This window comes from Amphritea atlantica (genome assembly GCF_900111095.1).
GTDB lineage: Bacteria > Pseudomonadota > Gammaproteobacteria > Pseudomonadales > Balneatricaceae > Amphritea > Amphritea atlantica.
Map to the genome: position 1 here is coordinate 179,538 of NZ_FOGB01000004.1, position 57,671 is coordinate 237,208.

Below are 57,671 nucleotides of genomic sequence, written 5' to 3' on the forward strand. Positions count from 1 at the left end.
CGATGAGGCGCTGTCTGAGCTGGCGGACGGGCTGAATATGGCCGTTGAGGATGTGCGTGAAACCAGCTCTTTCTACCACTATTTTCACCACCGGTCGACCGGCAGCTACACCCTCTATCTGAGCAATACGGTGATCGCCAGGATGCAGGGCTATCAGGAAGTCCTGGACGCACTGGAACGCGAGACCGGCGCGACGCTGGGGGAGATGGATCCCTCCGGAACCTTTAGTTTGTATGACACCCCCTGTATTGGCCTGAGTGACCAGGAACCGGCCATGCTGGTGGATGAGGTGGTCTTTACCCGCCTGACCCCGGAAAAAGTATCCAGCATTATTAGTCAGTTAAAATGTGGCCGGTCACCAGAAGAGATCGCTAATCCCAGGGCTCTGCCTAAAACTGATATTGCCTATGTTGATCAGTTGGTAGAAACCAATATCTGCAAAGCCGGGCCAGTTTTTTTCCACAACGGGAATGACTTTCCTGAACTGTTGAAAAACTGTTTGGACGCAGGCCCGGAGGCGGTTATTGGGGCTATTACTCAAGCCCAACTGAGAGGACATGGGGGAGCGGGTTTTGCCACCGGTTTAAAATGGAAACTCTGCCGTGAGGCTCCGGGAGCGACTAAATACGTTATCTGTAATGCTGACGAGGGAGAGCCTGGCACCTTCAAAGACCGGGTCCTATTGACCCGCTCGCCTCAGGCTGTATTGATGGGAATGGTGCTGGCCGCCAGCGTTATTGGCGCCCGTGAAGGCATTATCTATCTGCGGCAGGAGTATATCTACCTGAAAGCGTATCTGGAGCAGCAGTTACAACTGTTCAGAGAGCAACGGCTGCTGGGGAATAACATTCTCGGGCACGCTGATTTTAACTTTGATATCCGTATTCAGATGGGGGCCGGTGCCTATATTTGTGGTGATGAATCCGCGCTGATCGAATCCTGCGAGGGTAAGCGTGGCACACCCCGGGTAAAACCCCCATACCCGGTAGAGCAGGGATATCTGGGGATGCCCACCTGTGTGAACAATGTTGAGACGCTGGTTGCGGTTACCCGGGTGATGCAGGAAGGAGCTGAATGGTATCAGAGCCTGGGCACTGAGGATTCCCGGGGCTGCCGGTTGATGAGTGTGTCGGGGGACTGTCAGCGCCCCGGTGTTTATGAAATAGAGTGGGGTACCACCCTGAATCAGTTACTTACTCTGGTTGGGGCTGAGGACCCCTGGGCGGTGCAGATCAGCGGTCCCTCCGGGGAGTGTGTTGCGGTCGACAAAGGCGGTGAGCGGCGTTTTGGATACGGGGATCTTTCCTGTAATGGCTCGGTGATGATCTTCAATCGCAGCCGCGATCTTCTCGGTATTGTGAAGCACTTCATGCAGTTTTTTGTTGATGAGTCCTGCGGTATCTGTACTCCCTGCCGGTCGGGTAATGTTGATCTGCGTAACAAGATGGAGCGGATCATTGCCGGTCGGGGATGTCAGCAGGATCTGGATGAGATGGTGAGTTGGGGACAACTGGTGCGTAGTACCAGCCGTTGTGGACTGGGGGGCACATCCCCCAATCCGATTCTGACTACATTGCAGCAGTTTCCTGAGCTCTATCAGGCAAAGCTGACAGAGCAGTCGGGAGTTTTGTTACCCTCATTTGATCTTGAGGCCGCGTTACAGGGGAACGAGCGGGCGAGGATCGAACTGACTCACCACGACTATATTCCCCGAGAACTGATTCAAGACCCGGAGACGGAAAAATGAGCATTCAGATAACCATTGATGGTCAGCCAGTCGTTACCGAAGCCGGTGAAAATCTGGTGGACGTTGCAGCGCAAAACAGCGTCTATATTCCCACACTTTGTTATCTGAAGGGGAAGCCCTGTCTGGGCACCTGTCGCGTCTGTTCAGTCCGGGTGAATGGCCATATTACCGCGGCCTGTAGTGTGCCGGTGACTGAGGGTATGCAGGTTGAAGTCGACACAACAGAGCTGGCGGATATGCGCAAGGCACTGATTGAGTCGCTTTTTTCCGAGGGTAATCACAACTGCCCCAGCTGCGAAAAAAGCGGTCGTTGCGAGCTTCAGGCCACCGGCTATGAGGTTGAGATGGTGGTGTCCCGTTTCCCCTATCGGTTCCCGCTCAGACCGCGTGAGGTAGCAGCAGATCATATCTGGCTGGAGCGTGACCGCTGTATTTTCTGCCAGCGCTGTGTTGAGTTTATCCGGGACCGTCAAACCGATCAGAAAATATTTTCTATCAAGGGGCGGGGCATTACTGCACAGATTGAGGTTAATACTGAGCTGGCCAACCGGATGCCGCCGGAGCAGGTACGCGAAGCCGCGGATATCTGTCCGGTGGGTTGTATCATTGAAAAGGGGGTCGGTTTTAACGATCCGATCGGGCGGCGTAAATTTGAGCTTCAATCGGTGCGTGAGCGGGCATTGGGGGAGGAAGAGTCATGAGTAAATCCGGTAAAAACCAGACCTGTTCCCATGATCTGCCGGCGACCCAGCTGAACCCTGCATTGCAGGCTGCACGGGATAATAAGATAAAAGTTGCCATGATCGGCCTGTGTGGCTGCTGGGGTTGTACCCTGTCAATGCTGGATATGGATGAGGCGCTGCTGGGGCTGCTGGATAAAGTCACTATTCTGCGTTCATCGCTGACCGATATTAAGCGGATTCGTGAACGTTGCGCCATCGGTTTTGTCGAAGGAGGAATCGCCAATGAGGAGAATATTGAGACCCTGAAAGAGTTTCGTGAGAACTGCGACATCCTGATATCGGTGGGTGCCTGTGCGGTCTGGGGCGGTGTTCCGGCGATGCGAAACGAGGTGGAACTGAGTGATTGCCTGCGAGAGGCCTATGTGGATTCGGTGACCGCTGTACCCGATGCGATACCCACGATTCCCTATCATGAAGATATACCGAGGATAACCACCCGGGTCTACCCCTGTCATGAAGTGGTTAAAATGGATTATTTTATTCCTGGTTGCCCGCCCGACGGAGCAACCATTCTAAAAGTGCTGGATGATCTGATTAACGGGCGCGAATTCGATCTGCCTGCATCGATTAACCGATACGATTAACAGAGGGAACCGTGATGAGTCGAAAACTGGTTATTGATCCTGTTACCCGTATTGAGGGACATGGCAAAGTCACCATTCAACTGGATGATGACAATAACGTCACCGATGCCAAACTTCATGTGGTGGAGTTCCGCGGCTTCGAAAAACTGATACAGGGGCACCCCTACTGGGAGGCTCCGATGCTGCTGCAACGGATCTGTGGCATCTGTTTTGTCAGCCACCACCTGTGTGGTGCCAAAGCGCTGGACGACATGGTGGGGGTCGGGCTGGGGTCGGGTATCCCAATGTTGCCAACGGCGGAAAAAGTCCGTCGGCTGGGGCACTATGCCCAGCAGTTACAATCCCATGTCACCGCCTATTTTTATCTGGTGGTTCCTGAGATGCTGTTTGGTATGGATGCCCCGCCGGAGCAGCGTAATGTGCTCGGGCTGGTGGAGCAGAATCCGGCGCTGGTAAAGCGGGTTGTGGCGTTGCGTAAGTGGGGCCAGGAGCTGATCAGGACGGTGTTGGGTAAGAGAATGCACGGTATCAGCTCGGTGCCGGGCGGCGTGAGCAAGAATATCAGTCTTGAAGAGCGTGATCGTTTTCTTAACGGTGAGGAGGGACTTCTCTCTATCGATGAGGTTATCGAATACGCTCAGGAAGGCCTGAAGCTGTTTTATGAGTTTCATGAGCAGCACCGGGAGCAGGTAGACAGTTTTGCTGTTGTCCCATCTCTGGATATGTGTCTGGTCAATGATGAGGGGAATGTGGATTACTACCACGGCAGAATCCGTATTCTCGATGAAGACAAGCGGATTGTGCGGGAGTTTGATTATCACGATTATCTTGAGCATTTCTCTGAAGCGACCGAAGAGTGGAGTTATATGAAGTTTCCTTTCCTCAAGGATCTGGGACGGGAGAAAGGCTCGGTACGGGTGGGGCCGTTGGCGCGGATGAATGTGACAAAGACGCTCTCTACCCCGCTGGCTCAGGCGGCGCTGGAAAAATTCCACGCCTATACCGGTGGTAAGTCAAACAATATGACCCTGCATACCAACTGGGCGCGGGCGATAGAAATTATCCATTCAGCGGAGCTGATTAAAGAGCTGCTGCATGATCCCGATCTGCAAAACGAGCAGTTGCTAATGACGCCCGCAGACAACGCCTGGACCGGCGAGGGGATCGGTGTTGTTGAGGCCCCGCGGGGGACTCTGCTGCATCACTACCGGGCGGACAGATCGGGCAGTATCAGTTTCGCTAATCTGATTGTGTCGACAACCCAGAACAATAGTGTTATCAACCGGACCGTCAGGTCGGTTGCGCAGGACTATATCAGCGGTAAAGCTGAAATTACCGAAGGGATGATGAATGCGATCGAAGTGGGGATTCGCGCTTATGACCCCTGTCTCAGCTGTGCAACCCATGCACTGGGGCAGATGCCGCTGGAGATCTCACTGTTCGATGCTGAGGGGCAGATAGTCGATGAACAGCGCCGTTGAACCGGTTCAGTTATCGCTGGCAGATTTTGGTCATGAAAACTGTCTGATCTATGGCATCGGTAATGTGGGACGCCAGGATGATGGACTGGGGTGGGCGTTTGTTGACTGGCTCGAAGCCGCCGGGCTCTGCGTTGAAGCAGAGAGGGTGCGAAACTATCAGTTGTTTCTCGAAGATGCCGACCTGATCAGCAGTAAGCAAAAAGTGCTGTTTATCGATGCTACCCGGAGTCCGGAGGTGAGTACGTTTTCGCTGTACAGGGCCAGGGCCGAGCTGGATTTCAGCTTCACCTCCCATGCGATCTCCATTCCCTCGATCATCGCCACTTGTCAGCTCTGTTTTGAACGGCAACCCGAGGTCTATGTTCTGGCGATCAGAGGTTATGAGTGGGAGTTGCAGGAGGGGCTGACTGTCGCTGCGAAGTCTAATTTAGATGCGGCTATTGCCCACTTCAGTGCTGACTGAGCCCCTTTCTGGCCCGGGTGCCAGAAAGGGGTAAGTATAGGGGTTAAGCATCGGAGGCTAAGTATCAGGGTTAAGCATTCTGGTGTTTATACCAGTTAATAAACGCGTCTGCCGGCATCGGTCGGGCTAACAGAAACCCTTGTAACTGATCGCATTTCATCTGTTTGAGAATCGTTACCTGAGACTGATGTTCGATGCCTTCGGCAACCACTTGCAGGCCCAGTACATGGCTCATCTCTATGATTGAGGTGACGATTGCCCGATCTACCTCCGAGGCTTCCAGATTGACCAGAAAACTACGGTCGATCTTGAGAATATCAAGCGCGATAGTACGAATATAACTGAGACTGGAATAACCGGTGCCAAAATCATCGATCGCCACCTGAATACCCTGGCTGCGAAGTGTATTAAGTGCTTCCTTGGTCTCCTCAGGGCAATAGAGGAAACAGGATTCGGTCAGCTCTACAGACAGCAGGTGCGCGGGGAGGTTGTGCTGTTTCAGACACTCAAGAATCTGTTCGGCAATATCGCCCTGCTGAAACTGCCTGGCCGAGAGATTGATGGCGACATTGATCTCTTCTCCCTGTTCACGCCATCGGGCAATTTGCTGACATGCCTCCTCAAGCACAAAACGCCCGATGCGGTTGATCAGCCCCAGATCCTCTGCCAGCGGTATAAATTCAGCTGGTGAGATAAACCCCAGTTGCGGATGCAGCCAGCGTAACAGCGCTTCACAACTGGTCGGTCTGCCCGTGTGAAGGCCGACTTTTGGCTGGAAATAGAGTTGAAACTCGCCATTATCTAACGCAGCCTGCAGGTCACTTCCCATCTGATAACGGGACTGAATCAGGCGGTGCTGTTCCGGGGAGAAAAAGCGGAAGCTGTTGCGCCCGAAATCTTTTGCCAGATGGACTGCCGAGTTGGCACACTTGAGCAGCGACTCGGCATCGTCTGCATCGGTTGGAAAGAAACTAACACCGATACTGACAGTGACTTTCAGCTCTTTATCTTCGATCAGAATGGGTTGATTGACGGTGCTGAGTAAGCGGTTGAGAAACTCACTGATATGGGGGGTATCATCGACATCAGTGAGAATCAGATTAAATTCATCGCCGCCAAAACGGGCAACGGTGTCGCTGTCATCTAACTGATGCTCAATGCGCCGACCGATCTCTTTAAGTACTCTGTCACCGGTTTCATGGCCATGCAGATCGTTGATCTGTTGAAAAAAATCCACATCAATATAGGCCACGGCGATCCGGTGCTGATGCTCTCTGGCATAGCCTATTGAGAGTTGCAGACGGTCATTAAACAGTTTTCGATTGGGAAGCCGGGTGAGCTCATCGAAGTAAGCCAGCCGCCGGATACGGGCTTCTGATTTTTTTATCTCGGTCAGATCGGTGAAGATTGATGCATATTGCGAAATATTGCCATGGTCATCCCGGATTGAGGTGATACTGAGCCACTCCGGATACACCGCACCATCTTTCCGCCGGTTCCAGATCTCCCCCTGCCAGAATCCCTGCTCTGTGAGACTCTGCCACATCGCTTTATAGAACGATTTGTTGTGACGTCCTGAACTCAGGATGTTCGGATTTTTACCCAGTACTTCGGCGCTGGTATAGCCGGTGATCTCGGTGAAGGATGGATTGACCCGAAGGATCTGAGCGTTCTTGTCGCAGATAACGATCGCCTCCATTGACGCTTCAATCACTTTATCTGCGAGTTTAAGGCTGTGCTGAGATTTCTCCAGCGCCTTGTCCCGTTCATTGAGCAATTCCCGCAGGCGGTAGACATAATCATTTTCGACACTACGGAGGATATCGGAGTAGGAGATCAGTCCGGTGATCTTTCCCTGATGGTTGGTAATCGCAAGATGCTGGAACTGGTGTTGCAGAAACACTTTGCGGGCGTTATACAGGCTTAAACTCTGCTCAACCGTTACCAGAGTGCTGTTGCAGAGATCGCAAATCAACCGGCCCTGCATATCCTGCGCGATCAGTGCTACCGCGTCCCGTTCGGTGAAGATTCCGCTGATTTCGTTATGCAGGGTGATCAACAGGGCCGACCTGCCGGACTGGTTCAGCTTTTGCAATGCAGTGAGCACGGTACTGTTGCCATCGACAGAGACCGGCGAATGATCGGCGATCTCTTCAACTGATCGGAGGAAAAGATCATGCTCGATGCCGTGGCTGTTCACGACATCGGTTTCAGTAATAATGCCGCAGGCTTCACCGGAGTTCTTGGTGACGACGAAGTGGCGTACCTCCTCGGCGATAAACTTAAGGCCTGCTTCATCGACTGATTCCCATTCGGAGACCGTGTGTACCGGTGAGGACATGAATTGAGTGACCGGCGTGTGCTGGGCATTGCCGGCCCACAGGCCTATCAGATCCCGTCGGGTAACGATACCAACCGGCAAGCGGTTTTCGCACACAACTATGCAACCTATCTTCTTGTCGGCCATCAGCCTGATCAGACTGTCTGCTGTTGAATCCGGAGTGCAGGTGATCAGATTAGACTGAGCAATATGTCTGACAAGTAACGGACTAGTAACCTTAGGAGGTCTGGACATCGAAAAAAGAACCTTTTCACCAGTGGTCTTGCTATAAAAGAGGATAATTTTACTCGGGCATTTTAAACGGGTATAGCAGTTTCATGCCTTAAATGAGTAGTTGTTGAGGTTGAATTTAAACAAAATAAACATTCTATGATATAGATCCTGTTTGAGGTTTCTTGCCAGCCTCCCGTTTGACTGATCTTACTTTGACGTTTGTGCGTAACAGTCTCAGGAGGAGCAAAGTCGATGAAATCAGGTTTGTCTCAAAACTTCTGGGTTAATCAGGCAGGCTTTCAACTGGCCTGGTGGAGCGCCATTCTGCTCACCAGTCAGAGTGTTGCCGTGCTGGTTGTTTTATTGCTGCTACACCTGTGGTTCCACAGACAGCCGGTTCATGAAGTGTATGTGGTGCTGCTCTGTGGCCTGACGGGGTTCGCGGTTGATCTGCTGTTAACCCTGGCGGGCTTGTTTCGTTTTCCCTCTACACCGTTGCCCCCCTTATGGTTATTGCTGCTGTGGTTCTGTTTCGCAGCAACTTTGAACCAGAGCCTGAGATTTTTCCATAAGCGCTGGGTGGTCGCTTCAGTATGTGGTGGAGTTGCCGGTAGCCTGGCATATAGTGCAGCGGCAAAGCTGGGAGCTGTGAGTCTTGGCGTGCCATGGTTGCCAGGGGCTCTGATATTGATGTTTATCTGGATGGCCCTGTTCCCCCTGCAGCTCTGGATCAGTGGTCAGCACTTTTCGGGGGAGGGCCGTGGTGCGTATTAATCTGTTATTGATCACTCTGGTTCTGTTTTTTGCCGGTCTGGCCCACGCGGTTGCGACCCCACTGCCAAAGAATATGAAGGTGATTGGTGAGGCTGAGCTGAAGGTGCTCTGGTTGAGTATTTATCGTGCCCGGCTGGCCAGTCCGCAGGGTGTGTTTGTCTCTGCAATGATGCCTTTGCTGCTCACCTTAGAATATCAGCGCGATGTCAGCAAGCAGAGCCTGCTCGATGAGACACGCAGACAGTGGCAGAAGTCCGGTATCGCCCCGGATGATCAGGCCTTATGGCTTGGGTCATTGGCAACCCTATGGCCGGATATAGAGGACCAGGACACCCTTGGCTTTTATCAGGATGCCGATGGGTATGGGCACTTTTATCACAATCAGCACTATCTTGGCAGCATTAGAGATAACCGTTTTTGCCAGGCGTTTCTGGGTATCTGGCTATCTGATAACAGTGCTTTCCCCGGGTTTACACGACAGTTAACTGGAAGAAATTCAGAGTAAAAAGGACGATTGTTATGACGCAAACGACTTCAATACTGGCACTGGCTTTACCGGTTTTATTAGTACTTCCCGGTTGTGCCAGTTCTCTCGATGCTTACCGTGATGAAAAACCCACATTAGCACTGGATCAGTTTTTTAATGGCCGTCTGGTTGCCTATGGCATTGTGCAGGATTTTTCTGGCAGGGTGACCCGACGTTTCCGCGCCGACATATCGGCACAGTGGCAGGAGGCCAAGGGGGTTCTGGATGAACAGTTCTATTTCAGTGATGGAGAGCAACAGAGCCGCTGCTGGACCATAGTCAAGGAGGGAAACCGCTATCGGGGAACGGCTGGCGACATTGTCGGCGAGGCGCGGGGAGAGGCTCAGGGGAATGCTCTTAACTGGCGCTATACCCTACAGGTGCCGGTTAACGGTAAGGTCTGGAATATCGCCCTGGATGACTGGCTCTACCTGATCGATGAGAACAATCTGATCAACCGGACCAGGATGAAAAAGTTTGGTCTGCCGGTGGGTCAACTGACCCTGCATATTCGAAAACTGGCAGATGACGAGGCATTTCAGACGCGGGACGCTGAGTCTGTATGCACCGGTCCGGAGGGACAATGAGTAAAGCAAACAGTACAGAAAAGCCGCGCTATCCCTGGAAGACCGCCTGGGTGACGGGCGCGGGGAGAGGGATAGGGGCAGAGCTGACCCGGCTATTATGTCGCCGGGGTGTCATCGTATATGGTTCAGCCAGAACCTCTGAGCAACTTGAACAGTTACAGCAGGAATTGCGAGGCTGCGAAGGTGAACTGATTCCGGTACCGCTTGATATTCGTGACGCAGATGCTCTGCAACAGCTGTTTCTTAGCTGGGATGCTAAAGGGTTTATGCCAGAGCTGGTGGTGTTGAATGCGGGCACTCATGATCCCTTTTCCGCATACGAGTTCTCTGCAAAGCGATGTAAAGCGCTGCTGGATATCAATTTACAGGGAACGATAAACTGTCTTGAACCTGTGTTATACCGTTATCTGCAAAGAGGTGTTCCGGTCAGCCAGACGAAACCGGCTGACGCGATAAAAACATCTGGATCATCAGGACAGATAGCAGTGGTTTCATCTTCTGCGGGCTATCGGGGTTTACCGACGGCGGCGGCTTATGGTGCCGGTAAAGCGGCTCTGATCAACCTGTGTGAGTCGCTGCGTTCAGATCTGCAGGGCAGTGGGGTTAAGCTTCAGTTGATCAACCCCGGCTTTGTCCGCACACCGCTAACCGATAAAAATGATTTTCCCATGCCGGCACTGATGGACGCAGATGAGGCGGCCAGACGAATAGTGGCGGGACTTTTAAGCCACCGGTTTGAAATTATATTTCCCCGCCGTTTTGTTTATCTGCTTAAATTATTCAGAATAATCCCTTATCGCTGGTATTTCTGGCTGATTGGCAGAGCCACAGGAGCAGGAAAAGATGTCAGAAACAGTTAGTCATAGCATTACAGAGCGGTTAAACCGATACGCGGTCTGTCTGGCCCAGTTAACACCGGCTAAAATTGACGATCTGAGCGAGCTGGTGGCTGATGAGATAGAGTTCACCGACCCTTTCAACCGGGTGCAGGGTAAAACTGCCTTTCTGGGGATCATGGAGGAGATGTTCCAACAGTTGCAGGATGTACGTTTTGATCTGCTTGAGTGGCAGTTACAGGGGCACACGGGTTATATTTATTGGCGTTTTTCTGCAACAGCGTCGCTGACCGGTTCATTTTCAGCGGAAGGGGTGAGTCGTATCTGTCTGAATGAACAGGGGTTGGTGACTCGTCACCAGGACTTCTGGGATGCCAGTATCCTGATGCAGGAGTTTCCCCTGCTGGGGAGAGTCATTGGTTATATACGTAAGCGGGCCGCTTATAAAGCGGGATGATCTCTTTTGATCCTGTGTCGCTTGATCAGCGTCAGCACAAGCACCATAGAAGCCAGAACCAGAGTGACCAGATTGGCCAGTATCACTGGAAGATCACCAAGCACCACGCCATAGGCCAGCCATAAGGCTACCCCGACAGTAAAAACGGAATACATCATCAGTGAGATGCCCTCCACATTACCGGTGCGCAGTATATGAACTACCTGGGGTACAAATGAGAGGGTGGTGCAGGTGGCCGCCATCAGCCCTATCAGAGTGAAATTATCCATCATGGTGTCTTTAATAGCGTTATTAAGCTTGTCTGAAAAGTTGTATGAAAGGTGAGCATCATAGGTTGCCCCGGGGCTTTATACAAATGATGTTTTTTAATTCTAAACAGGAAACGGAATAGCATTAGTCTGTGTTCCGGTTGATCAGTTGATACAAGCCTACATCGATAGTTCCCTCTTCAAAGCCTCCCTCGCAGTAACAGAGATAGTAACGCCATAAACGTCTGAAGCGCTCGTCATAGCCCAGCTGTTCGAGGGCTTCGCTGTGCTGTTCAAAACTCTCCCGCCAGAGCCTGAGGGTGCGGGCATAATCTTTGCCAAAGAGCTGTTTATATTCCAGAGTGAAGCCATGCTCAGCAAACTTTTGCTCCAGTCGGCTAATGCTGGGTAGCATCCCTCCCGGGAAAATATAGCGTTGAATAAAGTCCGCCTGATTGCGATAGGTTTTAAACCGTTCCTCTTCAATACTGATCACCTGAAGTACCGCTTTTCCGCCCGGTTTGAGTGATTGTTCGAGGGTATTGAAATAGCTGTCCCAGTATTTTTCCCCCACAGCTTCAAACATCTCAATGGAGACAACCGCATCATACTGACTGAGCAGATCCCGGTAATCGGTGAGGCTGATATTGGCGCTTTTATCGAGCCCTGCTGATCTGAGTCTGTTGCGACTCCACTGAAGCTGCTCTTCAGACAGAGTAACGCCATGAACTCTGACTTTATGTTGCCGTAAAGCCCGCTCTGCAAAGCCTCCCCAGCCGCAGCCTATCTCCAGAATATGGTCGTTCTCCTCAGGTTTTAGCAGATCCAGAATCCGCTGGTATTTGGCGGTTTGTGCCTGTTCGAGTGATTGCAGTGGGGAGCTAAACAGCGCTGACGAGTAGGACATTGTCGGGTCCAGCCAGAGACGATAAAAGTCATTGCCCAGATCATAGTGGGCGGCAATATTGCGGCGACTGCCGGTGCGGCTGTTATGGTTGCGCCAGTGATGAATATTATCCAGTAGCTGCTTAATAAAGCCTGCTTTGGCGAACCCTTCGAGAGTTTTTTCGTTCTGCAGAGCCCAACGTACCAGAGCGGTCAGGTCAGGGCTGTCCCATTCGCCGGCTATATAGCCTTCAGACCAGCCGGTGATTCCCCCGGTGTAAAGGCGCAAAAGGCAGCGCAGACTGTTGAGTTGAACGGTGACCTGAAGTATTTCATCGGATTGATTAGGACAGGTCTCAGTGTCGGGCTGATCGTGATCAAGACTTCCCTGGCCAAACGCCTGTTGATAGCCGCTGGGCATAATCAGGTGGATTCTCCCCCGGGTTTGACTCAGGGGCGCACCGAGCCGGTTGAGCACTCTTTGCTCCAGCCAGTCAGGTTTAATCGCCGTGTTGTACTCTTGCTTATACCTGTGGTGCGCCATGGATGGTTGTGCCAGGGTTTTCACCTGTGACCGGCCTGCGGTTGAGGAGGTCTGGTAGTTACAGGTTTTCATAGTGAGTTTCTCCATTGCGATCTGACCAGCTGATGCTGTAACTTTTTGTGGTATTCCGCGGCTGAAGTTTGACGCCTTTCAGCCAGAGTCTGAGTGCTTCCCAGTGGATCGCTCCCATCACTTTCAGGGTCATCAGGGGGTGACTGATAAACAGCCTGAGCAGGTTTATATCGTTTATCTCCTGTCGTTGTCCGGTAAACGTGGCATTCAGTATCGGAGTGATCTTCGCGTCATCTCTGCAGCTCTGTTGAATGCATACGGAAATCCTTTCCCGGGGCGGCAGGATTCTGAAACTATAGGCGGTGTCCATGGGCATAAACGGACTGACATACATCAGCTTATGGCAGCTATGGCGGACAATCTTATCATCGGGATTATCGTTCACCAGCAGATAACTGTGCCGTTGGCCGAAGGTGTTGCTGACCTCATAAAGTATCACCTCCACCTGATTGTCAGGGTTATAGCAGAAGTAGACACTCAGAGGATTAAAGGTATACCCCAGAATTCTTGGATAGCAGAGCAGCTCAATGCGGTGTGTGGCTGATGCATAACCCCGGGATGACAGCAGCCCGGTGATCTCCTGACGTAACCGACCCTCTCCGCGACCATAATCTTTTTCGTGAAATGACATCAGGCCGAAGCGGTTGATAGCAAAATATCTCAGGGTGTTGCTTAGCAGAGGCAGTTCATCGAGGTCGATGCACAGCGAGAAAACCCGATAGATAAAACGATGCCGCTTCGGTGTAAAACGGTGATGCATAACAACACCAGCGAACACTGAGGAGTTCAGTTTAGCCATGGATGCGGGTCCTTATCTCATCCTCCATAGACCTTTCAGGCGGTCTTTGGGTGACGATAATTCTGCTGTTGGGGTTGTCCAGATGCCAGGGGCGGGGAATCCCCCCCAGTTGCTCTGCGACTGCCAGCCCCGATTGCAGTCCATCTTCATGAAAACCATAACCAAACCATGCCCCGCAGAACCAGGTTTTTTGCTGTCCCTGAAGACTCCAGAGATTCTGCTGCTGGGTCAGAGAGTTCTGGTCAAAGGCGGGGTGATCGTAGAAAAAACTGCGTATCAGTTTATCTGCTGCAGGCTCTTTCGGGGGATTGAGAGACACGATGACCGGTTGCTCAGTCGCCAGTGGCTGCAAACGGTTCATCCAGTAACTGACAGAAACCTGGCGCTCGTCTCTGGCGTTGCCTGACGCCATATAATTCCAGCTGGACCAGACCTTTTTGTTCTGCGGTAGCAGGCTCTCATCAAGATGAAGATACGCCCGGTTCCTCTGATAGGGGACGCTGCTCAGCAGTTGCTGTTCCTCTGCGGTGGGCTTTTCCAGCAGAGCCAGAGCCTGATCAGCATGGCAGGCCAGCACTACCTCATCATAGTGCTCCCGGGCACCGTGAAGGTCTTCGATAACCACGAAGTCCGGGTGACGGATGATTTTGTGTATGCGGCTGTTAATTCTGACATTATCTGCCAGTTCGGTGGCGATTCTGCTGACGTAGCCGATACTGCCGCCTGGGATGGTATGCCATTGAGGCCGGTCATTAATCTGTAACAGGCCATGGTTCTGACAGAAACGGAGAAAACTCAGCGCAGGATACCTGAGCATCTGCTGCACCGGGGTGGACCAGATGGCCGCCCCCATAGGCAGCAGGTGGTCATAGATAAAACGATCACCGTAGCTATGCTGGCTGAGTAACTGCTCCAGAGTGAGGTTTGCCAGTGAAGGATCAGCCATCATCCTGTCTGCGTTGCGATAGAAGCGCATCAGGTCTCTGATCATCGACCAGAAGGCCGGACTGATCAGGTTGCGTTTCTGCGCAAACAGACCATTCAGACCGGTGCCACTGTACTCTAACCGTCCATTGTCTACCGAGACTGCGAATGACATATCGGTGGCACAGGTTGGCAGGTTGATATGTTCAAAGAACTTAACCAGATTGGGATAGTTCACCGGGTTAAAAACGATGAACCCGGTATCGACATCGATCTGAGTGCCGTCGAGATCGAACCGGACAGTATTGGAATGGCCACCCAACCGGTCATCCTTTTCATAGAGTGTTACCCGGTGGGCTTTGTTCAACAGCCAGGCGCAGCTCAGGCCGGCAATACCGGAACCGATAACGGCAATTTTTTTCGGGCGGATGGCAGTAATATTCATCGGAGCAGTCCATACTGTGATCTGTTTGACGCGCGGTAACAAAATGAATAAACAATCGTTCAGCAAGCGCATTATTTGCAGGGCTATACGTGAAGGTTTCAAAATAGGATCACAGATTCTGTTGTGAATAAAGCAGTTACCCGGCAAAATTTTTTCAGCTGGGATGATCCGGTTAATTATCTGAATACGTAAAGGGGTATATGAAGAACAGACCACCGGGAGAGGATGTGGATAACATCGTACAACTGAGTCAGGCCGAGATGGCCAGTGCAGACTGGAGCGATCTGTTGGGCCGATTGGCGGTAAAACCAGATAAATCGATCTATGCCCGGTTGTTCAACCATTTTGCGCCCAGGGTTAAGGCCTATATCGTACGGTTGGGCGTGGCTATCTCCGCTGCCGAAGAGGTGACGCAGGAGGTGATGCTATCGGTGTGGCGCAAGGCACACATGTATCATCCGGATAAAGCGGCGGCCAGCACCTGGATCTTTACTCTGGCACGAAATCAGAGCATCGACTGGATGCGTAAGCAGAAATATCCCCAGTACAGTCTTGATGAGTGGAGTGAAACGGCTTGCGAGTCAGGACAGGGGGAGCAGGAAGTATTATCAGACCGGGTAGCACAGGCGATCAGCCAGCTGCCGGAAAAGCAGGCGCAGGTTATCTACATGTCTTATTTCGAAGGGCGATCACACGGTGATATCGCCAGCCGTCTCGATATCCCTCTGGGGAGTGTTAAATCCAGAATCCGCCTGGCAACAGAAAAACTGAAACAGATCTGGGGAGGTGATGAGTATGAACATTAATCATCACCTCGATGATGCAACCCTTATCAGCTATTCGGCTGGCGCTCTGTCCCAGGGCATGGCGCTGGTGGTGGCATCCCATCTGTCGATCTGTCCACAGTGTCGTGAGCGGGCTGAGCACTCTGATGCCGTTGGTGGTGCACTGCTGGAATCACTGGAGCCCGAAACCGTTGCCGATGATATGCTGGCATCGGTACTGACTCAGCTTGATGAACTGCCGACCAAGCAGGAGAGCGTCCCGGTTACGCCTATCGTCATGGATCCTGAGATACCGGCCCCCTTAAGAGAGTATATTCACTGCCCTCTGGATCAGCTGGAGTGGAAACGGATCGTTCCTGGTGTTGCTTACTATGATATGCCCTGGGAGGGACATGGTGTTTCCCGGCTGCTGAGAATTGCACCGGGAAAGGCGATGCTGGCGCACACCCACAATGGCAATGAGCTGACCATGGTGCTGCGAGGCTCTTTTTCCGATGAGGTTGGGCGTTTCTGCCGCGGCGATGTGGCCGATCTGGATGATCAGATTGAACATCAACCGCTGGTCGATAGTAAAGTGGATTGTATCTGTCTGATCGCTACCGATGCGCCTCTCAGGTTTACCACTTTGTTTGGTAAGCTGGTACAGCCAATCACTGGTTTCTGATCCGATGGCAGAAAGGAACCGATTTAACCCGTCTAAATTGCATTTGAGTAAGTGGACAGCGGTTGAACCGCACAATAAAGAGAAACATTTTTTAGTGACGAAGTTGCTGAAAGATGATGACGGTGTTGTTCAACAGTGCGTTCTTGAAGCCGTGATCAGCCACCGGGAACACGTTATTCACTGGCAGATACTGGCTGATAGTGATCACTGGAAACAGGGGTGGTGCTAAACTTTTATATTAAAAAGCCGGGCAGTGATGACCGGCTTTTTGCTGAGTGCTGATCTGTTTCAGTTCTGCTTCTCCGATCTTCTGGTTACAGTTTCAGTGCTTTCATTTGCCGCTTAAACTCATCGGTAACCTCCCGCGCCTGATTGCGGTTTTTTATCGCTGTCGGTGTGATCATCACCACCAGTTCAGTACGGCGGCTGGTTTCACTTTTGGAACCAAACAGATAGCCAAGACCGGGTACATCTTTTATCCCAGGCAGGCCTGCATCTCCCAGATCTTTGTTCTCTCTGATGAGCCCCCCCAACACCAGTGTATCGCCACTTTGTACCGCAACGGTGGTTTTAATCTGACGCTGATTGATGGTGGGAGACTGAATGCCTGAGGAGGTTGTGACAGAGGCGTCACTGACATCCTGATTGATTTCCAGTACCACCATACCGCCATCTTTGATCTGTGGCGTCACCTCCAGCAGTACACCGGTATCCCGATATTGAACCGAAGTGGTGATCAGATTGCCGCTGCTGTTTGAGGTATTCGTGGTTTCAGAGGTGGAGATAGGCACCTGATCACCAACCTTGATTGAGGCGGACTGGTTATCCAGCACCATTAGTGAGGGGGAGGAGATCACATTGATGCGGCTGTCAGAGGCCAGTGCAGTCAACAGGGCCAGCGGATTGTTGAGGCGGTCCAGCACCTCATATTTGAAACCACTGGCGCTTTGTGGACTAGAAAGGGAACCATAACCGGTATCGCCGTTGCCAAACCCGTTTTTGAAGAACCAGTCGATCCCGTATTTCAGATCCCCGGAGAGCTTCACCTCGACAATAGTGGCTTCAACCAAAACCTGCTGAGGCAGTACATCCAGCTTCTGTAGCGCCAGTTCTACCACTCCGTAGTCGGCCTGGGTGGCCAGCACCAGCAGCGAGTTGTTCTCTTCGTCGGCAATAATACTGATCTCGCCAAGATTACTCAGCGAGGTCTGACTGGTCAGAGGTGTCAGTGTTCCCTGGCTGGAAATCACGGCGGGTGTCCCTGTTGCTGGTGCGGCTGCCGTGGTCGGGGATGGGGAGCGGGGACCGCTGCCCTGGTTGCCTGACTTCGAACGCTGCCCTGAGAACAGCTGCTCAAGCATGCCGGCCAGGTGTGATGCTTTACCGTATTTGACCTTGTACACATGCAGCGAGGTGCTGGCGAGATTGTCCATCCGGTCGAGCCGCTCGATCCACTGCTGAGCACTTTTCAGGTATTGCGGCTGAGGTGTGATCACCATCACGGTATTCAACCGTTCGATCGGGACAAATTTAACCAGCCCCGCCATTGGACCGGAGGATTTATCACCAAAGACATTTTCCAGCTCACCCAGTATTGTCCGGGTATCCACTGACTGTAAGCGGAACAGACCGATCGACATGCCCCGCAGCTGGTTGACGTCAAAAGTCTCAATGGTGTTGAGCAGGGTGTTCAGTTCGGTGCGGGAGCCGGACATCAGCAGCAGGTTATGGGGCTCATCGACTGTGATCCGGGCACCCTCTGATGCCACCGATTTGAGAATTTTTTCCATCTCTTTGGCTGCGATATAGCGTAGCGGTGTTACCAGCGTCTGGAAGCCCTGATCATTCTGCAGTTTCAGTTGTGGAGCGCCGCCGGCCAGGGTGTTGCTCTTGGGCATGATCTCAATCAGGTGGCCGTTATCCCGCAGTACCGCACCATGCATAAACAGCAGTGAGTCGAGGGTGGGGATCAGGGCATCGCGATTCAGGGGCTGACTGGTGTGCAGCGACACCCTGATATTGACAGCGTCATTAATCGCATAGTTGCGGTTCAGAATATCCCCGAGAATGGTTTTTGCCACCTCATGGATATCCGTATCGTTAAAATTGAGGGTGATATTTCCCTCGCCACTACCCGTGGACGCCGGTTGGCTCTGGGTTATCATCGGCCGGGCTTCGGACACCAGCTCAAATCGTTGTCGCTCCGGGACAGAGGAGGGGCTGCCCTGATTCTGTTGCATAGCCACGCCAGTTGTATTATTGGCTCCTGCCGCGCTATTTCGGTCCTGATTGCGTTGGTGAATAATCTGGCCAACGGGTTGCTTTGGGGTCAGTCCTTCATCTTTATAGATGGCTGAGCTGTTACATCCTGTCAGACCTGAGAGGGTGACCAGCAGCGGTATAACTTTCCAAATAGATATATTGTTCATCAAACTCTCCTGCTACTGGTTATCCAACGGGCGCACGACTTTGCCATACTGACTCTGATTCATAAAAAGAGAGGAGGACCTGCTGCGCCCTGCCTGCGAGGGGGCTGCAGGTTTAATCAAAGGCATTTCAATTTTACGTCCATCATTACTAAACGTGACGCTATCCGGCGTTATCTCATCGAGTGTCCAGTCACTCAGCTTCATCCCGCTTCTCAGCGACTCATAGTTCTTCTTGCCGATAGCGCTGAAGAGGGCCACATTATCCTCTCCATTGATAATAATACCTGTGAGTATCCAGTCCTGTTCTGGTGTGCGGTCCGGTCTGCGGATAGCGGTCATCGCAGTGCTGATCTCCTGGGGTTTACGGGTGGAGTAAAACAGTGGCCGTTCACTGATCTCGAGAAACTGATCGATCTGCAGATCGGGTTCCGCAATTGATGGTAGCTCTGGAAGCGATGAAGGCTCGGAGAGCTGCTCATTTGACAGTTGTGTTGGCTCAGCAACCGGCATCATGAACTGAGCGCTAAGAATAGCGGTTAATATTGCCATTACACCCAGTTGCAGCAGGGTTAGCCGGGTCAGGTAGCGGACTGTGTTCATAACGTCTCCCTGCCGGTGGTGTAGCCCGTGAGGTTAAAGCGGATATCCAGTGGTGGCAATACCTGCCTGCGGGCGTAACTGGAGGTTCGTATCGGGGCGGAGCTTATGCTCAGGTCCTCGACATAGAGTCCGGGTTTGCTGGTTTCCAGAGCAAACAGTAACTCTTTCAGTTCATCGATGCCCGCCTTGTACTGAACTTTCAGGGTGATGCTGCGCAGTAACTGATCGCCACTCTGTTCTGCAGGAAGCCCCTGTGTACTGACGATCTGGCCGCCAGTGCGGGCAACAAGCTGCTTCAGATGCTGCTGTAATTTCGCGGACACCACCGAGCGGGTTTCGCCTTCCAGAAAGTAGGGCCTTAATGGGGAGTCCTGTTTCACCTGCTGTAGTAATGCTTCCTCGTTGGGGCGGCTGTTATTCAGATTCTGGTAGCGTTGCAGCTGAAATGTCAGGGTTTCGATCTGATCATTCGCCTGTTGATAGCGGCTGATAACCGGGCCGATGACCAGCAGGTAAAGCAGAGTCAGCACCGTTGCCAGTATCCCCAGAGCCAGATAACGTTGCTGCTGTTTATTGAGCTGCATGGCTTTCTCCCGGGCTCTGCCTGGCTGAGATCATAAAACGCTCTTTACCCGTGCGGGGGTCCTGAGTGACCGGTGAGAAAAAACTGACATCGGTGAGTTTGCCTGAGTTTTGCAGCAGAGCGATCAGCTCAGATGCATTGTCTGCTTCGCCCTGAATGCGCAGGGATCTGCCCTGCATCGACATCCTGTTCAACCATACCTCATCGGGTAACAACCGGGTCAGTTCGTCGATCAGTGACAGTACCGAACTTTGTTGCTGTTTTATATCGACATAGTTCTGCTGTTGTTGGAACAGCGTCTGTCGTTCATCGCGAATCTGAAACACCTCTTCGGCCTGGCTGCGCAACTGGGCGACCGCTTCAGTCAGTTGTTCTATCTGAGTCTGTTTCTGCGCCAGTGGCAGACTGACGGCGGTAATCAGTAACAGCAGATTAAGACTCACCAGCGCAAACTGAAAACGCAGGTAACGGGAACGGAGAGATGCTTCATCGGATTGAGGCAGCAGGTTAAGGTGGCTGTCATGCTGGTTGAGAAACCCCTGAGGTATGATCCTGTCAGGAGCGATGCCCAGCTGCTCCAGTTGATTGAGAATAGTCTGAAGTTGCTCTTTAGGGATCAGATATAACTCTGTATGACATTGCTCTTTTCCCGGTTCATCGGTAACGGGGCCGGTATCGAAGTATACCTGGTCAGCCCTGAAGGGGGTCAGACGGTCCATCTCGAAGCGCACGACATTGTCGATATAGTCGCGGGCGTTGCGGGGCACGCTGACACGGGTCTGCAGAATCATGTCATCAGCCAGACACAGGGTTGCGTTCTGAGCTTTCGCAATCACCTGTTTTAACGTCTCGGGCAGTGAACTTTTCTCCCATGGTGACGGGAGCATCCAGTGCTGCTGGCCAGCACTGATGCTAAGTTGCTGATCCTGTAGCTCCAGAATCAGACTAAAGCTGTCCTGCTGCCATCCCGCCCGGATTCTGGCGGGCAGCATCTGGCCTAATTGGCCAAACCACCAGCTGAGAGCGCTGGATAGTGCCGCAATGATCCCCCGAAACCTCTGAGTAAACAGGCCGGAAGTTGAGCTGTTTGTCGTCATCTGCTGGTAACCCCCCGGTTTTCAGCATCCGTTATAAGCAGCGGGCTCACTGCCAGCTGCAACCTCATTTATATCTCTATTTTACGCGTATAACCACTGTTGCAGGGTTAGAGCGTTTCTGCATTTTATCCCATACACGGTATCTGAATATTTCCCGTCCTTTGAAATTGTCGGCTGGCCTATAGGCAACCGTGCCATCAATGTTGACAGAAACAGTGCCTCCTTTATTGGGCTGTCGAACTATTCTGACGCTTGCCGGATCGATATTGCCATCAGCATCTCTGTCATTATCAAGAATATTGATAATCACTGTGTGATTCTTTTCAGCCCGGATCCGATCTTTTACCGCTTTCGGTGCAGTATTGTGTTTATGTTTATGTTTATGTTTTTCATATTTATCGTGTTTCTCTTTCTCTTTCTCTTTTTCCTTTTTGTGGTCTTTATGATCGTCGGAGATAATCTTGAGTGTTACTGTAGTCTCTTCACTATAGGTCTGACCATCACTGGTGACATAGACAAAGGTATCAAAATGAGCATCCTGTCTATTTTTGTAATAGAAACTTCCATCACTGTTCAGCTTCAGGGTGCCTTTTAACGGTGGTCGGATCAGGTGGGCGGTTAAGCTATCCTGATCAGCATCGTAGTCGTTACTGAGAACACCGTCTTTCGTCGTTACAAAGAGTTTTTCAGATTCACGCACCCTATACTGATCCGCTATTCCTATTGGGGCTGTATTGGTTGGTTTAGATAGTTCAAGTAAGCGCACGTATGCTGCCTGAGCATCTACCAGCCCGTAGCCGGTATTATCATCTGGACCTGAGATATCAATATCGGTGGCGGTCTCATTAATTGCCCGTTCAAGTTGAGCCACCGTTGCCGTGGGCACGGCACTTTTCAGTAGTGCCATTACACCGGAAACATGGGCTACTGCAAACGAGCTGCCACCGACCCACTCGGTATAAGGCTGGCCGCTACCGTAGGACATCCCGGTGGTCTGAACATCAATGCCAGGTGCTGCAACGGTTGGGAATACTGCGTTTGCATCACAGGGAGAGGGGCCCCGGCTACTGCTGCGGGCAACCACCAAGGAACCATCCGGATTTTGTTGCAGGGCACCCACCGACATAATCCCCGGCAGGTTCGCAGGACTCAAGCTGCTGTTGCTATAGGGGCCAGAGTTGCCAGCGGCAAAGGTAACGGCAATGTCTGAGTCTTTCAGAGCCTGTATATCCGCCTGAAACTCGGTATTGCAGGTTCCAAGCGTGCCGTATAACCCCCAGGAGTTATTGACAATATCGGGGGCATCATCGGTGCTGGGGTCCCCATCGGGATCTAGTGCCCACTGTAAACCCGCATGCAGGTCACTGAGAGAACCATAACCGGTACGATCAAAAACCCTGGCGGCGATCCACTGTGCATTCGGTGCCATACCCAGCGCGGTACCGGAACTGTCTCCTCCGAGAATCAGGCCGGTCACGTTGGTGCCATGACCAAAGCCATCAATGGGGGTGGTACTGCTGCTATGCATATCGAGCCAGTCGCTGCTGCCGCCGCGAAATCGTCCTGTCAGATCCGGGTGCTCACCATCAACGCCACTATCAATGATGGCAACAACGATATTATCCCCGGTAATTCCCTGACTCCAGAGAGAGGGAACATTAATACTGCTGACATTCCATTCCGGGGTTGAAGGTGGCGTATAAGCCTGCCCTGGTGCGGCGGTTAGCAGATCTGCTCTCAGAGAAGCGACCTGGGGCAGCTGTGATAGCGCTTCAACCATATAGGCGGGCAGGGTCAGTGCTACGGAGTTGATCAGCCAGAGGTCTTTAATCTGCCCCTGAGCAGAAAAATCCAGTAAAGGGTCGAGCTGTTTTCGTGAGTTTATCAGCTGTGCCCGAAGCGACTGAATCACTTCAGAGCGTAACAGCCTGCGCAGCTGCCTTCTTTCCGTTTTACTCAGCTGAGTGTCAGTTTTGAGTTGCTGACGAATCGCTTTGCGAATCTGCCGCAGGGTTTGCTGGCTGCTGTTCTGATCGTTAAATTGCAATATAATGGGTACCGGGTCAAAGCTTCCGGTAGCGTCCAGCTGCAGTTGTAACTCTTCTGAAATAACGGCCGCATGGCTGAGTACCGAAAAGAGCAGCGTTGCAGAGAAAAAGGCGGGTTTCAGCAAAGGCTTCAAATTAGTCTTCATGCAGATCTCTCCAACTTCAGCTGTTGCTGACCTTCAATCCGGGTATTTCAAGTTTGCCAATCTGAATACTGACCTCATCACCGATATTTACCTGGCGGCGGGGGTTGGCAAAGAAGATGAAATAGTTGGTATCAGCTCTGGGTTCTCTGGAAGACTGACGCAGAGGTCCAATCTTTGAAGGAGCCGGCACCTGCAGGTGATTGCCAGTACTGGTAACGATTAGTTGCGGTTTGATTGACCGGTCCAGCACTTTTTTAGCCTTGACCGGATCTGTCACTTTGTAACGAAAATCGAGCATATAGCCCGCGGCAGACTGACGCAGAGAGATGACACGGATACCCCACTGCTGTTCAAGCTCTGCCTGCACATTTTCAGGTAAAATCCCGGCTGCGACCGCTGGCTGAAGAAACTGCACTGCAAAACAGAGTAATAGTATTTTCAGCGAATGAAGCATGTTGATTCTGAAAAAGCTGTTCATCGCTTTTCCTCCCCCATTGATTAATCTTGGACTGTCTCCAATTCCATTACAGACAGTGTATTAATTATTAAGCAATTTACAGGCCGTATTGAAACTTATTCTTTAAAAGTTAAATTAAATCAAATGCTTGGCTGTGTATGCTTTTGGAGACATTATGTTGGCGGGTGGTATGTTCTGTTGTCTCTCTCATTTGCGACACAAGACCAGGGGGATTTTTGTTAAATATGAGAATATGACCCTGCTGATTTAAAACAAAAAAAGGGGAGCCTGATGGCTCCCCTTTGGCAAACAGCTATCCTTCCTGGACTCTGCTTGCTGGGGGGTTAGTTACTTATGACGTTTATTCTAACTTTTGCTAGAAGAGATATCTGCCCGCTGTCATCTCTGACTCTGTACTTGAATATGTCAGTACCGACAAAGTTGAGCGCTGGGGTAAAGGTTACTTCACCTGTCAGCGGGTTAATATCAGTTATGATACCTCCCTGTGTTGGATCTTTGACGATTATTACACTAGCCGGATCAATGTTGCCGGTATTATCAGTATCGTTGGCCAGAATATTGATCACTACTGGGGTGTTGATCAGAGTAGAGACCTGATCAAGCACTACAACTGGAGGCTCATTAACCGGTGGAGCACTTGTATCAACATTGATAGTAATGTTGCCTGAGGTTACACCACCAAAACCATCATCAGCCATATAGGTGGCTGTATCGGTTCCTGAAGTAATGGCTGGAGGCGTATAGATGAAACTACCGTCAGCGCTGATATTCAGGGTGCCTCCTAATGTCGTGGCTATTGATTGGGCCTGAACAGAAAGTGTGCTCATATCAGGATCGGTATCGTTAGCCAATACTCCAGGAGCAGCAACCGTTAGCGTTGAATTCAGGCGCAGATCCAGACTGTAAACATCGTTACCGGTAATCGGTGCGCTGTTAACGTAGGGTAAGCCACTACTCCAACTCATCGCAGCAATATCGGCATATACAGGTAAGCTGCTTGCAACAGACATATCCAGGCGTGTCTCCAGCAGACCGGTAGTGTTGTTAAGCCCGAAGCTGCCACTGTATAGGAGAATATCTGCATCAGTGGTGTTCAGTACCCCAGCCAAGGGACTTTGGTTACCAGCAATGCTGAATAACAACTTATTAGCATCAGGGTGTGTCAGAGCATCAATATTTGCTGTACCTGCAATAAAGTCACTACTCAGATCACTGCCATCAAACATGATTGCCCAGGTATGGGTAGCCTGGCTATAGCGCATTACATCTTCATCTTTAGCTGAGCCGTAAATACCCGGGACAATTGCAGAACCGGCTGTTGATATCTGCAGATCTCCATTAACATCAATACTTAGTGCATCAATATCTTCTGAATCTGTAGTCAGGTTAAGTTCTGCTCCTGTGTAGGCAATGCTGAACTCACTACCTAAATTAGACGGATCAAACAATACCAAATCTGAATCATCAACAGTTGTGGCAATACCGGGTACTGTTACGGGTTCACTGAAAGACAACATCATCCGGCCATCAGCGTAGACATGCAGTGCATCGATATTTGCCATAGTTGTGCCATCTGATGCCTCCACTAGGTTGTAAAGGGAGCCATCCAGCACCATAGCCCAGGCTCCGGTTGCCGGATTGAAGCTTACAACGTCACGGTTCTCGACACTTAAACCACCCACAACGGTCGTACCGTTTCTGTGTGTGAGGTTAGCAAACATGGAAAAGTAGTAGAGAGGGTCACCGGTAGTTGCATTTCCGGAAACGATGAACTTGTTTACCAGACCACCACCTACACCACCGGCAATAGTGGTGTTCAGTCGACGATCAAACAGCGACAGTTTCGTAGAACCTTCACCTAAGGTAACCAACCCGTCCTTTGACTGTCCAGGTGCCAGATTCACCGAATACTGGCGGCGAGGATAGGGGTAGGGGTAGCCAGACTCTGCAACCAGATCCATCGTGTCGCCCAGCAGCATTGGTGCGAGGGTGTCAAGATTCATATTGATCATCCGCAGCAGCGTGGTAGTGCCGGCCGGACCGATATCTTCAGGTAAACTGCCAACATTGTAGGTTGCCCCGTTGACCAGAAAATATTTTGGCTTATAGACGACAGTACTTGTCATCGCACACTCATAATTCCCGGTAGCAGGATTGAGAGCTGGATTAGCACAATTAGCGCCATACTCGCCGTTGTTGACTGCTTCATGCAATACAGGATCGATGGCGCTATAGATCAGCACCTTATCCTGATCGTAGGTGACGCCAGGGTAGGCAGTATTTGCGGCTTCGTTATGGATCATCGCCCCATACAACCCCATCTGGACCTGAACCTGAACATGGGTCCCGGACTGGTAAGGGTAGGTACCGGGTTTAATGTTGTTCCAGGTATACACGCCGGTGGTTCCCGGGGCCGTTTCAGCGACAAAAGAACGAATTCTGTCCCGTCCCTGTGGATCTGTGAAGGTCACAGGCGTTCCGCCAACTGAGGGTAGACCCTGACCCGGAACCATCACCGATGTGGCATCGTTGGGCAGGGTGTTACGCAGATTAATCGTCAGCGTAGAATCACCCACGGGTACATCCAGTTGAGGCCCTGGTACCGTCGCGTTACAGGTTCCGCCGGTATCAATTCCATATCCCCACATACGCACGGCGAGTGGTACCGATGGAATGTTTGTTTGTGTTTCGCCTACGCACAGGTCGTAGGTTGCCGCTTGAATCGAACCAGATGTCAGCATCAGGGATCCGATTAGCAAAGCGGAGTGTCTCAGGATATTCATAATAAGACTCCTTTTCCTTAATTCTCTGATGCCAACCCTATGGGATTGGTACGCCAGGTGGTTCAACAATCAGCATCGTCATCATGCCGCCGGGGAAGATATCGTTGTTGACCAGCTCTTTCTCTGTGTGGGAGTGCCACATAAAGAACAGGCCACCGTTAAGGTTCAGACCGCCTTCACCAGGAGGCAGGGATTCCATCGAGCCCAGATATGGACTACCGCTGTAGAAACCACCGAAGGTCAGGTCAAGGTTTTCAGGAAGATCAACGGGAATCGGAGCATTGTGGTAGCGACAATCCTCAAAGCTAACAGGGTCAGTTGAATCACTGGCGGTCTCCTGACCGTTGCAAAGTGATCCATCGCCCGCGGTGTGACCGTAAATATCCCAGCCCATGTTTCTGCCGGTCCACTCGAAGATTGCATCATAGGTGGCGCCTGGCAGAACCTGCTGCGTATAGTCACCAAATGCCAGATCAGCACCGACGGTGGCAGCATTGGCCGGATCACTGGTCAGCACCTGACCATCACGGGCGATCTGCAGGAAGTGGTTACCATGGGTATGCAGCGGGTGCATATCGTGGCCGGCACCGATAATCCGCAACAGGACTTTCTCACCCGGATGCATCCGTGTCAGAGAGCCGTAGGGCTGATGAGGCATCCAGGCAACATTATGATCGAACATGGTGTCAGGGCCGTTGCGGCCATTCATAAACCACAGTACCGCGTGATAGTTGCTGGTATCAGGCTGCAGACCCAGATCCACGGCCTGATGGATAGCGGTATCCATTTCGGTCAGGAAGTAGAGATACTCGTGATCATAGGCAGAGTCGGCATTATTGTATGCCTGGCTATCCGGGTTGGTCGCAGGGCGAACGATGAGAGCCCCGCTCAGCCCCATTTCCACCTGTAGGTCAGGATTGGAGCCACTGTGGTAAAGGTAGGTTCCGGGTTTACTTGCAGTAAAGCTGTAAGTCACCGTTTCACCGATACTAGCCTCCTCTGTCAGTACAACACGGTCTGTACTGCCATCAATATTGAGATCATTGGATACCACGGCTGCAACATTCTGCATGCCTGGGAATACCATTGACACCGGCTCGGCGATATCGGTATTGGTCAGGTTAATGGTGACCGCATCACCTTCATGGACAATGATAGTGGGACCGGGATATTGCACTTCAGTTGCTGCATTATCCAGGTCACCGTAGGCCCAGATCAGCAGGTTGTCGCCGTCAGGGGTGCTGATGGCTGCGGCTGCGGCTTCCAGGTTGAAGGTTTTCTGGTGGCCATCGGTGGTAGTACCCTCGATACCCATGATCTCTGCCTGCACCGTCAGGCTGGTGGCTGAAAGCACCAGCGCGCTGGTCAGTGCGGCAAAGCTGCGTAATAGTTTCATGATAATTCTCCTTGCCTGCTCAGACTCAGTTGACAATGATTTCAGTCATCATCCCGCCAAAATCTTCATCACCGTTACTCAGGTAGTTGAGGTTACCTGTGTAGAGGTAATACTTACCGGCAGCGACATCGGCCGTATCCAGAAGCACATCAATCGCCTCACCGCCACCAAGGGTGACCGAGTTGGTTTTGTAATACAGTTTTTTACCATCGGGGCTGATATGCTGCTTGGCACCCATGCCCACCACCTGCATCGGAATGCCGAGCGTATTCAGTGAGTAAAAGCGAGTAACGTTCAGGTTGGAAAGCCTTAACAGAATTTTTTCGCCCTGAGTTGCCTCGATATGGGTCGATACCCGTTGTGTCTGGCGACCGGGTTTGAATGGAATGCCAGGATCAAGATAGCTGTCGACAGAGGGCAGCGATCCCTGAATCACGGTGTCGGGGTAGCCCCGGCCATTCATCATCGGGTAGTTATCCTCCATCTCTGCGAAGGGCAGGGGCTGAACCCCCTCACTGGCATCGTGGAAACGGGAGTCGAAAGAACCGATCTGAATCGGTACTTCAACATCGTAACCGGTAGAGCCATCACCATCGTTGTAGACAAATTTGTCGAAAATACGTCCGGAAGCAGCAGGATACTCAATGGGGGTGCCATCCTGTTTAGGATGCACATACAGGTTACCCAGCATACCCATCTGCATATGCTCGGTTGCCTCAACGTGGCAGTGATACATATAGGTACCAGGGTCCTGAACATTATAGTAATAGGTCAGGCTGGCCCCCATATTGATAGCTATTCCGGTATCCGGCAACCCATCAAACACCGATGAAGCGTTGGGAAAACCGTGGAAGTGTACAGTATGTGGGTCAAACAGGTCGGGCCGCATCACCATCCCCACGTTAGACAGGGTCAGGTAGAAGGGTTGCCCCTCCTTCAGGTCGATACTGGGTGCAGGAAATTCAGCACTCAGCACACCTTCAGACATTACTTGTCCGTCGGGTACACCGGTCATATTACCAAAGCCAAACATATACATTGGGCGATCATCGGCCATTTTGATATAGCCATCACCACCGGACAGGTGCATACATTTAACCGTAGAGTCTTCACCTGCATCAATATTATCCCCATCGCCGTTAAGGTCACCGGGGCACTGTGTATAGACGGTTGCGCTGGCCAGGCCGGCGCAGCTGATCATCGCACCGGCAATAACAGCTCTGACCATCAGACTGATTGCTTTCTTGTTCATGGTTTCGCTCCTTTAACTTTTGAGCTGATACCTGTCAGGGTGCGGCCGGCCGGGCCGGCCGCAGTGACTGTTATCGGATTTCCAGTGGGATATGCATAAGTTTACGGTTACCTATTCGCACGCTCACTTCGGTAACCCCGGTTGGGTCAGGACCCTGATCGACTGAATAGATCCAGCGACCAACACCGCCACCCAAATTCCAAGTAGCGAATGGCGTACCACTTGCGTTGCCATTCATGTAGAGGCGAACATCGGTTCCTGGAGGGAATGTTGTCCAACCGTTGATACGCCACAAGTAATCTCCATTATCCTGCAGAACCGTGATAGCTCGCATTACTGAGATATCTTTATTCAGCGTAACCGTCGCTGCATTTGTTAGCGGGCTTGCCGAGTCCTTGTACTGAAAGCTGAACTGACCAACAGACTCAGGTCCAGTAGGAGTACGGAAGGTGAACTGATTTGCATTAGTCTCATTCCAACTCAGTGAACCATTACCTGTTTCGCTACCTAGAACTGGAACTGAAGCGCCCCAGCCAAGATCATTGATGTCATTGTTCAGCAGGTAATTGATATTCAGGGTAAATGCCTGAAGATCTCCTAGGGTTCCTGCAATTCCTATCTCAATTACGTCGTCTACAGCCACGGGATTGGCTTCAGCTGCAATTTCTTCTGCACCGATCTCGGGGCCACTGCCATAGAATCGTGCAGTACCGTAGAAATCATTAGCCAGATTAACATTGCCAGTCAAAACATCTGCCAGACCGTTGTTAATAGCTAAATTGAGACGATTGTCTGCAAGGCGGTAGTTGCCTCGAAGCGTCGGATCCAGTGTAAGAGGACCGAAGCGGATATCGATAAAGTTTCCGCCTTCATCCAGGGCAGCAGCAATGTTGAGGCTGGTTGTCTGCTCTTGCTGCATCAGGGTCTGACCAGGCTGACCATTGGCAAGAGGATCGGTAAAGATCACATGTTTAGTTTTTGCCAGTTGATTGCCGTTACCTGCATATGCATTGTTTTCATAAGTTTTGGTCAGCAGAGAGTTTCGCGGATGCAGACTCAAAGCGGGGTCATCTACAACCGCAATATCGCTATACACTGGAGCATCACCGCCAGCTATATCGGGTACCAGACCAAAGGTCTGAGGTGCATTGGCACCATTGATAAACCAATAGAAGCTACGGTTACGCAGGATAATATTGTTCACCAGCTCCGGATCAGAAAAGCTCTGACCTGATACTGCTGCCAGTTCTGCAGTGTGGCGGTGTGAAGCAACACCTACACCCGGTTGTGGGCTGGACTCTCTGTTGGTACCCAGAGCTGGGTTCATCACCAACGCTGTGGTTGCCGTGCTGTCATTATAAGCAATAGTGTTGTGCACTATGCTAACTGCACTGGCGTCATGGATAGAGACACCACCACCGTCACGTCCGGCGACGTTGTTAACGATAATATTGTCATACAGCTTGATGCTGTGCCACAGGCTGCTGGTTGCAGGGTTCGCTTCAACGTCGGCGCCGTTAATAAAGCTCAGTTTGACACCGCCGCCGCTACCGGCACCGGCCTGGTTACCCATGATCATATTACCTTCGACCAGTACGGAACCAGATCCCGGAGTCTGAGCAACACCACCAACAGCGTTGGCCAGACCCTCTTTACCTGCGATGTAGATACCACCACCGTGTACCTCAAGACCCTGATTAAAGGTCTGGTTGTAAGCGATAGTGTTGTTGGCGATCACACCGTTGTTGCTCAGACCCAGATGGCCGATACCTGCACCGGAACCCATGCTGAAGTTACCGCAGAGCATGTTGCTGGTGATCTGATAGTTATCGCTGCCGGTATAGAGAGCTACACCGCCACCGACACCGCCGTTACCGCCGTTCTGGTTGATCTGGTTGTTGTGGATATTGATATTGTTGTTTTGAGCATCAACATGAACCGATGCATCGTTAACCGTGGTTACCAGATCAGGGTAACCAACACGGATACCACCACCGAAGTTACCGGAGTTGGTGTAGACTTTGTTGTTGCTGATCTCGAGGTTATCTACATAGCCACCGACAAAGATACCGCCACCATCGATGGCACCGGTGATACCCAGACCATCAATACGTGACTGGTTACCTGCATATTCACCGATATTACCTACGACAAGAATAGCAGGACCCTCTTCAGTACCGAAGATAGGCACCTGGTCGACGATATTCAGTCCACCCAATGTCTGACCTGGAAGCAGGTCAAAGGCCAGATCAACAGCCAGTTGATAAACCTTATCACGCCAGTTCTGCAGTTTGAGTGCAGGTGCACGTACCGCATTGATTGTGGTTGATGCCGCACCGAAGCCCTGCAGACGAACCGGCTTATGCATAATGACCAGCTCATGGTAATCCCCAGGAGAGACCAGAATCAGATCGCCTGGATTCGCTGCATCGATAGCATCCTGAATCGGAGTACCGGACAGGTTGTTGGTTGGATAGACAGTGGTAACGGATTCACCCGGTGCAAGAATATTCAGCGTAACGGAGTTAACAGACTTCTCTCCGGTAGCGCTGGTGATTTCCAACTGACCAGTTGATGCGTCTGCAGGCACATCGAAGGTTATTGTTTCGTTGCTCCAGATTGCATTGGTAATGGGGGTTCCACCCAGGGTTAAGGTGCCGGATGTGCCGAAGCCATAATCACGGGCAATTGTTTTCGTCGTGTTAGCGGTTCCATCAAACTCTGGGTTTGGTACCTGAACGATGCCCTGAGAGGTAATTGTGACGGTATCGCCGACATTCACAGCCGGACCCGTTGATGCATTATTGCTGGTTACCGTTAAGATACCGGGAGTCTGCGTTGGCAGTGCACAATCCAGGGCAAACTGGTTTGGACCTGCGAAAGCTGCTACAGGAACAACCGGGGTATCCAGATAGGTGGTTGAGCCAGGCATATACTGGAAGGTATAACAGAACTGGCTGTATTGTGGGTCATGGAATGGATCTGCTTCCAGTTTGCCGGTTGCCGGATTAAAGATCGGACTGGCATCGTTCATACATGCTGTCAGCATGTTAGGTGATACGCCAGTAGGCATCGGCAGGTTAACCGAATAGGTGGAAGGTAGCAGTGCGTTAAAGTGACCCCATTCATCGGAATAGGTACGCAGAATTTCACGGCCGGTCCAGTCTTTGAATGAGACTGGCAGCCATGGTGGCGCATATTTCTCACCAAAGTTGGGTGAGTTAGGGTCAAATTCGTTGGCAGTATCATCCAGAATACCACCGACAACATGCGCGGCGATTGGCACATCGGTGAACATAAAGAAGTCCGCTGCAGCGTTTTTACCGGTTGTCAGCAGTACTGATTTACGGTCACACAGAGGGCGGGTCTGGCCTGCAAATGGAGCCGCATCCGGAGTCGAACCGGTTACCAGAGGGGCACCATTAGCATCGGTCAGATAGCTCATATACGGTGGTACTGTGTGATTGTCACCAATACACTCAGGTGGTAGTTGAAGAGGAGCTGGTACATAGGTATCGCCGTAATCTACGTTACGATCTTCCTCTTTCACCAGCTCATATCCAGCCGGCAGAACCGCCTCAACGATATAGGCTCCCTTTTGCAGATCGCTGAAGGCATAACCTCCATCGAATACACCGTTGGTAATCTGGTTAAAGTTACGCAGACCATCATAGCAATCGGTAGTGAAATCACCATTCGGCGCAAGCTCGGGGTGTGCGGTAAAGCTATCTCCCTGGCAGGCTGTGGGATTGGAATCATCCCAGCTATCGGCATAGGTGACCTGAATTGCATCACCGAAATCGAAGCTACCGTTACCGTTACGGTCGGTGTCCTCTGGTCCGGGGAAGTTACCTAATGGGTAGAGATCAATATCTGGTGGTGTATGCTGAGAAACGCCGTTAACACGCGGGGCATTACCACCGCCAGCGGTATCAATCAGACCATCATTTTCGGCATCTTTATAGAGGTTAACCTGCACCCTTGGGATACCCGGTTCCCACTCTTCACCTACGGCAAAACGGGGGTCATTTTCTGCCCGGGTAATGGCGTAGTAGATAATACCTGAGATACCACCGTTTTCGCCGTCAGGGTAGTGTCTCTTACCAAATTCCAGGCGGTTGGTCTGGCCAAGGAAATCCTGCATCCCCAGTGTCAGAATCTGCCCCTGAAGGGTGGTTGACAGGTTGTTACCGGTATTTGGGTTAATGGCTGGGTCACCAGCGGTTGCTCCAATACAGGCGGTATCGCCCATATCTGCGGCGACATCAATACGTGCCTGAGTACAGAACTGAGGCTGTGGATTGAGCTTGTCGAAGGTTGGATCATCCCAGCCCGCATCGGGGCGTACTTCACCGCCGTTATCAACAACGTAGGTCACCCCGGTTGCTTTCAGGGTGGCAAAGTCGACCTCGGCTACCAGCCAGTGGAAGAATGGGAACACCTCGTCAAACGGTGCTTCACCTTCAGTATCGATGGGGAAGGACTGGTAGATTGTACCGTTACGGAAACGCAGATTAACCGCCGAGGCATCAGCTCCCAGATTTGTTTCGCCCGGATCACGGAAGCCGTTCTGGTTTTCATCGTTAAATATACCGGCGCTCAAGCGGGCAAACCAGTTGAAAACCGGCAGTTCAGCCAGATCAACCAGCGTGTTCGGAGTTGCAGGTACTGTGACATTCTTCTGCGCGATAACAATATCGAGGTTGGTATCCCAGATCGCAATGGTATAGTCGCCCGCAGGTACATTGCTGAAAGTGAACTCGCTGTTGTCATTACAGGGCTGAACATCAATAGCGCTCAGATTAGGCGCCCGGTTCAGACCGACCCAGCAGCCCGGTGTAGGATCGCCGTTATAGAACGCCAGCTCGGGTGGACGGGACATATGGTTGTTAACCACCTGGCCGGTAATGGTTGCGGTACCCGCGTTATCGGTTTTGTAAGCAGTATCTTCAACCTGCTTGGTGAAACCAAGAAAGGCGTGGAACCCGGGAGGACCGAACTCAACAAAGTAGGAGGGTTCATTCGCCGCAGGCCAGACATCAATCACCGCGGTACCTTCGATGGTGGAGGTTTGAATCCAGCCTTTGCCTGTAGGCGGCGTAACGATAACCCCATATTTTGCCGGTGGCAGGTTTTTAACAACGACGTAGCCATCCGCTCCTGGGTGGATGATGCCATCCCCCAGTGACACAATAATGGGAGAGCCATCGACGTCAAGCACAGCATTTCCCTGAGCATCGTATTGATACTCAGTACCCAGGGGGTTGCCGAAAGCGTCCTGAGTGACCGGACCACCGGTGGCACCGTAACGGCCACCTGCTTCTTCTACCAGCACCCGGAACTGAGTTGGATCAAAGTGACCACCGTCAGGCTCATTAATCCGTGAGGGGTTGATGCTGGTGGCAGGGTTCTCTTCTGGGAGATCCGGAGCGCCATTGATCGGGCTGAAATCTTCAAACACTAAAACAGAGAACTGCGCAGTGGGCAGTGGCAAAGGGTTTACAACCACCTGAACATCAGTGGCGCCCTCGTTAATTTCTGCTCCACCAATGGTATAACCGCTGTGGGGGGTTACGCTGAGGAAGTAGCGTTTTGCCGGGTCCAGATCAGGTGAGCTGACCGGCGATTGATTCCCCATTGCCGATTCACCTTTCGCGATGACCGGTGAATGGCTGCTATGGAAGCCTGTGGCAAGGGTATTTCCAGTTGCAACGCCTGGCTTTATGTTCCAGGTGTTATCCTCTTCGATCAGCCAGCGGAAGCCATCCACGGGCAGGAAATTATCAGGATTCGCAGGATCAGGTGTTACCACGTTAATGTTAACTGTCTGAGCCTGCACCGGTGAAACAGCGAGAAAGCTGGCGAAAAGCAGAGAGCAGCCTATCGCTGCCTTGTGTGCTCCATCACCGCATTGTCGCTTTAACTTTTTGAAACAAGACATGGCGTCGAACCCCCTCTTGTCGTTCTCTTTTTATGAATCATCGTAATGTCGGCTAGCAAAAAATGTCCCGATACTGCGACGTGAATAAGGTTAGCCTTGGCAAGTTACTACGCAAAAAGTGCACCATGTACGGAAATTATTTTTTTAACTTCTTTAAAAACAGTGTGTTGTATTGCTTTCTTTGGTAGGACTAGAGAGTGTTGCCTATAAGTAACACTTTGTTTCTCTCATTTGAGACAGAGCAGGGAGGGGGAATTTCTTAATATTGCAAAAAGCTGAGCTCGAACCTTTATCGCTCTGGCGCGGCCCAGTACTGACGTGTTTCTTCTGCAGAACCGTCGAGCTTTTTGAGGGGGATAAGATAACTGCCTTTTGATGCAAAGCGCTGTCCTGGCGCAAGAGTAAGGCGTTGATATACAGAGGTTTCCGGGCTGTTCTCTAACATATGTTCGATGCGCTCAATGAGGTAGTCCTGAGAGAAATTGCTGCGGATATGCATCATCGATTCAGTCAGAACGCTCAGTGCCAGGTAGGTGTTGGATTGTAACCTCTCATAGGGGGTTGCAATGCCCCGGGCATATAGCCAGGTTTTGCTGCGGATTCTCTGGCTAGTGCTGCCGGGCAGGCTATAGGGGTGGAGCAGCCAGCTTTGCTCGCTTAGCCATTCGGGTATCTGATCCAACTGACGATTCAGCAGTGTCGAGGAGAGAATGACTGTTGCATCGGTCAGGCCGGAATGCGCCGGTAGCTTTTTCAGTTCAGGTCCGGTAAGCCAGAGAATATACAGCGTATTGGCGCTATTCTCAGAAGTGCGAGAGGGGTTGTTGAGGTATGCAGAAAGCGTCATAGTCTCTGAAGTCATAGTCTCTGCAACAGGCGCATGGGATAGCGAGTTCACTCTGTGTGCCAGCGTCTTTGCTGCAACCGTTGAGCGAATGTCCTCGCCTGTCACCTGAATAACCCTGTTGTAGCGGCTATGCTGCTTCAGGAAGTAGATTACCCGGCGGGCTTCCAGGTTCATACCGGCTGAGAAGTAGATGCTGTAATGGCCAGGTGTGTCAGGCGGCAGATCGGTATTGGGAAACAGGCAGGGCAGGGCCTGAGCTTCACAAAATGCGCTGACGGGCGCCCAGCGCTGATGGCTGGCACCTCCGACAACTGCAAATACCGGGTTGGTGTCATAATACTGTTGCAACTGGGCGAACCAGGTTGACGGGTCGCCCCGTAATTCCCATAGATTCAGTTCCCAGTGGCGGTAGTTATCGTATTGCCAGTCTTTATGCCAGGGGGAATATTTTACCCGCCGTACCTCATGCCGGGTCTGGGCATTTTTCTCTTTAATAAACTGATTCAGAGTGCTGAGAAGCGCCTGCTTTTCCTCTGCAGAAACGTCATCCGTAACGATAGTTGCAAGTTGAAGGTTATCAGCACTGACGCCCGGTGGGGCAGAGTAATCCAGTGTGTTGAGGTAGTTAATCAATGCATCGGTCTGGGCGTCGCTTAACTGATAACGGGGCATCACTTTACTCAGCGTTTTGCCTGTCGAACTGATCCCCTGGGTGATTGCCATTCGCAGGGTCTCCCGGGTATAAGCGGGACGGGTATAAAAACCCTCTGTGCGCTCAGCGTAGAGTTCTCTCTGTTTTACCTCTATCGGCGCAAACAGTGTTGGGCCGGTAATATCGGGAACCTGATAGCCGCCTTCGCTGGTACCCAGACCGCTGTGGCGGTGACAGTTAGCACAGGCAAACAGTTCCCCCGGTAGAGACTGTCCCTGACTGAGTACTGAGATTGAGGAGCCATCCGATGGTCGGCCGGTCATAAACAGTGAACGCCCCTCGGAGGGTTGATTTCGTGCAAATTGATTTGCCAAGCCCGCCTCAGTTGCTGAGTCAGGTGTCAGTTGTTCAATGTCTGGCTGAGGAGATGCTGACTCTGCCTGAACGGTAGCCTGCCCGGCCTGCCCGGTGAGGGGCAGGCAGCCTATGACAACAACAAACGCTGCACTCAGTAAGGCGTTAATGACAGACATGGGGATGATCAGTGGCCCATCTTCATATGGTGGTACTCACTGACCAGCTGTTCACTGCTGGGGAAGCCATCGAGCCGGGTCCAGGGTTTATCAGCACTGGCGCGCAGATAAGTGACGGGCTCGTGGTTCATTTTACTGCCCCGATAGATATCAAAGGCTTTTTGCAGTTGAATACTGTCTTCTACTGAGCCGGTTATAAAGCTCCAGTTATCACGCGCTTCGAATTTTTTTGCGTAACGCTGCAATGCTTCTGGGGTATCCTCTTCCGGGTCTATCGAGATTGAGATCATGCTAAGGTCTTCCGCCCCAGCCAGTTCCCGGTTGACAATTGAGAATGTTGAGCTGAGAACCGGGCAGATTGTCGGGCAGGTGGTGAAGATAAAGTTGACCAGCACGGGCTTGTCGCTATTCAGCAGTTTATCAATCGCAACCGGTTCGCCATTCTGATTAAGCATGGTCAGGTGTGGGGCTTTATAGTCATGGTTGCTGCGCTGTACCTGGTCTTTCCCCGCCATGTTACTCATCATCGCTTTGTGATGAGCATGAGGGTCCTCTCCCTCAGTGGCCATTGCGTGACTGTCATGTGCACTGTGATCCATGTTCATCTCAGCCATCATCGCTTTATGTTGCGCGTGGCTGTCTTCGCTGTTCATCTCCATTGCCTGTCCGTGCTGGCTTGCTTCATGGGCCTGGAGTAATGAGGTGGATAGCACGGTTAATGCAGCCACTGTCAGCCCTGTTTTAACCGGTTTTGTGAGTAACGATCTGATCTGTTTTCTGTTCATGGCAATACTCCCCCGTTGAGTGCCAGTGTGCTGCCAGCGATGAAAACGCCAGCTCCTCTCTCAGGTAGTCATTTTCCATACTCAGACGCTGAAGTCTGAGTAGTTGTGAAACATTGATAAGCACCTCCTCCTGACACAGTGGTTCAATCAGAAAGTCACTTACCTGTTGCACAAACTCGGGGGCTGCTGCGGGGCTGGCGGTGGCTGATAAAATTGCAATCAGCTTTGCCATCGGCGCCCTGGCATGAAGTTTACGAACCAGCCGTTGTGGAGATATATTGGTCAATTCAGCCGAAAATATTATCAGTTGAGGCTGTTCCCGTCGCAATATCTTCATGGCCGAATGGCAATCACTGGCAAAAGATAAATGATTTCGGGTAGGCCTGAGCCAGGTAAATAATTTCTGCTGGTTAGAAGGTGATTCATCAATAATCAAAATTGTTGATGTCATATCACTGTCCGCCAATTGTCTCGTAGCTGATCATCCCCCCGAATGATTTACAGTCGTACCGGAACTCCGTTTCGGTACACCTGAGAATACTTATTGTCGTCTTGTTGCTTTTATAACTTACACTTTGCTTTTGAGCCCTGTTTCTGATCCTGCCACAGGGGCAGGATCCAGCGCTTATTGTTAATGGTTAATACATAAAGCAATACTTATTCCTGAAATGTTAACTTTATGTTTTATAGCTGTTTTATTTTCAATAGTAGTAATAATTCCTTTTTTTATCGCAGCTCTGATGCTCAATACCGGCCCTCATTATCAATTTTGAGATGCAAAGTAACTGCTGGATTTAGCCTGCTCAAGTACGGTGCGGATATCCGCTAAAGGCAGTGGTTTCGTCATCACTTTACGCACCCCGGCGTTCTGAAGCCGGGTGATCAGGTCGCGTTTCTGATCCCGTTTATCATTGGCTTGTCCGGTCAGGGCGATGATAGTCGTTCGGGCATGCCGCTTAAGAATCTCCTGACACAGGCTGATACCATCCATATCACTGATACGGATCTCTGTGAGCACGATATCGGGTTGCCAACTGGCAACTCTTGCCAGTCCCTCATTCGCCGTTTCAGTCAGTTCTACAACAAACTCATACTGTTCCAGATAGGCTTTCAGATTGGCAGCGAACGTGTGTTCGTCATCAATGACCAGAACTTTGGATCGCAGGCTGGATACCGTAGGTAAGATCACCGATACCGTGGTTCCTTCGCCCTCCTTACTGGTCAGCTCAAGGTGTCCGCTGTGATGCATGGCAATTCTTTGCGCCATCATCAGGCCAAGACCCAGCGCATGCTTTTTATTGCTGCTGAAGGGACGGAATACGTTCTTCAGCTGATCTTCCGAAATGCCCACACCATTGTCAGCAATATCGAGACGCAGATGATGTTTGTCGTGATGTTGTTGGCGTACGGTGATAATGCCGCCATCAGGCATCGCCTCGAGGCAGTTATCCAGAATGATTCCCAGCAGTTGACGCAGCAGGGCCGGGTCTCCATTAACCGGTGCGTAGGTTTCAAATGGCAGTAACTCAATAATAATACTCTGACGATTAGCCTGTTCACTGATCAGTTGCAGGCTCTCCTCAACCAGACGGTCAAACACTACCACCTGATTGTCAAAGCGGGATTCAGTTTCAGTAAACTGAATGAATTCTCCGATCCACTCCTGAAGTTTATCGACTGAGGTGATAATGTTTTCTGACATTTTCTGCGCACTGGTGGGGGTCAGCAGTGCCAGTTCAGCGCTGGAGCGAATCGAGGCCAGGGGATTCCGGATACCGTGGGCCATCGCCGAGGTCATCTCGCCGATGGTGTCCAGTGCTTCAGATTCAACAATGGCCTGTCGTTGACGTTTCATCGTCTTGCTGGCTTTACGGACGATGGAAAACAACACAATAAACAGAATGGTTCCAGCGATCAGTGCGCCAGACCAGATGAACAGTTTGATTTCGTACAGGCTGTGAAAGAGTTCGTCCGGGGTTTTGTATAGCTCTACGACAGCGACCACCTTACTCTGATCTGAGTTGAACAGAGGGATGTATATCTCAATGACCTGTTCAAGGGAGTGGGCAAAGTAGGCAAGATCCGTTTTATCGTTTGCTTCGTTCAGCTCGTTAACATCCTCCTGTTTGAAGATCAGATCACCTGTAAATGCCCGGGCAAGCTCAGGGTTATCGGTAAATGACAAACCGATCAGGTTGGGATCGGTCGCCCAGACGACGTCCATATCCGGTGAGTAGATCTTAACCAGCGGCGTATTGGGCAGTCGCCCGATACGTTGCAGATAGCCCGCCAGCCAGCGCTTATTATTGAGGAAGTCCTCCTGATAGGGACGGTCAGGCAGTCGTTCTGTTCCGGCGGCACTTTGAATAAACTGCTGGGTCACTCTGGCTTCTTCCTGCAACATGCGCATAGTGACAATATTGGTCAGGGTGAAGGCACCTACCAGGCTTATCAGAGCAATGGTAATAAAGCTGAGCAGAGTAAAGGTGCGCAGCAGATCCGATTCACGATGAGCGATCAGACGGTTGTTCTGTGAGCTGCTTGAAACCTGCTGTGAGGGCAGGTTGGTGGCCGGAGGATCCTGCTCCGGTATCTGGGGCTGATTCATTTTTCATCACCGGATGGAATTGGGCCTATAACACTTTTGGAAGAACGGGCTACATAGCCTTTTAATCCCAGTTTATCGAGTTGCCGGTACAGGGTTGCTGTCGATAATCCAAGAAGTCTGGCTGCCGATTCCCGACAGCCTTCGGTGCTTTCCAGGGCGGCGACAATATGCTGTTGCTTGAACTTCTCCACGGCGGTATTCAGGTCGGCAAGAGAGCCGCTTTCATCCAGCTGCAGGTTAGCCAGATCACTGTTTTGCAGGGCCAGATCCCTCACCCGGATAGTGTTGTCATCGCACAGCACTGCGGCACGTTCAAGGATGTTCTTGAGTTCCCTGACATTGCCCTTCAGGGGCTGATTCATCAGGTGGTGGATTACATCATTGTCGATATCCATGACCGGTCGTTTCAGCTCAACCTTGAGTCGTTTCAGAATCAGTGACACCAGCGCCGGAATATCTTCCATCCGTTCACGCAATGGCGGAGTCTGCAGGTTAACCACATTGAGACGATACCAGAGGTCTTCACGAAACTCGCCATCGGCAACCATCTGTTCCAGGTCCCGGTGGGTGGCGCAGATAATCCGGGTATCAACCGGCACCGACGTGTCGCTGCCCACCGGATAAACCTGGCTATCTTCCAGTACCCTTAGCAGTTTGCTCTGAATCTGCAGCGGCATCTCGCCAATTTCGTCGAGAAACAGTGTGCCGCCCGAGGCCATCCGGAAAGCCCCTTCACGGGTCTGATTGGCACCGGTAAATGACCCCTTAATATGACCAAAAAGATAGCTTTCCACCAGGCCATCGGGAATAGCAGCAACGTTAACCGGGACAAATAAGCCCTCTGCATTCTGGGATTTCAGATGTATGGACTGAGCTACCAGCTCTTTACCTGTACCACTTTCCCCCTGAATCAGAACGTTAGTATTGGTAATAGCGACTTTGTTGATCAGACGCCGCAGCTCACAGATCTGAGGGCTGCTGCCTGCCAGCATCTCAAGGTTTTCTGAATCCTGATGCAGCCTGTTACGCAGGTTGGCGTTTTCATTCAGTAATTGTTTGTACTGCAGGGCGTTGGCTACTTTGTGCTCTATCTCCTGCAGAGGGAAGGGTTTGATGATGTAATCATGCGCACCACAGTGAAAAACGTCCAGGGCAGTTTCTAGCGAGCTATACGCGGTCATTACCAGAATGATACTGGAGGGGGCGACCTCTTTGATATGCTCTATCAGTTCGGTGCCGTTAGTATCGGGCAGACGCATATCACTCAGAATCACATCATACAGATGCTCAGCGAGTAATGCTTTGGCCGTTGCTTTGGAGTCGGCCGAATCTACCTGATAGCCTTTGCTACTGAGAAATTGGTTCAGGTTCTCATTCAGAACCGGTTCATCTTCGATAATCAGTATGTCACTCATTTAAAACTCCCTTGAACTCGGTACAGACCTGTTAGCTATCATCTCTTTCTCGACAGCATTGTGCGGGGAAGTTCAGCAACACCCGGGTTCCCCCATCAGAGGTACGGGAGATGCTCAGGCTGCCCTGGTAACTTTCGATAATCTGGCGTGTGATCATCAACCCAACTCCCATACCCCGGCTATAAAGATCGTTTTGCGCCAGGTTTTCGGGATTCAGGTTGCGTCCGCTATTAGTAAAACTCAGGCTGATTCCGCCCTGTTCGTCTGGCGTGGCATCAACAGCTATCCGGCCACCTTCGCCGGCTGCTTTTATTGCGTTGTCACAGATGTTGTCCAGCAATAATAAAAGGTGTTTTTCGCTGATATCCAGCAACGGCAGGTTGGGATCGACAGTATGAAAAATCTCGGTTTCCCTGCCTTCAGGGCAAAACTTCAGCAGATTCAGGGTGCTGGGAATGAAACTGTTCAGATCAATACTGCGACTGTCGAACGGTGAGCTTTCGGTCATAATTCCGGACAGTTCCCGCAATATCGCTCTGATTCGGCTAACCAGCTCCAGGCAGGTTTGAAGGTCCTGATCGGGTTGTTTCTGCCGGCTCTGCATCAGTTCAAGCTGACTATAGAGTGAGCTGACCGGATTGCTCAGCTCATGGGTAATTCCGGCGGCCGTCATGCCCAGGCGGTAGAGCTTTTCAGGAACGCCTTTCAGGCTCTGATGATTGAGAGATTCAGTCGGGTCTTTGATAATGATAACGGCGCCATGTTCTGGGTGGCTGACCGGGTAGATATCGACTTCGACATCGGCGTTGTTCTGTTGCAGAAAGATTATCCGGCCCTCTGCACAGATTTTCTGTTCCATTGTCCAGCGCACACTGCTGGTAATGGTGCGACGCTCATCCTGTTTACTGTTGATGCTTTCAATATCTTTCAGGTTGCGTCCAACGTTGCAGAGTTTTAAGCCGGTTTCATTGGCTTCAATGATATTGAGATCGGCATCGACCATCAGCATCGCATCCTTGCTGCGCTGAAACAGCAGGTCCCAGCCAAGCAGAGGCCTGTCGTCGGTTTCATTTCCGTTATTATTGTTTGGTAGCATTACTACCCCCTTGTTCTGGCAGCAGGTTGGCTGCCATTTCTGTCAAGCCGGGAACTGAAAAATCCCATGCGAGTATATGAAAAGGCTCTCTGATGTTGCCGGGCTGGAGCGCGATGGTGGACCTGAGTTGAATGCCACTGAGGCCCGGTTTTTCAACCCGGGACGTTATTTCCAGAATACGACTGCTGGCCGCATTGAAAAAGCGTCGTGGTTGATTGGTAGATACCCCCAGTGCCACTAACATCTCAGGCCGGGCCGCCGCCATATCAATGCCGTTTTGTCCCGAGTAGATCGTAACCAGAGGTTGTAATCTAAGAAAGATGGCTTTGGTCATCCCCATCACCCGCTGTAACTCCGAAACGCTTTTAAAGGGTTGATTGGTGGGCAGAAACGGACGATTAGCCGACAGATAATCACGCCGCTCGGCACCATTCAGTCGTACCAGCTCATCGCCATCACGCCAGTCGAGAATCCGGTCAGTCAGGGTATCAGCCAGTTGGGGATCATCAACTACCCCCTGCATGATCTTGCGTAACAGAGGGTCTGATATCTGATTGATATCGGCCTTGCCCGCTTCGCTGTATAGGGTGTTGTTTAGCGTAAACCCGTTGTAAACCGGTAACTCACTCACCTCGGTTTCGGTATTCTCAGAGCCTGGTTGAAGCTGATGGCTCAACAGGTTATACAGGGTCAGATGAATCGCTGCTTCTGCAGCATAGCGAGCCTGTGCCTGATTTAACCATTGTCGGGTTGTATCGCTGTTGGAACGCTGGCTGGCGACCAGGCTGCCAGCGAGAAGAGAAAGGATCGTGACCACCCAGAGCACGCTGAGCAGGGCGACACCGTGCTGATTAACTAACCCCGGACGGTTGCTGCGTTGCTGTATCTTTGTCAGCCATATACCTCTTTTTTCAGATCGCATGCCGGTGCCTCCTGGGTTCAATAATCAGGGGAAGCCAGTCTGACTGCCCGGTATCGGGCTGAAAGATGCGGATCAATTGGGGGAGGCGGTTCTTATAAGGCCAGCGCTCTAACCAGTTTATATCGTTGCCGGCGGAGTCACTGTATTCAAACTGCAGCGGGCTACTGGTTGCCAGGGTCAGATGTTGTTGCTGCTCCGGATTATCGGTTCCATAGGGGGTGATCTGGATATCAAGCTCTGCGGGTTCATTTTTCAGAGTCACCCGGTAGCGGTACAAACCCGCATCACCCTGCAAAGGGGAAAGCTCAGCGACAAATTCAATACTGTCTTCATTACCCTCAAATGCGATCGGGCTGTTACGGGTCTGACTCTCCTGAATCAGCAAACTGTTTTGCAACTGCTGTTGCAGGTGCCGTCGCAGCAGGTATTGTTGTTGTTCACTGTCACTGTGAACAGAGACCATGCGCCAGCTGCGAATTCCCTGATAGAAACTGCCATAAACAACCGTCAGCAGGATGGTGGTGATGACCATTGCAACCAGCATCTCCAGCAGGGTAAAACCAGAGTCTCTGTTTCTCGCCCTGTTCATGAACGGGCCCCCAGGCGCAGTGTTTTTAATATCACCGGGAAATCCTGGCGTTCACCCCAGCTCACCTGTACCTCAATCTGATAGAGCATAAAAGGGGAGCGCAGCGGTTGTTCAGTGCCGTTTTCCCAGGGGGTGATACTGGCCCGCCAGCGATATTGGGAGACCTCACCCTCAAGGTCATGGTCGCGTAACGGGTCGCTGGCCAGTTGCTCCATAGTGCTTTCCGCAACCTGCAACGCATTGCGATAGTCTGAGTTGACCGAAGCGCTTTTGGCCGCGCCGGAAAACAGGTTGAGAATGACTCCCAGAGTCAGTGCTGCGATAACCATGGCCACCAGCACTTCCAGCAGGGAGAAGCCCCGCTGCATTTCAGAGCGCTGCATAGCTTACCCCTCCGGTCAGCCAGTTGATGCGGAACTCTGTCCGGCGTGGCTGAGAGTCGCGTTGCTGAATCAATTGCAGCGCCGCGCCGTTACTGCCCGCACCGGGGATAAACAGTATGAATCCATCATCCAGGGGTTGATGCTCAGCGTCTGCAAACACCAGTTCACAGTCCTCTGGCCAGCTGAACACCGGTACACCGGTATTATCGATCAGACTGCGGTCGCTGTCTGACAGTTGTAGCCTGACTATCTTGCCTGTGGCACTGGCTCTGTTGCGTGCCTGATTAAGAGAGGTGTTGAGGGCATGCACCTGTTGCTGAAACTGTGCTCCGGCAAAGGCGGAGCCAAAACGGGGTACAATCAGTGCAAGCAACATCCCTGCTATGGCCATAACGACCAGCATTTCCAGCAGGGTAAAGCCTCTTTGTGGCACTGAATATGGTTGCACTGTATCCCCCGTTTTGTCTGTCAGGCGCTTAACTGTGTATTTTTATTGCCAACTGACGATATCAGCATTTTCGCCTTCGCCCCCTTCATTGTTGTCCGCGCCCAGCGAAAACAGGTCGTATTCACCAAACTCACCGGGAAATTTGTAATGGTATTCATGTCCCCAGGGATCCATACGAACCACTTTTTTCTTCAGATAGGGACCGTTCCAGCTACTCACCCCTTCAGGGGGATTGATCAGTGCATCAAGGTTTTGCTCGGTACTGGGGTAACTGCCGACTTCGAGACGATAGAGGTCCAGTGCGGCACCCAGCTCCTGAATCTGCAACATTGCGGTTTTGGTTTTTGAGCTATCCAGATGTTTTAACACCCGGGGGCCAACCAGGCCCGCCAACAGCCCCAGAATGACCAGTACCACCAGTATCTCCAGCAGGGTAAAGCCCCGTTGTGTGTACGTTGAGTTGTTGTTCACATATCTCTCCTTGATTAGAGTGCTATATCGTTGATTCCGATAATGGCTGACAAAAGTGACATAATCAGAACGGCAATGATGAAGCCAAGAGACAGAATCAGGGCGGGTTCCAGAATATGCAGTAGCTTTTGTGTTTCTGTTTCGATCTGCCGGTCGTAGATATCGGCAGTTTTTAACAACATGCCGGGCAGTTCACCGGTTTCCTCGCCCACCTGAGTCAACTGGACCACCAGCGGCGGTACCCGTTTACTGTTCTTCAGTTGATCTGATAAGCGGCCCCCCTCACGCATATGGGTGGCGGCAAGAGTGATCTCTTTGAGCAGTGTGTTGTTGGTGAAAGCGGCACTGGCCATCTCAATACTGGAGAGCATTGGCACGCCACTATTGATCAGGTTGCCGAGGCTGCGGCAGAAACGGGTGTATTCAATCTTAATATGCAGTTTTGCGATCAGTGGCAGCCGGAGTCGTAAAGCGTCCCACCAGGCGGTATTTGAACCGCTGGACAGGGTTCGGTATGCGAAGATCAGCAGCAATGAGAGTATTCCCAGTGCATAAACACCGTAGTCGATAGTCACACGACTCAGCCACATCACAAACTGAGTTTCCGGGGGCAGCTCTTTACTGAAACCGGCGATGATATCGGCAAATTGCGGCACCACGTAGAGCAGGATCATCAGAATTGAAAGCAGTGATACGCCCAGTAGTATTATTGGGTAAAGCAGGGCAGCAGATACTTTCTCTTTTAACTGACGGCTGCGCTCCAGATGCTGGCACAGAGTTTCCAGCCCCCGGCCAATCTGACCACTGGCTTCAGCCGCCCGAATCAGACTGACATAAAGCGGATTAAAATAACGGGGGAATTTTTCCAGAGCCTGGCTGAATGTCTGGCCGCCGCGTAGCTGTTGACGCAACTCATGAATCAGTTGTTGCAGAACGCTGGAAGGGGTGCCCTGTTGCAGAATTTCGAGGCTGCGGTCGAGAGGGATACCCGCTTCAACCAGATACATCAGTTCCTGTGTGAATTCGAAGATCAGTTCGCTGTTTACTGAACTGAAACGCACACTCCGGGTTTTCTTTTTCTGACTTTTAGGTTGCTGGCTGTCGGCATAGATCGGCACTTTTCCGCTGGCTTGTAACTGGACAATCACCTCTTCGCGGTTGTTGGCGGAGATAATACCCTCTGTCAGCTCGCCGTTATTGCCAATCGCTTTGTAATAGAAGGTCGTCATCTCAGCCCTCCTGAGTGACGCGCAGTACTTCTTCCAGGGTGGTAAGCCCTGCAAGCGCCTTAGTGCACCCATCGGTATACATGGTTTTCATGCCATGTTCGACGGCCAGTTGCTGCAACTCTTTGGCGTCACAATTGAGCATGATCTGCCGACGGATAATATCATCAACGGGCAGAACTTCTGAGATGGCGATACGCCCGTTATAGCCGGAATTGCGGCAGTGCTCACAGCCGACCGGGTTATAGAGCTTACTGCCGGGGTCAATGGTCTCGCCGCTATTCCAGCTGAGACGTTCTAATAACTCCGGCATTGGCTCAAAGGGCTCGGCACAGTGCTGACACAGTTTGCGCACCAGACGCTGACTGACCACGCACAGCAGGGTGGAGGTTAACAGGTAATCTTCCACGCCCATATCCAGTAAGCGGGTGATACTGCCGGCGGCCTCGTTGGTATGCAGGGTGGAAAGTACCAGGTGACCGGTCAGCGCTGACTGGATACAGATTTTTGCGGTTTCCAGATCCCGCATCTCCCCCACCATAATAATATCCGGGTCCTGTCGGACAATAGAGCGCAGCGTGGTTGCGAAATCCAGACCGATGGAGGAGCGAACCTGGATCTGATTCACCCCTTCCAGTTGATACTCTACCGGGTCTTCGACGGTGATAATCTTTCTTTGCTCAGTATTGAGTCCCTGCATCGCGGTATACAGCGTCGTGGATTTACCGCTGCCGGTGGGGCCGGTAACCAGAATCATGCCGTTGGGCTTTTCCAGGGCGCTTTTAAAGCGTGCCAGAGGTTCGCCACTCATGCCGAGACTCTCGAAGTCTAATACCAGACTATCGCGCTGCAAAATCCGCATCACTACGCTTTCGCCATGAACCGTGGGGATACTGGACACCCGGATATCGATAGTTTGCCCCTGGACGCGGAGGTCGATACGGCCATCCTGTGGCAGGCGCCGTTCAGCGATATTCATATGGGCCATTATTTTAATGCGTGAAATAACTGCCGCGCTGAGGTGGGCAGGAGGGGCTTCAACCTCCTGTAACAAACCATCGCAACGGAACCGCACCCTGAGCTTATCGTGGAACGGCTCAATATGGATATCTGAAGCGTTACTTTTGCAGGCGCGCTGGATTAGCAGGTTGACCAGTCGGATAACTGGCGCTTCGCTGGCCATATCACGTAGTTGTTCAACATCGGTATCGTTATCACTGCCCGAATCGGCGATCTGATCTGCGATTTTGCCCAGTTGTGACTGACCATCGCCGTAGAACTGATCATACAGCGAGTCGAGATCGGTTTTACTGATGACGACCGGTTTAACCTGTTCTGCTCCTGAGGCGAGCCGGGTGCTTTTGATGACAAACTGATCGCTGGGATCCAGCATCGCCAGTGTCAGGACACCGTTGCTGAATTCAAGTGGGATAACGGAGTGCTGTTTGAGAAAGTTCTCGCTGATCAGCTCAGCGCATGCGGGGTTGGCAGGGAAATCTTCGAAAGAAACTTTAGACAGTTGGGTGACTTCTGCCAGGCATAGCGCAAGATCTTCAGCGCTGACCTGCCCCAGCTTTAACAGCATCAGCGGCAGGCTGACAGACCCATCCTGTTCCTTAGCCAGCGACAGCGAACGATTAAAAAGCTCCGGGGTTATCTTCTTCCGGGACGTAAACCACTCTTTAATGCTTTGCTCGATTACTTCGTTGTCGTCTCGCTGTAACGCTTCGGCATTCCTCATCCTCACATCCTTTTGTATTTTTAATTCACTGGACACAGATAAAGAGAATTCCGTTTCAAGCTGCTGTCGATCAAGTGTTTGTTTAGTTTAGATGAGAAAAGACAAAGACCACAATCACCAAATGGTCATATTTTAAGCAATTAACGTGAATGTTTTTAATATAAATCATATTCACTATTACTAATTATTTATTAGTAATAGTGAATATGAGAGTCGCAGGTGTTGTCGCTCAGAAATCGTGACGATAACCTAAGTTTATGTAATAACTGTTAGTTTCGCTGGTATCGTCGGTGAGCTCGCGGTTGGATACTTCGCCCCCCGTCTCAAATTCAAAACGGGTTTTACGGGTCCAGCGGTATTCCAGACGCACAGAGGGGCGAACATACCACTGCGAAGTGTTATCGTCGGTATTTTCACGGTATTCTGTTTGAAAACGTGGGTTGATTCTTAATTTTTCGTTGACCGGATAACGGCTGTTCAGGGTCAGTCCTATCCTCTGGCTGGTGGTTGCATCGGTGAGACGTATACCGACAATGCCCAGATCTCCCTGTTTAATCAGGTTGTTACCGATCGCCTGTACAAACAGTGAGTATTCATAATCCGTACCGGGAAACCCGTCGACACCGCCCGAGGTTTTGCTGTCGCCCTGTTTGGAAACGGTCAGATCACCACTCAGCTGAAAATCCTCAGTGATGGGCTGCACCATACCCAGCGTGGAGGTGAAGCTACGGGTGGTACGATCCAGTGCATACTGACGTGCTTCATCCTCGGTTATTCCTTTGGCGAGCAGTTCACTCAGTGTATTGACCGACTGACTCTGGATCGCTGTGGTGGTGGTCAGTACAGGACTGTTACGGTAATCGACAGAGAGGTTGAAGGTCTGCTCTTTCGCATTGGTCCAGCTGCCCAGTGCAAACAGGGTGTTCAGTTCGTTATAGGAGATATCATAATCAAGTAGTGTGAACAGCGTTTTGCCTGGCTGGAAATAGCGTACCTCGCCACCGACAGCACGACGGTCCAGTATGCTCTCGTTGCGCTGCTCGATCAGGAAGACGTTATAGTCCCAGGCATCGTTGAAGGTGCCCAGATCAAGGTTCACGCCATAAAACCAGCGATCCAGATTAACCTCTTTATAGGTTGAGGTTTCAACAGGAAAACCGGCAACCAGGTTAAGCTTGACAGTCTCATTAAGCGAGTGTCCGGCCAGCAGGCCATCGAAACGGCCCAGCACGCCGCCGGAACTGCTGGACTGACGTCCAAGGCGCAGGGTGTTACTTGCCTGCTTATCCTGAAAATCCACATACATGGTGGTGATGCGGGCTTCGCTTTGGGTGCTGTCGAGGAAATCCTCCTCATAGCCGCCGGAGAACCGGGTACGGATATCGTATTCATCACCCCGGTAGCGGCCGGTCAGATAGAGGTCATTCGACAGTGCATCACGGTTAACTGAGGTGGTCTTAAAGTCTTCGGTTTCTGTGGAAAACTCATCACGACGGTAAAACTGTGAGACGCCCCCATAAACGTCCCAGCGGGATGGCTCGGCTTTGCGGGTTGAAGTGGTACGTGTGGTCGGGGTCTCTGTGGCGGTAATCATCGCCGTGATACGCTGGCGAACACGCAGGGCGTCAGCGCCATCTGGATATTTTTCCAGATACTGATCCCAGGCCGCTTTAGCCTGTGCCTGCTGGCCTTTTCGTTCCCGCGCAACACCGGTGAATTCAAGAGCCTGACGACTATACTGGTTCTCAGGTTCGCGAAGAATTTTAGTGTATAACTGGATCGCCCGGTCATATTCCTGTGCAATCATCGATTGCTCAGCCCGAATCATTATTTGTCCCAGAGGGTCACTGCTGTCCGATGCCGGCTTAGAGGTCCCGGACGCGCCGCTGGAAGCGATAACGGCAACCGGCTTGCTTGGGGCAGGTGGTTTATCGTTTGTTGTCAGCCCGGCTTTATCTGTCGGTTGTGTCGTCTGGGGCGCCATCGCAGTTTCGCTCTCTGGCGGTGCTGGCTGCGGTTTTGTCTCTGCTGTTACCGATGATTGGGTGATACGGCTCACTTCGGCAATGGCGGCGAGCTTTTCGGTTTCTGGAACCTTGGTGATCCAGAGCTCTGGGTGAGTGCTGCGGATCGATGCTGCCAGTGCTTCTGCATCCCTGGCGCTGGGGAAAAAGCCGACTCTGACCCGATACCACTTTTTACCTTTGACAACAGCGCTGGTGATATAGGCGACCTGACTCTTAAAAGGCAGCTCTTTAATCATTGTTTCTGCATCAGCGAGGCTTGCCAGCGATGCTACATGGATTGCGTACCGGCCGCTCGACTGTATTGTTGCACTCTCCATGCTCTGAGGCTGTGCCTCAGCATAGCAGGGAAGGGCTGTGAGCGATCCGCCTGCTATAACAGCAGCAATAAGAGACGATAACAGGGTTCTGGTCGGGTTATGCATTATGTTTTCTCAGTTTCAAATTCGGATTACTGGCATTTGGCCTGCTGGGTTCGTTTTGATGGGTAGATCAATACCTTAATGGTGCGGTAATCACTGCCCTGGATCACTTCAGAACGCACCGCTTCGAGATATTGCAGTGTCAGATAGGGCCCACCAGCAAAGTCACCCTCGTAAACCACCTCATCAAGCAGATCGTGATCTTCCGGTGTAGCTGACTCCCGAAGATCTCGTGCGTTCTGATCGATCTGAGCGACCTGTATATGCTTGATTCGTATCCGTAACTCATCACTGGGGTCCTGCGGGTAATGGCTGATATAGCGGACCGGGTAGTGCATGTGGATGATGGCCAGATCCGGGTCGCAGGGCGACTTACTCCGGATCAGTTCGACCCCTTCCATGATATTCTCACCAATGGGCTGTGCCTGAATCAGAGTGGCCGGCAGAACCAGCGCGCTCAGCAGTAATGCTTTAATTAGTTTGTTCATTAGTCCCAATTCCTATCTCGAACACTGTGTTCCGATCTGCTCTGACGGTGACAGCTGCCGGCACAGTTACGCGCTGTGGAGACGGTGTCGCCTTCATGTTTATTCGGCCTGAAATCATTCGCGTGACAGCCCGCACAATCCGGTGCATAAGCCGGAGTTGGCCAAGGGATTGTCTCGCTGTTAGAGGTATGGCATGCATTACAACCAGGGTTGGCTCTGTGGTCGCCCGGATAGGAGCCAGAGCTGTGGTTGAAGTTAATACCCACGAATGAGGTTGTGTTATGGCACTCGTCACAGGCGACGGTGGTAACAAAGTGGTTACCCGGCTTGCCTGTGGCGGTGCTGCCGTTATGACAGCTTTCACAGGTGCCCGGCGATACATTGTCATGGTTGAATGATGCACCTAACCAGCTATTGGTGTTGTGGCAGTCATCACAGGTGTTACTGCTCTGGATATGATTGGCAGACTTACCTGTCGCGATGACGCCGTTGTGGCAGGTGTTACAAGTGCCATTAACCTCGGCGTGGTCAACCCGGACAACCGGAACCCAGGCCACTGATGAGTGGCACGCTTCACAGACATTGGAGCTGTTGATGTGGGTACCATTCTTACCTGTAGCCGTAGTGCCGTTATGGCAGCTTGAGCAACTGCCGGTGACACCGCTATGGTCAAACACGGCATCCGCCCAGCTGTTGGTGTTATGGCAGTCATCACAGGTGTTGCCACTCTGGATATGGTTGGCTGATTTACCCATCGCAATGGTGCCGTTATGGCAACTGCTACAGGTGCCATTCACCTCGGTGTGATCCACCCGGGTAACCGGAATCCAGCTCACTGGTGTGTGACAGGATTCACAGTTATTGGTGGTGTTGATATGCGTCGCATTTTTACCGGTTGCCGTGGTGCCGTTATGACAGCTTGAACAGCTGCCGGTGACACCGCTGTGATCAAATACCGCCCCGGTAAAGCTGGTGGTGTTATGGCAATCGTCACAGGTGTTACTGCTCTGGATATGATTAGCAGACTTACCCAGGGCGATAGTGCCGTTATGACAGCTGCTACAGGTGCCATTGACCTCAGCGTGATCAACCCGTGTCACCGGCGTCCAGCTGACCGGCGTATGACAGGATTCACAGTTGTTGGTGGTGTTGATGTGAGAGCTGTTCTTGCCGGTGGCAGTAGTGCCGTTATGACAACTGGAGCAACTGCCTGTGACGCCGCTGTGATCGAACACCGCCCCGGTAAAGCTGGTGGTGTTGTGGCAGTCATCACAGGTATTACTGCTCTGAATATGGTTGGCTGATTTACCCAGCGCAATGGTGCCATTATGACAGCTGCTACAGGTGCCATTGACCTCTGCATGGTCAACCCGTGTCACCGGTGTCCAGGTAGTCGGTGTATGGCAGGCCTCACAATTATTGGTGGTGTTGATGTGAGAGCTATTCTTGCCGGTGGCGGTAGTGCCGTTATGACAGCTGGAGCAACTGCCTGTCACATTGCTGTGATCAAACACCGCCCCGGTGAAACTGGTGGTGTTGTGACAATCGTCACAGGTGTTACCACTCTGAATATGGTTGGCGGATTTACCCAGCGCAATGGTGCCGTTATGGCAGCTGCTGCAGGTGCCATTGACCTCGGCGTGATCAACCCGGGTTACCGGTGACCAGGTGGTTGGTGTGTGGCAGGCCTCACAGTTATTGGTGGTGTTAATGTGCGTTGAGTTTTTACCCGTTGCGAGAGTGCCGTTATGACAGTTACTGCAGCTGCCATTGACCTCATTGTGGTCCACCGTTGTCACAGGAGACCAACTGGTAGAAGAGTGACAGGACTCACAACTGTTGGTGGTATTGATATGCGATGTGTTTTTACCTGTCGCAATTGAACCGTTATGACAACTACTACAACTGCCATTGACCTCGGTATGATCAACCCGGGTTACCGGTGACCAGGTGGTCGGGGTATGGCAGGACTCACAGCTGTTAGTGCTGTTGATATGAGTAGCATTTTTACCGGTTGCCGTGGTGCCATTGTGGCAGCTGGAACAGTTGCCGGTGACACCGCTGTGATCAAACGCCGCACCGGTAAAGCTGGTGGTGTTGTGACAGTCTTCGCAGGTATTACTGCTCTGAACATGGTTAGCGGATTTGCCCAGCGCAATACTGCCATTGTGGCAGCTGAAACAGGTGCCATTGACCTCGGCGTGATCAACCCGGGTGACGGGGGACCAGGTGGTTGGAGTGTGACAGGCTTCACAGTTACTGCTGCTATTGATATGGCTGGAGCCTTTGCCGGTAGCCAGAGAGCCGTTGTGACAGCTACTACAGCTACCATTCACCTCGGCGTGATCGACACGGGTGACCGGTGACCAGGTAGTCGGCGTGTGACAGGCTTCACAGTTACTGCTGCTATTGATATGGCTGGCACCTTTGCCGGTAGCCAGGGTTCCGTTGTGACAGCTGCTACAGCTACCATTCACCTCGGTATGATCAACCCGGGTGACCGGAGACCAGGTGGTTGGCGTGTGACAGGCTTCACAATTATTGGTGCTATTGATATGACTGGTGTTTTTGCCGGTGGCAGTGGTGCCGTTATGGCAGCTGTTACAAGAGCCAAGCACCTCTGCGTGGTCAACCTGGGTTACCGGTGTCCAGTTAGTATTGACATGACAGCTTTCACAGCTGTTGGTGGTATTGATATGACCACTGTTTTTGCCGGTGGCTGTACTGCCATTGTGACAGGTTGCGCAGTTAGCTGTCGTGCTGGCATGGTCAAATACCGCTTCCGCCCAGCCCTGTTCCGGATTGTGACAATCTTCACAGCTGTTGCTGGAAGGGACATGGTTGGCAGACTTACCGGTGGCAACTGAACCGTTGTGGCAACTGGCACAGGTTCCCTGCACCTCATTATGATCAACCCGGGTGACCGGTGACCAGATGGTTGAAGTATGACAGGCTTCACAGTTGTTACTGGTATTGATATGGCTGGAATTCTTGCCAGTGGCAGTGGTGCCATTATGACAGTTGCTACAGGTGCCATTCACCTGAGTATGGTCAACCCGGGTCACCGGAGACCATGCAGTGGGTGTGTGGCACGCTTCACAGGCATTGGTGGTGTTGATGTGGGCACTGTTTTTACCGGTGGCGGTACTGCCGTTGTGGCAGGCTGAGCAGCCATCGGTGACGCCGCTGTGATCGAATGTGCCATCGGTGAAGCTGATGGTGTTATGGCAATCTTCACAGGTATTTGCGCTTTGAATATGATTGGCAGATTTACCAATGGCAATGGTGCCGTTATGGCAACTGCTACAGGTGCCATTCACTTCGGTATGGTCGACCCGGGTAACCGGCGACCAGGCTGCTGATGTATGGCAGGCTGTACAGTTATTAGTGGTATTAATATGGCTGCTATTCTTGCCGGTTGCAGTGGTGCCGTTATGACAGCTTTCACAGCTACCATTTACCTGTGAGTGATCAACCTGGGTCACTGGTGACCAACTGCTGGGTGTATGACAGCTTTCACAACTGTTGGTGGTATTAATGTGCGCTGAATTTTTGCCGGTGGCGGTGGTGCCATTATGGCAACTGGCACAGTTAGTTACACCAGCAGGATGAGTGAAGTTAGCATCGGCCCAGCCTCTGTTTGGGTCATGACATTCGACGCATGAATTGCTGCTTGGAATATGGCTGGATGATTTGCCGGTAGCCCGGGTGCCGTTATGACAGCTTTCACAGGTGCCATTGACCTCATCATGATCGACCTGCGTAACCGGTGACCAGCTGCTGCTGGAATGGCAGGCTTCACATGTATTAGACGTATTGAAGTGCCCAGACCCTTTACCAGTGGCAAGGCTGCCATTATGACAACTGACACAATTGGTTGCTCCGGTGTGGTCAAACTTAGCTCCTGACCAGGTGTTAATTGTATGACAATCTTCACAGCTGTTGCTGCTGGGGATATGGTTGCCGGGCTTTCCGCTGGTGTTGAAACTTCCATTATGACAGCTGCTGCAATTGCTGCCGTTATCCGGATGGTTCCACAGGCTCAGGTCGCTGAAGTTGGTTGGGCGGTGACAATCTTCGCACACATTATTAACCGGAATGTGATTGGCGGCTTTACCGGTTGCCTTCACGCCGTTATGACAACTGACACAGTTGTTTTCGATGCCGGTATGGTCGAATGAGGAAGTCTGCCAACCACTGGTTGCGTGGCAGTCTTCACAGTTATCACTGGCGGGGGGGTGGTCACTCTGCTTACCAAAAGCGATCTGGTTATTATGGCAGGATACGCAGCTGCCGGTGACTTCATCGTGATCTACTTTTGAAACATCGCTCCAGCTGCCGGGATTGTGACAACTTTCACAGTTATTACTGCTATTGATATGGTCGCTGGCTTTTGTTGACGCCGGAATAATACTGGAGGACGAGTGACAGGCCGTACAGGTGTTGGGTGTACCTTTAAATACCCCTTTGATATGACAGCTGGAGCACTCCAGATTGGCGTGCTGGCCGTCCAGCATAAAGCCGGTACTGAGGTGATCAAAAGCCTCGCGGGGCGCTTTTTTATCGCCCGCTGACTGTTCTGTTTTTTGTGTGTCTGAGTCCAGCTGTGCCAGTTTATCCGGGTCGGACATCGCCTGGGCAGTAACCGGCAGCATCATACTGAGCAACAGCAGCATGAATAGGGGGATAAGGCGCCGCAGCATACCGGCGGCTGATGAAACAGGTTTAATTCTTATTAATGACATACTTATCACCTATTATCCCCTGGATTACTGACCCAGGTTGCTTGTGTCGTCAAACGATTCGGTCGTGTGGCAGCGTTCACAAAAACGTCCGAAACCACCAAAATGAATATCGTCGCTACGGTGGCAACTAAAACAGTCTGAAGCCTGGTCGATATCTTCCTGATCCTTGACCGGCTTGATGTGACAGGCTTCACAGGGTTGCTCTTTGTGTTGGCCAGTCAGCTCAAAATCGGTCTGGGTGTTGTGATCGAACTGCCAGATACCCCAGTCGTTGGGGGTGTGGCATTGCTCACAGCGTCCACCCAGTGTTTCTTTATGTATATCATCGTCTTTATGACAGCTGATGCAGGCCAGAGCGGTGTCTTTGAATGTCTGTTCAAGGTGGCACTCTTCGCAGCTGGTAATGGCATGCTGACCGATGAGGGGGAAGCGGGTCAGGTCGTGATCAAAGCGGATCACTCCTGAGAACGACTCTTCGTCATGACAGCGGTTACAGCTGTCACCCTGCTGGCCCTTATGTACATCGTCGCCTTTATGGCAACTGATGCAGTCGGTCTGCAGCTCATCTTCCAGACTGCCCTTATGACAGCTATGGCACTCCAGTGGCTTATGGCTGCCACGGAGTTTGAAATCAGTATCCCGGTTATGGTCAAAACTACTTTTCTGCCAGTTGTTTTCAGAATGGCAGTCTTTGCACTTGGTCCCATTTTTCCCCTGATGCGTGTCATCGGCACGGTGGCAATCGATGCACTGATCGCCCGGTGATTTATCGTAGGGGGGATCGACATGGCAACTATTACAATTGGTTTCTTTATGGGCGCCTTTGAGCCGGAAGTCAGTGTCATTGTTATGGTCAAACTTCAGTTCATCCCAGCCTTTCTCTGAATGACACTTCTCACATTCCCCCCCAAAATGACCACCATGGGCATCATTCAGGCGGTGGCATGAAACACACTCAGCAGGAATATCTTTGTACTGCTCATCTGCATGGCAACTGCTGCAGTTAACATCGGCGTGCTTATCCAGCAGCGGGAAGTCAGTGTCATCATGATCGAATCCGGTATCCTGCCAGCCGGTTTCTTTATGGCAGTCGTCACATTGTTCACCCAGCTTGCCGTTATGTTTATCATTGTCTTTATGACAGTCGATACACTGATCGGGGGCTTCGCGAAAACGGTGCGAGGCTTCATGGCAACTGGTGCAGGCAGCGGTGCGATGCTCGCCTTTAAGTGGATAATCGGTCAGGTCATGATTAAAGGTGGAGTGAGTCAGCTGAACGATATCCGCCTCTCTTCCCATGTGGTCGGAGTGGCAGGTTTTGCATTCAATATTCTTACTGTTTTCCATCCGCCCATGAAACCCCGTTCCCTCTTCAATATCCCTGGCAATGTTCTGATGGTCGTGG

Annotated in this window: 45 protein-coding genes (2 of these 45 cut by a window edge); 13 read left to right on the forward strand and 32 right to left on the reverse strand. The window is 51.6% G+C overall.

The window, feature by feature from the left end; genetic code table 11:
* The 5 genes in view from BMY09_RS08720 to BMY09_RS08740 are tightly spaced (at most 14 nt apart) and all read left to right on the forward strand, a layout consistent with a single transcriptional unit that may run on beyond the window.
* On the forward strand, nucleotides 1-1,747 hold the 3' portion of the coding sequence (locus BMY09_RS08720) for an NAD(P)H-dependent oxidoreductase subunit E (RefSeq protein WP_091356720.1). It extends 101 nt beyond the left edge of the window; only the last 1,747 of its 1,848 coding nucleotides appear in the window; its start codon lies beyond the left edge, outside the window; the stop codon is at nucleotides 1,745-1,747.
* Complete coding sequence (locus tag BMY09_RS08725; RefSeq protein ID WP_091356723.1) at nucleotides 1,744-2,448, forward strand: 2Fe-2S iron-sulfur cluster-binding protein; 705 nt, start codon at nucleotides 1,744-1,746, stop codon at nucleotides 2,446-2,448. The genes BMY09_RS08720 and BMY09_RS08725 overlap by 4 nt, the downstream gene beginning before the upstream one ends.
* Entirely contained in the window at nucleotides 2,445-3,074 is a 630-nt protein-coding gene (locus tag BMY09_RS08730; RefSeq protein WP_091356725.1) for an NADH-quinone oxidoreductase subunit B family protein, read from the forward strand. Before BMY09_RS08725 ends, BMY09_RS08730 begins: the two co-directional genes overlap by 4 nt.
* Before the next feature lie 14 nt (nucleotides 3,075-3,088).
* Nucleotides 3,089-4,555 carry a Ni/Fe hydrogenase subunit alpha gene (locus BMY09_RS08735; protein WP_091356728.1) on the forward strand — a complete coding sequence of 489 codons (1,467 nt, stop codon included), beginning with the start codon at nucleotides 3,089-3,091 and terminating at the stop codon, nucleotides 4,553-4,555.
* Nucleotides 4,539-5,018 carry a hydrogenase maturation protease gene (locus tag BMY09_RS08740; RefSeq protein WP_091356730.1) on the forward strand — a complete coding sequence of 160 codons (480 nt, stop codon included), beginning with the start codon at nucleotides 4,539-4,541 and terminating at the stop codon, nucleotides 5,016-5,018. The genes BMY09_RS08735 and BMY09_RS08740 overlap by 17 nt, the downstream gene beginning before the upstream one ends.
* A 70-nt stretch (nucleotides 5,019-5,088) precedes the next feature.
* Here the strand turns inward: BMY09_RS08740 and BMY09_RS08745 are convergent, their stop codons facing one another.
* Complete coding sequence (locus tag BMY09_RS08745; RefSeq protein WP_091356733.1) at nucleotides 5,089-7,593, reverse strand: EAL domain-containing protein; 2,505 nt, start codon at nucleotides 7,591-7,593, stop codon at nucleotides 5,089-5,091.
* Nucleotides 7,594-7,824: 231 nt separating this feature from the next.
* On the opposite strand from BMY09_RS08745, the gene BMY09_RS08750 reads away from it, so the two are divergent.
* Genes BMY09_RS08750 through BMY09_RS08770 form a run of 5 tightly spaced genes read left to right on the forward strand, consistent with a single transcriptional unit; the run spans nucleotide 7,825 to nucleotide 10,752 of the window.
* On the forward strand, nucleotides 7,825-8,346 hold the full coding sequence (locus BMY09_RS08750) for a DUF2878 domain-containing protein (protein WP_091356735.1): 522 nt from the start codon (nucleotides 7,825-7,827) through the stop codon (nucleotides 8,344-8,346).
* Nucleotides 8,336-8,851 (forward strand): hypothetical protein, encoded by a 516-nt coding sequence (locus BMY09_RS08755; RefSeq protein WP_139203165.1) that lies wholly within the window; start codon nucleotides 8,336-8,338, stop codon nucleotides 8,849-8,851. The genes BMY09_RS08750 and BMY09_RS08755 overlap by 11 nt, the downstream gene beginning before the upstream one ends.
* A 14-nt stretch (nucleotides 8,852-8,865) precedes the next feature.
* A complete protein-coding gene (locus BMY09_RS08760; protein ID WP_091356740.1) occupies nucleotides 8,866-9,459 on the forward strand; it encodes a DUF3833 domain-containing protein in 594 nt (197 codons plus the stop codon).
* Complete coding sequence (locus BMY09_RS08765; RefSeq protein WP_091356745.1) at nucleotides 9,456-10,319, forward strand: SDR family NAD(P)-dependent oxidoreductase; 864 nt, start codon at nucleotides 9,456-9,458, stop codon at nucleotides 10,317-10,319. The genes BMY09_RS08760 and BMY09_RS08765 overlap by 4 nt, the downstream gene beginning before the upstream one ends.
* Entirely contained in the window at nucleotides 10,303-10,752 is a 450-nt protein-coding gene (locus BMY09_RS08770; protein WP_091356748.1) for a nuclear transport factor 2 family protein, read from the forward strand. The genes BMY09_RS08765 and BMY09_RS08770 overlap by 17 nt, the downstream gene beginning before the upstream one ends.
* Here BMY09_RS08770 and BMY09_RS08775 read toward each other — a convergent pair.
* The 4 genes from BMY09_RS08775 to BMY09_RS08790 all read right to left on the reverse strand — a co-directional run bounded on the left by BMY09_RS08775 (nucleotide 10,737) and on the right by BMY09_RS08790 (nucleotide 14,669).
* A complete protein-coding gene (locus BMY09_RS08775) occupies nucleotides 10,737-11,021 on the reverse strand; it encodes a SemiSWEET transporter (RefSeq protein ID WP_091356751.1) in 285 nt (94 codons plus the stop codon). The genes BMY09_RS08770 and BMY09_RS08775 overlap by 16 nt on opposite strands.
* Before the next feature lie 124 nt (nucleotides 11,022-11,145).
* A complete protein-coding gene (locus BMY09_RS08780) occupies nucleotides 11,146-12,501 on the reverse strand; it encodes an SAM-dependent methyltransferase (protein WP_245756534.1) in 1,356 nt (451 codons plus the stop codon).
* Entirely contained in the window at nucleotides 12,488-13,300 is an 813-nt protein-coding gene (locus BMY09_RS08785; protein ID WP_091356754.1) for a DUF1365 domain-containing protein, read from the reverse strand. Before BMY09_RS08785 ends, BMY09_RS08780 begins: the two co-directional genes overlap by 14 nt.
* Nucleotides 13,293-14,669, reverse strand: a complete 1,377-nt coding sequence (locus BMY09_RS08790; protein WP_091356757.1) for an NAD(P)/FAD-dependent oxidoreductase — start codon at nucleotides 14,667-14,669, stop codon at nucleotides 13,293-13,295. Before BMY09_RS08790 ends, BMY09_RS08785 begins: the two co-directional genes overlap by 8 nt.
* 200 nt (nucleotides 14,670-14,869) lie before the next feature.
* Between BMY09_RS08790 and BMY09_RS08795 the strand changes: the two genes are divergently transcribed.
* Genes BMY09_RS08795 through BMY09_RS08805 form a run of 3 tightly spaced genes read left to right on the forward strand, consistent with a single transcriptional unit; the run spans nucleotide 14,870 to nucleotide 16,347 of the window.
* Nucleotides 14,870-15,475, forward strand: coding sequence for a sigma-70 family RNA polymerase sigma factor (locus BMY09_RS08795; RefSeq protein WP_091356760.1), 606 nt, complete (start codon nucleotides 14,870-14,872; stop codon nucleotides 15,473-15,475).
* A complete protein-coding gene (locus BMY09_RS08800; RefSeq protein ID WP_091357146.1) occupies nucleotides 15,465-16,118 on the forward strand; it encodes a ChrR family anti-sigma-E factor in 654 nt (217 codons plus the stop codon). Before BMY09_RS08795 ends, BMY09_RS08800 begins: the two co-directional genes overlap by 11 nt.
* 4 nt (nucleotides 16,119-16,122) lie before the next feature.
* Nucleotides 16,123-16,347 (forward strand): TIGR02450 family Trp-rich protein, encoded by a 225-nt coding sequence (locus BMY09_RS08805; RefSeq protein ID WP_091356763.1) that lies wholly within the window; start codon nucleotides 16,123-16,125, stop codon nucleotides 16,345-16,347.
* Between the two features lie 85 nt (nucleotides 16,348-16,432).
* On the opposite strand, the gene gspD is transcribed toward BMY09_RS08805, so the two are convergent.
* From gspD to BMY09_RS08940, 27 genes are all read right to left on the reverse strand, one after another.
* Nucleotides 16,433-18,547, reverse strand: coding sequence for a type II secretion system secretin GspD (gspD, locus tag BMY09_RS08810; RefSeq protein ID WP_175483485.1), 2,115 nt, complete (start codon nucleotides 18,545-18,547; stop codon nucleotides 16,433-16,435).
* Nucleotides 18,548-18,559: 12 nt separating this feature from the next.
* Nucleotides 18,560-19,147 carry a hypothetical protein gene (locus tag BMY09_RS08815; RefSeq protein WP_091356767.1) on the reverse strand — a complete coding sequence of 196 codons (588 nt, stop codon included), beginning with the start codon at nucleotides 19,145-19,147 and terminating at the stop codon, nucleotides 18,560-18,562.
* Entirely contained in the window at nucleotides 19,144-19,731 is a 588-nt protein-coding gene (gspM, locus tag BMY09_RS08820; RefSeq protein ID WP_091356771.1) for a type II secretion system protein GspM, read from the reverse strand. Before gspM ends, BMY09_RS08815 begins: the two co-directional genes overlap by 4 nt.
* Entirely contained in the window at nucleotides 19,718-20,827 is a 1,110-nt protein-coding gene (locus tag BMY09_RS08825) for a PilN domain-containing protein (protein ID WP_091356774.1), read from the reverse strand. Before BMY09_RS08825 ends, gspM begins: the two co-directional genes overlap by 14 nt.
* A gap of 76 nt (nucleotides 20,828-20,903) precedes the next feature.
* Complete coding sequence (locus BMY09_RS08830; protein WP_091356777.1) at nucleotides 20,904-23,021, reverse strand: S8 family serine peptidase; 2,118 nt, start codon at nucleotides 23,019-23,021, stop codon at nucleotides 20,904-20,906.
* A 16-nt stretch (nucleotides 23,022-23,037) separates the two neighbouring features.
* Nucleotides 23,038-23,499: a hypothetical protein gene (locus BMY09_RS08835; protein WP_091356780.1), complete on the reverse strand. Its 462-nt coding sequence runs from the start codon at nucleotides 23,497-23,499 to the stop codon at nucleotides 23,038-23,040.
* A 323-nt stretch (nucleotides 23,500-23,822) separates the two neighbouring features.
* Nucleotides 23,823-26,282, reverse strand: coding sequence for an Ig-like domain-containing protein (locus BMY09_RS08840; RefSeq protein WP_091356782.1), 2,460 nt, complete (start codon nucleotides 26,280-26,282; stop codon nucleotides 23,823-23,825).
* Between the two features lie 37 nt (nucleotides 26,283-26,319).
* On the reverse strand, nucleotides 26,320-27,678 hold the full coding sequence (locus tag BMY09_RS08845) for a multicopper oxidase family protein (protein ID WP_091356785.1): 1,359 nt from the start codon (nucleotides 27,676-27,678) through the stop codon (nucleotides 26,320-26,322).
* Between the two features lie 25 nt (nucleotides 27,679-27,703).
* On the reverse strand, nucleotides 27,704-28,930 hold the full coding sequence (locus BMY09_RS08850; RefSeq protein ID WP_091356787.1) for a multicopper oxidase domain-containing protein: 1,227 nt from the start codon (nucleotides 28,928-28,930) through the stop codon (nucleotides 27,704-27,706).
* Nucleotides 28,931-29,000: 70 nt separating this feature from the next.
* Nucleotides 29,001-34,871, reverse strand: a complete 5,871-nt coding sequence (locus tag BMY09_RS08855) for a right-handed parallel beta-helix repeat-containing protein (RefSeq protein ID WP_091356790.1) — start codon at nucleotides 34,869-34,871, stop codon at nucleotides 29,001-29,003.
* 289 nt (nucleotides 34,872-35,160) lie between these two features.
* Entirely contained in the window at nucleotides 35,161-36,903 is a 1,743-nt protein-coding gene (locus BMY09_RS08860; RefSeq protein ID WP_091356792.1) for a c-type cytochrome, read from the reverse strand.
* An 8-nt stretch (nucleotides 36,904-36,911) separates the two neighbouring features.
* The gene (locus BMY09_RS08865; protein WP_091356794.1) at nucleotides 36,912-37,688 is read right to left on the reverse strand and encodes an SCO family protein; all 777 of its coding nucleotides are present in this window, start codon (nucleotides 37,686-37,688) and stop codon (nucleotides 36,912-36,914) included.
* Nucleotides 37,645-38,139, reverse strand: coding sequence for a response regulator (locus BMY09_RS22480; protein WP_139203166.1), 495 nt, complete (start codon nucleotides 38,137-38,139; stop codon nucleotides 37,645-37,647). Before BMY09_RS22480 ends, BMY09_RS08865 begins: the two co-directional genes overlap by 44 nt.
* Before the next feature lie 312 nt (nucleotides 38,140-38,451).
* Entirely contained in the window at nucleotides 38,452-40,296 is a 1,845-nt protein-coding gene (locus BMY09_RS08875) for an ATP-binding protein (RefSeq protein WP_091356799.1), read from the reverse strand.
* Nucleotides 40,293-41,711: a sigma-54-dependent transcriptional regulator gene (locus tag BMY09_RS08880; RefSeq protein WP_091356801.1), complete on the reverse strand. Its 1,419-nt coding sequence runs from the start codon at nucleotides 41,709-41,711 to the stop codon at nucleotides 40,293-40,295. Before BMY09_RS08880 ends, BMY09_RS08875 begins: the two co-directional genes overlap by 4 nt.
* 31 nt (nucleotides 41,712-41,742) lie before the next feature.
* On the reverse strand, nucleotides 41,743-42,807 hold the full coding sequence (locus BMY09_RS08885; RefSeq protein ID WP_091356804.1) for a sensor histidine kinase: 1,065 nt from the start codon (nucleotides 42,805-42,807) through the stop codon (nucleotides 41,743-41,745).
* Complete coding sequence (locus tag BMY09_RS08890; RefSeq protein ID WP_091356806.1) at nucleotides 42,791-43,729, reverse strand: type II secretion system minor pseudopilin; 939 nt, start codon at nucleotides 43,727-43,729, stop codon at nucleotides 42,791-42,793. Before BMY09_RS08890 ends, BMY09_RS08885 begins: the two co-directional genes overlap by 17 nt.
* On the reverse strand, nucleotides 43,719-44,318 hold the full coding sequence (locus tag BMY09_RS08895; RefSeq protein WP_091356809.1) for a prepilin-type N-terminal cleavage/methylation domain-containing protein: 600 nt from the start codon (nucleotides 44,316-44,318) through the stop codon (nucleotides 43,719-43,721). The genes BMY09_RS08890 and BMY09_RS08895 overlap by 11 nt, the downstream gene beginning before the upstream one ends.
* Entirely contained in the window at nucleotides 44,315-44,701 is a 387-nt protein-coding gene (locus BMY09_RS08900; protein ID WP_091356812.1) for a type IV pilus modification PilV family protein, read from the reverse strand. The genes BMY09_RS08895 and BMY09_RS08900 overlap by 4 nt, the downstream gene beginning before the upstream one ends.
* Nucleotides 44,688-45,149 (reverse strand): pilus assembly FimT family protein, encoded by a 462-nt coding sequence (locus BMY09_RS08905; RefSeq protein WP_139203167.1) that lies wholly within the window; start codon nucleotides 45,147-45,149, stop codon nucleotides 44,688-44,690. Before BMY09_RS08905 ends, BMY09_RS08900 begins: the two co-directional genes overlap by 14 nt.
* A 42-nt stretch (nucleotides 45,150-45,191) precedes the next feature.
* Nucleotides 45,192-45,620, reverse strand: coding sequence for a type II secretion system major pseudopilin GspG (gene gspG, locus BMY09_RS08910; protein ID WP_091356816.1), 429 nt, complete (start codon nucleotides 45,618-45,620; stop codon nucleotides 45,192-45,194).
* A 14-nt stretch (nucleotides 45,621-45,634) separates the two neighbouring features.
* Nucleotides 45,635-46,849: a type II secretion system F family protein gene (locus tag BMY09_RS08915; protein ID WP_175483487.1), complete on the reverse strand. Its 1,215-nt coding sequence runs from the start codon at nucleotides 46,847-46,849 to the stop codon at nucleotides 45,635-45,637.
* Between the two features lies 1 nt (nucleotide 46,850).
* Nucleotides 46,851-48,587 carry a type II secretion system ATPase GspE gene (gene gspE, locus BMY09_RS08920; protein WP_091356820.1) on the reverse strand — a complete coding sequence of 579 codons (1,737 nt, stop codon included), beginning with the start codon at nucleotides 48,585-48,587 and terminating at the stop codon, nucleotides 46,851-46,853.
* 229 nt (nucleotides 48,588-48,816) lie between these two features.
* Nucleotides 48,817-51,036: an SPOR domain-containing protein gene (locus tag BMY09_RS08925; RefSeq protein ID WP_091356822.1), complete on the reverse strand. Its 2,220-nt coding sequence runs from the start codon at nucleotides 51,034-51,036 to the stop codon at nucleotides 48,817-48,819.
* Between the two features lie 26 nt (nucleotides 51,037-51,062).
* Nucleotides 51,063-51,521 (reverse strand): hypothetical protein, encoded by a 459-nt coding sequence (locus BMY09_RS08930; RefSeq protein WP_091356825.1) that lies wholly within the window; start codon nucleotides 51,519-51,521, stop codon nucleotides 51,063-51,065.
* Nucleotides 51,521-56,266 carry a cytochrome c3 family protein gene (locus BMY09_RS08935; RefSeq protein WP_139203168.1) on the reverse strand — a complete coding sequence of 1,582 codons (4,746 nt, stop codon included), beginning with the start codon at nucleotides 56,264-56,266 and terminating at the stop codon, nucleotides 51,521-51,523. The genes BMY09_RS08930 and BMY09_RS08935 overlap by 1 nt, the downstream gene beginning before the upstream one ends.
* A gap of 24 nt (nucleotides 56,267-56,290) precedes the next feature.
* On the reverse strand, nucleotides 56,291-57,671 hold the 3' portion of the coding sequence (locus BMY09_RS08940; protein ID WP_091356829.1) for a cytochrome C. 206 nt of this gene lie beyond the right edge of the window; only the last 1,381 of its 1,587 coding nucleotides appear in the window; the start codon falls outside the window, past its right edge; its stop codon occupies nucleotides 56,291-56,293.

What these genes read in the sequence shown, in the direction of transcription:
- BMY09_RS08795 (WP_091356760.1), top strand. Translation starts at nt 14,870, where the DNA reads ATGAAGAACAGACCACCGGGAGAGGATGTGGATAACATCGTACAACTG.
- BMY09_RS08890 (WP_091356806.1), bottom strand. Translation starts at nt 43,729, where the DNA reads ATGCGATCTGAAAAAAGAGGTATATGGCTGACAAAGATACAGCAACGC.
- BMY09_RS08815 (WP_091356767.1), bottom strand. Translation starts at nt 19,147, where the DNA reads ATGAACACAGTCCGCTACCTGACCCGGCTAACCCTGCTGCAACTGGGT.
- BMY09_RS08880 (WP_091356801.1), bottom strand. Translation starts at nt 41,711, where the DNA reads ATGAGTGACATACTGATTATCGAAGATGAACCGGTTCTGAATGAGAAC.
- BMY09_RS08800 (WP_091357146.1), top strand. Translation starts at nt 15,465, where the DNA reads ATGAACATTAATCATCACCTCGATGATGCAACCCTTATCAGCTATTCG.
- BMY09_RS08845 (WP_091356785.1), bottom strand. Translation starts at nt 27,678, where the DNA reads ATGAAACTATTACGCAGCTTTGCCGCACTGACCAGCGCGCTGGTGCTT.
- BMY09_RS08930 (WP_091356825.1), bottom strand. Translation starts at nt 51,521, where the DNA reads ATGAACAAACTAATTAAAGCATTACTGCTGAGCGCGCTGGTTCTGCCG.
- BMY09_RS08915 (WP_175483487.1), bottom strand. Translation starts at nt 46,849, where the DNA reads ATGACGACCTTCTATTACAAAGCGATTGGCAATAACGGCGAGCTGACA.
- BMY09_RS08740 (WP_091356730.1), top strand. Translation starts at nt 4,539, where the DNA reads ATGAACAGCGCCGTTGAACCGGTTCAGTTATCGCTGGCAGATTTTGGT.
- BMY09_RS08895 (WP_091356809.1), bottom strand. Translation starts at nt 44,318, where the DNA reads ATGAACAGGGCGAGAAACAGAGACTCTGGTTTTACCCTGCTGGAGATG.
- BMY09_RS08860 (WP_091356792.1), bottom strand. Translation starts at nt 36,903, where the DNA reads ATGTCTGTCATTAACGCCTTACTGAGTGCAGCGTTTGTTGTTGTCATA.
- BMY09_RS08745 (WP_091356733.1), bottom strand. Translation starts at nt 7,593, where the DNA reads ATGTCCAGACCTCCTAAGGTTACTAGTCCGTTACTTGTCAGACATATT.
- BMY09_RS08935 (WP_139203168.1), bottom strand. Translation starts at nt 56,266, where the DNA reads ATGTCATTAATAAGAATTAAACCTGTTTCATCAGCCGCCGGTATGCTG.
- BMY09_RS08780 (WP_245756534.1), bottom strand. Translation starts at nt 12,501, where the DNA reads ATGAAAACCTGTAACTACCAGACCTCCTCAACCGCAGGCCGGTCACAG.
- BMY09_RS08790 (WP_091356757.1), bottom strand. Translation starts at nt 14,669, where the DNA reads ATGAATATTACTGCCATCCGCCCGAAAAAAATTGCCGTTATCGGTTCC.
- BMY09_RS08750 (WP_091356735.1), top strand. Translation starts at nt 7,825, where the DNA reads ATGAAATCAGGTTTGTCTCAAAACTTCTGGGTTAATCAGGCAGGCTTT.
- BMY09_RS08850 (WP_091356787.1), bottom strand. Translation starts at nt 28,930, where the DNA reads ATGAACAAGAAAGCAATCAGTCTGATGGTCAGAGCTGTTATTGCCGGT.
- BMY09_RS08735 (WP_091356728.1), top strand. Translation starts at nt 3,089, where the DNA reads ATGAGTCGAAAACTGGTTATTGATCCTGTTACCCGTATTGAGGGACAT.
- BMY09_RS08730 (WP_091356725.1), top strand. Translation starts at nt 2,445, where the DNA reads ATGAGTAAATCCGGTAAAAACCAGACCTGTTCCCATGATCTGCCGGCG.
- BMY09_RS08865 (WP_091356794.1), bottom strand. Translation starts at nt 37,688, where the DNA reads ATGAACAGAAAACAGATCAGATCGTTACTCACAAAACCGGTTAAAACA.
- BMY09_RS08785 (WP_091356754.1), bottom strand. Translation starts at nt 13,300, where the DNA reads ATGGCTAAACTGAACTCCTCAGTGTTCGCTGGTGTTGTTATGCATCAC.
- BMY09_RS08840 (WP_091356782.1), bottom strand. Translation starts at nt 26,282, where the DNA reads ATGAATATCCTGAGACACTCCGCTTTGCTAATCGGATCCCTGATGCTG.
- BMY09_RS08925 (WP_091356822.1), bottom strand. Translation starts at nt 51,036, where the DNA reads ATGCATAACCCGACCAGAACCCTGTTATCGTCTCTTATTGCTGCTGTT.
- BMY09_RS08725 (WP_091356723.1), top strand. Translation starts at nt 1,744, where the DNA reads ATGAGCATTCAGATAACCATTGATGGTCAGCCAGTCGTTACCGAAGCC.
- BMY09_RS08775 (WP_091356751.1), bottom strand. Translation starts at nt 11,021, where the DNA reads ATGGATAATTTCACTCTGATAGGGCTGATGGCGGCCACCTGCACCACC.
- BMY09_RS08835 (WP_091356780.1), bottom strand. Translation starts at nt 23,499, where the DNA reads ATGAACAGCTTTTTCAGAATCAACATGCTTCATTCGCTGAAAATACTA.
- BMY09_RS08805 (WP_091356763.1), top strand. Translation starts at nt 16,123, where the DNA reads ATGGCAGAAAGGAACCGATTTAACCCGTCTAAATTGCATTTGAGTAAG.
- gspE (WP_091356820.1), bottom strand. Translation starts at nt 48,587, where the DNA reads ATGAGGAATGCCGAAGCGTTACAGCGAGACGACAACGAAGTAATCGAG.
- BMY09_RS08770 (WP_091356748.1), top strand. Translation starts at nt 10,303, where the DNA reads ATGTCAGAAACAGTTAGTCATAGCATTACAGAGCGGTTAAACCGATAC.
- BMY09_RS08885 (WP_091356804.1), bottom strand. Translation starts at nt 42,807, where the DNA reads ATGCTACCAAACAATAATAACGGAAATGAAACCGACGACAGGCCTCTG.
- gspM (WP_091356771.1), bottom strand. Translation starts at nt 19,731, where the DNA reads ATGCAGCTCAATAAACAGCAGCAACGTTATCTGGCTCTGGGGATACTG.
- BMY09_RS08825 (WP_091356774.1), bottom strand. Translation starts at nt 20,827, where the DNA reads ATGACGACAAACAGCTCAACTTCCGGCCTGTTTACTCAGAGGTTTCGG.
- BMY09_RS22480 (WP_139203166.1), bottom strand. Translation starts at nt 38,139, where the DNA reads ATGACATCAACAATTTTGATTATTGATGAATCACCTTCTAACCAGCAG.
- BMY09_RS08830 (WP_091356777.1), bottom strand. Translation starts at nt 23,021, where the DNA reads ATGAAGACTAATTTGAAGCCTTTGCTGAAACCCGCCTTTTTCTCTGCA.
- BMY09_RS08760 (WP_091356740.1), top strand. Translation starts at nt 8,866, where the DNA reads ATGACGCAAACGACTTCAATACTGGCACTGGCTTTACCGGTTTTATTA.
- BMY09_RS08855 (WP_091356790.1), bottom strand. Translation starts at nt 34,871, where the DNA reads ATGTCTTGTTTCAAAAAGTTAAAGCGACAATGCGGTGATGGAGCACAC.
- BMY09_RS08765 (WP_091356745.1), top strand. Translation starts at nt 9,456, where the DNA reads ATGAGTAAAGCAAACAGTACAGAAAAGCCGCGCTATCCCTGGAAGACC.
- BMY09_RS08875 (WP_091356799.1), bottom strand. Translation starts at nt 40,296, where the DNA reads ATGAATCAGCCCCAGATACCGGAGCAGGATCCTCCGGCCACCAACCTG.
- gspD (WP_175483485.1), bottom strand. Translation starts at nt 18,547, where the DNA reads ATGAACAATATATCTATTTGGAAAGTTATACCGCTGCTGGTCACCCTC.
- BMY09_RS08900 (WP_091356812.1), bottom strand. Translation starts at nt 44,701, where the DNA reads ATGCAGCGCTCTGAAATGCAGCGGGGCTTCTCCCTGCTGGAAGTGCTG.